Origin of the sequence: Pseudoalteromonas sp. DY56-GL22 (assembly GCF_041414715.1) — a bacterium.
GTDB classification, from domain to species: Bacteria; Pseudomonadota; Gammaproteobacteria; order Enterobacterales; family Alteromonadaceae; genus Pseudoalteromonas; species Pseudoalteromonas simplex.
In genome coordinates this window covers 599,358-657,028 of sequence record NZ_JANHZR010000002.1, presented here as the reverse complement: position 1 = coordinate 657,028, position 57,671 = coordinate 599,358, and the positions used below count along the sequence as shown (strand labels likewise).

Annotated in this window: 59 protein-coding genes (1 of these 59 only partly in view); 35 read left to right on the top strand and 24 right to left on the bottom strand. The window is 39.9% G+C overall.

Annotated features, from left to right (window positions below; genetic code table 11):
• Together NO991_RS06965 and NO991_RS06960 are read right to left on the bottom strand one after the other, a co-directional pair.
• Positions 1-1,519 carry the 5' portion of a TonB-dependent receptor gene (locus NO991_RS06965; protein ID WP_371351848.1) on the bottom strand. Its footprint begins 1,295 nt before the window's first position, so the window shows 1,519 of its 2,814 coding nt (coding positions 1-1,519); it begins with the start codon at positions 1,517-1,519; its stop codon lies off the left edge, out of view.
• Positions 1,520-1,658: 139 nt separating this feature from the next.
• Positions 1,659-2,057: an ExbD/TolR family protein gene (locus tag NO991_RS06960; RefSeq protein WP_371351847.1), complete on the bottom strand. Its 399-nt coding sequence runs from the start codon at positions 2,055-2,057 to the stop codon at positions 1,659-1,661.
• A 292-nt stretch (positions 2,058-2,349) separates the two neighbouring features.
• Between NO991_RS06960 and NO991_RS06955 the strand changes: the two genes are divergently transcribed.
• Positions 2,350-3,327 (top strand): catalase family peroxidase, encoded by a 978-nt coding sequence (locus tag NO991_RS06955; RefSeq protein ID WP_371351846.1) that lies wholly within the window; start codon positions 2,350-2,352, stop codon positions 3,325-3,327.
• A 187-nt stretch (positions 3,328-3,514) separates the two neighbouring features.
• Positions 3,515-3,964: a GNAT family N-acetyltransferase gene (locus NO991_RS06950; protein WP_371351844.1), complete on the top strand. Its 450-nt coding sequence runs from the start codon at positions 3,515-3,517 to the stop codon at positions 3,962-3,964.
• Positions 3,965-4,219: 255 nt separating this feature from the next.
• On the opposite strand, the gene NO991_RS06945 is transcribed toward NO991_RS06950, so the two are convergent.
• The 10 genes from NO991_RS06945 to NO991_RS06900 form a co-directional block, all read right to left on the bottom strand.
• Positions 4,220-4,846: a hypothetical protein gene (locus tag NO991_RS06945; RefSeq protein ID WP_371351843.1), complete on the bottom strand. Its 627-nt coding sequence runs from the start codon at positions 4,844-4,846 to the stop codon at positions 4,220-4,222.
• Positions 4,847-4,955: 109 nt separating this feature from the next.
• Positions 4,956-5,402 carry a hypothetical protein gene (locus tag NO991_RS06940; RefSeq protein ID WP_371351842.1) on the bottom strand — a complete coding sequence of 149 codons (447 nt, stop codon included), beginning with the start codon at positions 5,400-5,402 and terminating at the stop codon, positions 4,956-4,958.
• 105 nt (positions 5,403-5,507) lie between these two features.
• A complete protein-coding gene (locus NO991_RS06935; protein WP_371351841.1) occupies positions 5,508-5,870 on the bottom strand; it encodes a hypothetical protein in 363 nt (120 codons plus the stop codon).
• 134 nt (positions 5,871-6,004) lie between these two features.
• Positions 6,005-6,580, bottom strand: coding sequence for a hypothetical protein (locus tag NO991_RS06930; protein ID WP_371351840.1), 576 nt, complete (start codon positions 6,578-6,580; stop codon positions 6,005-6,007).
• Between the two features lie 112 nt (positions 6,581-6,692).
• Entirely contained in the window at positions 6,693-7,082 is a 390-nt protein-coding gene (locus NO991_RS06925; RefSeq protein ID WP_209328482.1) for a hypothetical protein, read from the bottom strand.
• A 1,420-nt stretch (positions 7,083-8,502) separates the two neighbouring features.
• The gene (locus tag NO991_RS06920) at positions 8,503-8,889 is read right to left on the bottom strand and encodes a hypothetical protein (RefSeq protein WP_371351839.1); all 387 of its coding nucleotides are present in this window, start codon (positions 8,887-8,889) and stop codon (positions 8,503-8,505) included.
• A gap of 132 nt (positions 8,890-9,021) precedes the next feature.
• Positions 9,022-9,510 (bottom strand): hypothetical protein, encoded by a 489-nt coding sequence (locus NO991_RS06915; protein WP_371351838.1) that lies wholly within the window; start codon positions 9,508-9,510, stop codon positions 9,022-9,024.
• Between the two features lie 546 nt (positions 9,511-10,056).
• Positions 10,057-10,407: a hypothetical protein gene (locus NO991_RS06910; protein ID WP_371351837.1), complete on the bottom strand. Its 351-nt coding sequence runs from the start codon at positions 10,405-10,407 to the stop codon at positions 10,057-10,059.
• A gap of 119 nt (positions 10,408-10,526) precedes the next feature.
• Entirely contained in the window at positions 10,527-10,808 is a 282-nt protein-coding gene (locus tag NO991_RS06905; protein ID WP_371351836.1) for a hypothetical protein, read from the bottom strand.
• Between the two features lie 150 nt (positions 10,809-10,958).
• Positions 10,959-11,333 (bottom strand): hypothetical protein, encoded by a 375-nt coding sequence (locus NO991_RS06900; RefSeq protein ID WP_371351835.1) that lies wholly within the window; start codon positions 11,331-11,333, stop codon positions 10,959-10,961.
• A 428-nt stretch (positions 11,334-11,761) separates the two neighbouring features.
• Between NO991_RS06900 and NO991_RS06895 the strand changes: the two genes are divergently transcribed.
• From NO991_RS06895 to NO991_RS06880, 4 genes are all read left to right on the top strand, one after another.
• A complete protein-coding gene (locus NO991_RS06895) occupies positions 11,762-12,226 on the top strand; it encodes a hypothetical protein (protein WP_054554689.1) in 465 nt (154 codons plus the stop codon).
• A 244-nt stretch (positions 12,227-12,470) separates the two neighbouring features.
• The gene (locus NO991_RS06890; RefSeq protein ID WP_166339302.1) at positions 12,471-12,878 is read left to right on the top strand and encodes a hypothetical protein; all 408 of its coding nucleotides are present in this window, start codon (positions 12,471-12,473) and stop codon (positions 12,876-12,878) included.
• Positions 12,879-12,961: 83 nt separating this feature from the next.
• Complete coding sequence (locus tag NO991_RS06885) at positions 12,962-13,357, top strand: hypothetical protein (RefSeq protein ID WP_371351834.1); 396 nt, start codon at positions 12,962-12,964, stop codon at positions 13,355-13,357.
• Positions 13,358-13,575: 218 nt separating this feature from the next.
• Entirely contained in the window at positions 13,576-13,821 is a 246-nt protein-coding gene (locus NO991_RS06880) for a hypothetical protein (protein ID WP_371351833.1), read from the top strand.
• 1,084 nt (positions 13,822-14,905) lie between these two features.
• Here the strand turns inward: NO991_RS06880 and NO991_RS06875 are convergent.
• A complete protein-coding gene (locus tag NO991_RS06875; RefSeq protein WP_371351832.1) occupies positions 14,906-15,625 on the bottom strand; it encodes an SDR family oxidoreductase in 720 nt (239 codons plus the stop codon).
• Between the two features lie 170 nt (positions 15,626-15,795).
• On the opposite strand from NO991_RS06875, the gene NO991_RS06870 reads away from it, so the two are divergent.
• Together NO991_RS06870 and NO991_RS06865 are read left to right on the top strand one after the other, a co-directional pair.
• On the top strand, positions 15,796-16,716 hold the full coding sequence (locus NO991_RS06870) for a LysR family transcriptional regulator (RefSeq protein WP_235376565.1): 921 nt from the start codon (positions 15,796-15,798) through the stop codon (positions 16,714-16,716).
• A gap of 110 nt (positions 16,717-16,826) precedes the next feature.
• Positions 16,827-17,306, top strand: a complete 480-nt coding sequence (locus NO991_RS06865; RefSeq protein ID WP_371351831.1) for a zinc-ribbon domain containing protein — start codon at positions 16,827-16,829, stop codon at positions 17,304-17,306.
• A 149-nt stretch (positions 17,307-17,455) separates the two neighbouring features.
• Here NO991_RS06865 and NO991_RS06860 read toward each other — a convergent pair whose 3' ends face one another.
• The 6 genes from NO991_RS06860 to NO991_RS06835 all read right to left on the bottom strand — a co-directional run bounded on the left by NO991_RS06860 (position 17,456) and on the right by NO991_RS06835 (position 23,122).
• Complete coding sequence (locus NO991_RS06860; protein ID WP_138618242.1) at positions 17,456-17,899, bottom strand: PA2169 family four-helix-bundle protein; 444 nt, start codon at positions 17,897-17,899, stop codon at positions 17,456-17,458.
• Between the two features lie 185 nt (positions 17,900-18,084).
• The gene (locus tag NO991_RS06855; protein WP_054554698.1) at positions 18,085-19,023 is read right to left on the bottom strand and encodes a LysR family transcriptional regulator; all 939 of its coding nucleotides are present in this window, start codon (positions 19,021-19,023) and stop codon (positions 18,085-18,087) included.
• A gap of 16 nt (positions 19,024-19,039) precedes the next feature.
• Entirely contained in the window at positions 19,040-20,764 is a 1,725-nt protein-coding gene (gene aceK / locus NO991_RS06850) for a bifunctional isocitrate dehydrogenase kinase/phosphatase (protein ID WP_054554699.1), read from the bottom strand.
• A 91-nt stretch (positions 20,765-20,855) separates the two neighbouring features.
• Positions 20,856-21,335 carry a DUF4124 domain-containing protein gene (locus tag NO991_RS06845; RefSeq protein WP_235372919.1) on the bottom strand — a complete coding sequence of 160 codons (480 nt, stop codon included), beginning with the start codon at positions 21,333-21,335 and terminating at the stop codon, positions 20,856-20,858.
• 75 nt (positions 21,336-21,410) lie between these two features.
• On the bottom strand, positions 21,411-22,904 hold the full coding sequence (locus NO991_RS06840) for a DUF3413 domain-containing protein (RefSeq protein WP_371351830.1): 1,494 nt from the start codon (positions 22,902-22,904) through the stop codon (positions 21,411-21,413).
• Between the two features lie 5 nt (positions 22,905-22,909).
• The gene (locus tag NO991_RS06835; protein ID WP_036967930.1) at positions 22,910-23,122 is read right to left on the bottom strand and encodes a DUF1414 domain-containing protein; all 213 of its coding nucleotides are present in this window, start codon (positions 23,120-23,122) and stop codon (positions 22,910-22,912) included.
• A 63-nt stretch (positions 23,123-23,185) separates the two neighbouring features.
• Here NO991_RS06835 and yejK point away from each other — a divergent pair, with 63 nt between their 5' ends.
• The 4 genes from yejK to NO991_RS06815 all read left to right on the top strand — a co-directional run bounded on the left by yejK (position 23,186) and on the right by NO991_RS06815 (position 26,234).
• Positions 23,186-24,202 (top strand): nucleoid-associated protein YejK, encoded by a 1,017-nt coding sequence (gene yejK / locus NO991_RS06830; RefSeq protein WP_371351829.1) that lies wholly within the window; start codon positions 23,186-23,188, stop codon positions 24,200-24,202.
• Between the two features lie 203 nt (positions 24,203-24,405).
• Positions 24,406-24,855, top strand: coding sequence for a DUF3291 domain-containing protein (locus NO991_RS06825; protein ID WP_371351828.1), 450 nt, complete (start codon positions 24,406-24,408; stop codon positions 24,853-24,855).
• Positions 24,856-25,368: a GNAT family N-acetyltransferase gene (locus NO991_RS06820; protein WP_371351922.1), complete on the top strand. Its 513-nt coding sequence runs from the start codon at positions 24,856-24,858 to the stop codon at positions 25,366-25,368.
• Entirely contained in the window at positions 25,368-26,234 is an 867-nt protein-coding gene (locus NO991_RS06815) for a PhzF family phenazine biosynthesis protein (protein WP_371351827.1), read from the top strand. The genes NO991_RS06820 and NO991_RS06815 overlap by 1 nt, the downstream gene beginning before the upstream one ends.
• A 59-nt stretch (positions 26,235-26,293) precedes the next feature.
• Here NO991_RS06815 and rne read toward each other — a convergent pair whose 3' ends face one another.
• Positions 26,294-29,461, bottom strand: coding sequence for a ribonuclease E (gene rne / locus NO991_RS06810; protein WP_371351826.1), 3,168 nt, complete (start codon positions 29,459-29,461; stop codon positions 26,294-26,296).
• 618 nt (positions 29,462-30,079) lie between these two features.
• On the opposite strand from rne, the gene rluC reads away from it, so the two are divergent.
• Together rluC and NO991_RS06800 are read left to right on the top strand one after the other, a co-directional pair.
• The gene (gene rluC, locus NO991_RS06805) at positions 30,080-31,048 is read left to right on the top strand and encodes a 23S rRNA pseudouridine(955/2504/2580) synthase RluC (protein ID WP_054554708.1); all 969 of its coding nucleotides are present in this window, start codon (positions 30,080-30,082) and stop codon (positions 31,046-31,048) included.
• Positions 31,035-31,727, top strand: coding sequence for an HAD family hydrolase (locus NO991_RS06800; protein ID WP_300357591.1), 693 nt, complete (start codon positions 31,035-31,037; stop codon positions 31,725-31,727). The genes rluC and NO991_RS06800 overlap by 14 nt, the downstream gene beginning before the upstream one ends.
• On the opposite strand, the gene NO991_RS06795 is transcribed toward NO991_RS06800, so the two are convergent.
• Positions 31,675-32,271, bottom strand: a complete 597-nt coding sequence (locus NO991_RS06795) for a nucleoside triphosphate pyrophosphatase (RefSeq protein ID WP_300357588.1) — start codon at positions 32,269-32,271, stop codon at positions 31,675-31,677. The genes NO991_RS06800 and NO991_RS06795 overlap by 53 nt on opposite strands.
• Before the next feature lie 141 nt (positions 32,272-32,412).
• On the opposite strand from NO991_RS06795, the gene yceD reads away from it, so the two are divergent.
• From yceD to NO991_RS06725, 14 genes are all read left to right on the top strand, one after another.
• On the top strand, positions 32,413-32,937 hold the full coding sequence (gene yceD, locus NO991_RS06790; protein ID WP_054554711.1) for a 23S rRNA accumulation protein YceD: 525 nt from the start codon (positions 32,413-32,415) through the stop codon (positions 32,935-32,937).
• Positions 32,938-32,947: 10 nt separating this feature from the next.
• On the top strand, positions 32,948-33,118 hold the full coding sequence (gene rpmF / locus NO991_RS06785; protein WP_036967969.1) for a 50S ribosomal protein L32: 171 nt from the start codon (positions 32,948-32,950) through the stop codon (positions 33,116-33,118).
• 11 nt (positions 33,119-33,129) lie between these two features.
• Entirely contained in the window at positions 33,130-34,158 is a 1,029-nt protein-coding gene (plsX, locus tag NO991_RS06780; RefSeq protein WP_054554712.1) for a phosphate acyltransferase PlsX, read from the top strand.
• Between the two features lie 70 nt (positions 34,159-34,228).
• Positions 34,229-35,155, top strand: a complete 927-nt coding sequence (fabD, locus tag NO991_RS06775; protein WP_194442287.1) for an ACP S-malonyltransferase — start codon at positions 34,229-34,231, stop codon at positions 35,153-35,155.
• 11 nt (positions 35,156-35,166) lie between these two features.
• The gene (gene fabG / locus NO991_RS06770) at positions 35,167-35,913 is read left to right on the top strand and encodes a 3-oxoacyl-ACP reductase FabG (RefSeq protein WP_054554714.1); all 747 of its coding nucleotides are present in this window, start codon (positions 35,167-35,169) and stop codon (positions 35,911-35,913) included.
• A gap of 238 nt (positions 35,914-36,151) precedes the next feature.
• Positions 36,152-36,388, top strand: coding sequence for an acyl carrier protein (acpP, locus tag NO991_RS06765; RefSeq protein ID WP_016707440.1), 237 nt, complete (start codon positions 36,152-36,154; stop codon positions 36,386-36,388).
• Positions 36,389-36,505: 117 nt separating this feature from the next.
• Positions 36,506-37,744, top strand: coding sequence for a beta-ketoacyl-ACP synthase II (gene fabF / locus NO991_RS06760; protein WP_054554715.1), 1,239 nt, complete (start codon positions 36,506-36,508; stop codon positions 37,742-37,744).
• Between the two features lie 57 nt (positions 37,745-37,801).
• Complete coding sequence (gene pabC / locus NO991_RS06755) at positions 37,802-38,614, top strand: aminodeoxychorismate lyase (RefSeq protein ID WP_300419065.1); 813 nt, start codon at positions 37,802-37,804, stop codon at positions 38,612-38,614.
• Positions 38,611-39,588: an endolytic transglycosylase MltG gene (mltG, locus tag NO991_RS06750; RefSeq protein WP_371351825.1), complete on the top strand. Its 978-nt coding sequence runs from the start codon at positions 38,611-38,613 to the stop codon at positions 39,586-39,588. The genes pabC and mltG overlap by 4 nt, the downstream gene beginning before the upstream one ends.
• An 18-nt stretch (positions 39,589-39,606) precedes the next feature.
• Positions 39,607-40,233: a dTMP kinase gene (tmk, locus tag NO991_RS06745; RefSeq protein WP_371351824.1), complete on the top strand. Its 627-nt coding sequence runs from the start codon at positions 39,607-39,609 to the stop codon at positions 40,231-40,233.
• Position 40,234: 1 nt separating this feature from the next.
• A complete protein-coding gene (locus tag NO991_RS06740) occupies positions 40,235-41,128 on the top strand; it encodes a DNA polymerase III subunit (protein ID WP_300357571.1) in 894 nt (297 codons plus the stop codon).
• Positions 41,129-41,136: 8 nt separating this feature from the next.
• Complete coding sequence (locus NO991_RS06735) at positions 41,137-41,463, top strand: PilZ domain-containing protein (RefSeq protein WP_054554720.1); 327 nt, start codon at positions 41,137-41,139, stop codon at positions 41,461-41,463.
• Positions 41,464-41,476: 13 nt separating this feature from the next.
• The gene (locus NO991_RS06730; RefSeq protein ID WP_300357566.1) at positions 41,477-42,256 is read left to right on the top strand and encodes a TatD family hydrolase; all 780 of its coding nucleotides are present in this window, start codon (positions 41,477-41,479) and stop codon (positions 42,254-42,256) included.
• Positions 42,256-44,112, top strand: coding sequence for an alkaline phosphatase D family protein (locus tag NO991_RS06725; RefSeq protein WP_371351921.1), 1,857 nt, complete (start codon positions 42,256-42,258; stop codon positions 44,110-44,112). The genes NO991_RS06730 and NO991_RS06725 overlap by 1 nt, the downstream gene beginning before the upstream one ends.
• Here NO991_RS06725 and NO991_RS06720 read toward each other — a convergent pair.
• Both NO991_RS06720 and rsmF read right to left on the bottom strand, forming a co-directional pair.
• Complete coding sequence (locus NO991_RS06720) at positions 44,109-44,924, bottom strand: polysaccharide deacetylase family protein (RefSeq protein ID WP_371351823.1); 816 nt, start codon at positions 44,922-44,924, stop codon at positions 44,109-44,111. The two genes, NO991_RS06725 and NO991_RS06720, sit on opposite strands and share 4 nt — an antisense overlap.
• Positions 44,925-45,234: 310 nt before the next feature.
• Positions 45,235-46,674 (bottom strand): 16S rRNA (cytosine(1407)-C(5))-methyltransferase RsmF, encoded by a 1,440-nt coding sequence (gene rsmF / locus NO991_RS06715; protein WP_371351822.1) that lies wholly within the window; start codon positions 46,672-46,674, stop codon positions 45,235-45,237.
• 280 nt (positions 46,675-46,954) lie between these two features.
• On the opposite strand from rsmF, the gene NO991_RS06710 reads away from it, so the two are divergent.
• The 5 genes from NO991_RS06710 to prpF all read left to right on the top strand — a co-directional run bounded on the left by NO991_RS06710 (position 46,955) and on the right by prpF (position 53,650).
• Positions 46,955-47,659: a GntR family transcriptional regulator gene (locus tag NO991_RS06710; RefSeq protein ID WP_300357556.1), complete on the top strand. Its 705-nt coding sequence runs from the start codon at positions 46,955-46,957 to the stop codon at positions 47,657-47,659.
• Between the two features lie 84 nt (positions 47,660-47,743).
• Positions 47,744-48,619 carry a methylisocitrate lyase gene (gene prpB / locus NO991_RS06705; RefSeq protein ID WP_054561375.1) on the top strand — a complete coding sequence of 292 codons (876 nt, stop codon included), beginning with the start codon at positions 47,744-47,746 and terminating at the stop codon, positions 48,617-48,619.
• Between the two features lie 24 nt (positions 48,620-48,643).
• Positions 48,644-49,768 (top strand): 2-methylcitrate synthase, encoded by a 1,125-nt coding sequence (gene prpC, locus NO991_RS06700; protein WP_062565267.1) that lies wholly within the window; start codon positions 48,644-48,646, stop codon positions 49,766-49,768.
• Positions 49,769-49,885: 117 nt separating this feature from the next.
• Positions 49,886-52,477 carry a Fe/S-dependent 2-methylisocitrate dehydratase AcnD gene (gene acnD, locus NO991_RS06695; RefSeq protein ID WP_371351820.1) on the top strand — a complete coding sequence of 864 codons (2,592 nt, stop codon included), beginning with the start codon at positions 49,886-49,888 and terminating at the stop codon, positions 52,475-52,477.
• A gap of 3 nt (positions 52,478-52,480) precedes the next feature.
• Positions 52,481-53,650 carry a 2-methylaconitate cis-trans isomerase PrpF gene (gene prpF / locus NO991_RS06690; RefSeq protein WP_371351819.1) on the top strand — a complete coding sequence of 390 codons (1,170 nt, stop codon included), beginning with the start codon at positions 52,481-52,483 and terminating at the stop codon, positions 53,648-53,650.
• A gap of 40 nt (positions 53,651-53,690) precedes the next feature.
• Here the strand turns inward: prpF and NO991_RS06685 are convergent, their stop codons facing one another.
• Positions 53,691-54,599 (bottom strand): ABC transporter substrate-binding protein, encoded by a 909-nt coding sequence (locus NO991_RS06685; protein WP_166339256.1) that lies wholly within the window; start codon positions 54,597-54,599, stop codon positions 53,691-53,693.
• Positions 54,600-54,793: 194 nt separating this feature from the next.
• On the opposite strand from NO991_RS06685, the gene NO991_RS06680 reads away from it, so the two are divergent.
• Positions 54,794-56,740, top strand: a complete 1,947-nt coding sequence (locus NO991_RS06680; protein WP_300418875.1) for a glycoside hydrolase family 97 protein — start codon at positions 54,794-54,796, stop codon at positions 56,738-56,740.
• 193 nt (positions 56,741-56,933) lie between these two features.
• Positions 56,934-57,248 carry a multidrug efflux SMR transporter gene (locus tag NO991_RS06675; RefSeq protein ID WP_054554730.1) on the top strand — a complete coding sequence of 105 codons (315 nt, stop codon included), beginning with the start codon at positions 56,934-56,936 and terminating at the stop codon, positions 57,246-57,248.
• The last annotated feature ends 423 nt before the right edge of the window (positions 57,249-57,671 follow it).

Below are 57,671 nucleotides of genomic sequence, written 5' to 3'. Positions count from 1 at the left end.
GTTGCCACTCAAAGTCTAAAGCGGCAACAATTTTATCTTTTTCATTCACCTTAATTTTATAAAGTTCGACCCACGATAAGCCCATTTGGCTTGGTTCAAACGAAAAACCACTTGGTAGATGAGTACTGATTTGATCCCATGGATCTGAACCACCATCAATCGTGTTATAAGCGTAGTTTTTGCCTGTATCTCTGTCTTCAAGGCCTTCGTAACCGACATTTTTTTGGTCAAATCGAACTACAAAATAACTGTTATCTTCACTGTTAGGCGTGTTGCCATACCTAAATTCGTTTTCATAGCTAGATAAAGACCAATTTAATGTTTTGTCGTAGCCAAAAAAATGCTCACCAGCAAACTCAAAGCCCGTCATTTCTGTTATGAGCTCATTTCTAATATGTTGTAGCTCTGCTCTGTCTTTATCAAAACGCATACGATGCTTATAATGAGTTTCATCGTCGATTAGTGTGCCGTACATGGCACTAGCACTAACATTGCCTTGTTCTAGCTGGTATTCAACAGAACCATTTAAACCGTAAGTTTCACGAGTTCCGGTGTAATCTCTTAGCTCTAAACGATAAATTCCTAAACCATCATTTCCTCGACGTGGTTCAAAGTTATCTGTTGCCCAGTCGCGTTGCCACGCTGTTGCGTTAATTAAAAAACCTAACTTGTCATCTAAGATGCGATCGCCATAAAGTAAGTTGGCAGAGTAGTTATTGCCATCAGCTAGTTCATTTTGACCGAGTGCTAAATTGGCATTAAATACGAAATCATCAGGTGCTTTTTTGGTTATAAAGTTAACGTTACCACCAATAGCATCTCCCTCCATCTCTGGCGTTAATGCTTTTGATACCTCTACAAATTCAATAAGCTCACTTGGGAAAAAGTCAAACGCAGTGGCGCGGCTGGTGGTTTCTTCTTCTGCAGTTGGTAATCGGTTGCCATTGATAGTTGCAGAGCTCCACTGGGCAGGTAAGCCGCGAACAGCAACAAATCGGCCTTCGCCTTGGTCGCGTTCTATAGAAACACCAGGGATGCGTTGAACTGCTTCAGCTGCGTTACGGTCTGGCAACTTACCGATGCCATCAGCCGAAATAACATTTTTAATATTTTTAGCATTCTTTTGGCTATTGGCCGCAGCCATTTCACCACGTTGAATTTGACCAACAGCAACGACTTCTTCAATGGTGTTAGCTGAATTATCCATCACAATAGGATTCAGTAATTTAACCTCATTGTTGCTTATCTCAACATCAACAATCTGGCTGCGATAACCCATATATGAAACTTCAAGTTGGTAGCGACCTGCATCTAATTTAGCAAGCTCAAACTTACCATCATAATCAGTCACCGTTGATTGATTTGTGCCAACGACTTTAACCAAAGCACCTGGCAAGCGATTACTATGATCTGTGATAGAGCCTTGAATTTTTGCATCAGTGGCAAAAGCGCTATGCGCTGATAAAAATGGGTAGCTGCACAAAAAAACAGCTGTGCTGAGTGTACGTCGTTTAATCATCTGTTGAGCCTCTTATTTTTAAATTTATCTGGACTAGACCAGATTTGTTGCAGACAATAATAGAGAGGCTTTTTTACAAAGATGTGACGGTTTTTTATTTTTAATATTAAAAAAGGGTCAAATGACCCTTTGAGATAAGTTATAAAGATGTGCTGATAGCAATTGGTACATCTTGATATTGTTTTATTTTATCAAGCAAGGTGACCAAGGTTTTATGGCTGCTTTGCTCACTTGCTGTTACTTGCACATTGGTCATTTCAAACTGTGCGGCAAATAACGCAAGGTTAGCGATTATCTGCTCTGGTGTGACAAGCCTATTTGCAAAATAAATACTGTCGTTTTCAGTGATAGTAAATTGTGCTTGTTTTTTAGGGTTTTCAAGACTTGGTTTTGCTAAAGGGCGGTTCACTTCAATAGCTCGCTCTTTAACAAATGAGGTTGTGACGATAAAGAATATCAGCAAGATAAACACAATATCGAGCATAGGGGTCATATCTGCATCAGCGTTTGCAGTGGTTTTTTTATGTTGTTTCACCATAATTAGGTCCTTGTTGTTTTTGACCAAGCCACAAAATTTACGATTAAGTGGACTAGCCATAGTCGTGATTAATACCACGGATTATTTTTAAAATGCTGGGCGCCACAGCAGTTTTTCGGATCCTAAATTTAAAGTTAGCAGCTTTTAAAAAAATGGTAGTTAAATAAATATTCTAAGTTTATTAAATGTTTGTAGCGTTTTTGTTGGTAAAAAAATATTTATTAGCTTTGATGAAATCATTTCGAAGTGTATCTGGTCACTTTTGTTGGAACTAAGTTTAAAGGATGGATAAATGTTAAAAATTACGTCTTTTGTTTGTGCAATGTGTCTTGTTATACCGACAGCAAGTTTTGCTGAGCAATCAGTAAACGGGCAAGATTTTATTAATTTATTCGAAAAGCTGTCAGGTAAGCAACCCGGTATCAGAAAAGGTCACGCCAAAGGGGTGTGCGCTGTCGGCACATTTACACCTAATCAAGCAGCAAAGCAGTATTCAATTAGCCCTTTATTTAACGCACCGTCAAAAACAAATATTCGTTTTTCTATGGGCGGGGGGAACCCTCATGCTGATGAAACATCACGTTCTCCTCGCGGAATGGGGGTGCAGTTTGTGCTAGAAAATGGTGATGTACACAATATTGCAGGGCTAACTACACCAGTATTTGCAGGTAAAAGCCCAGAAGCGTTTTTTGGTTTGCTAAGTACCTTAGTACCTGACGAAAAAACTGGGCAAATCGATTATGCAAAAGTAAAAGCATACAGAGAGCAAAACCCGAGTACCTTAGGGCAATTTAATTGGCTGCAAAGCCATAACCCGCCAGCATCGTATGTGTCTTCGCGTTATTTTGGTGTGCATACCTTTTACATGGTTGATGAAAAGGGCGCTAAACATGCCTTTAGATGGACCATGGTGCCAGAAGAGCCAGAACAGGTGTTAACAGAAGAGCAAATGAAAACCTTCCCTAAATCATTTCTGGCTAAGCGACTTGAAGAAGATTTAACGAAAGGGAAGGTGCATTATCGTTTTCAAGCAGAGTTAGCCGAGCCGGGTGATGCGTTAACGGATCCTTCAGTACAATGGCCTGCGGATCGCAAAACAATTGAATTAGGAAAGCTCACCATAGAATCGACAGGTCAGTCAGGCTGCGATGTTACTAATTATGACCCTAATCTGTTATCTAAAGGCTTTTTGCCAAGTGATGACAAAGTACTTAAATTACGCTCAACAGCTTATGCGATTTCTTTTGCAAAGCGTTTAACGGGGCAATAAAAAACTAAATCGCTTGGCGGTGCTCCCGATTATTTGATTACCAAATAAACTTGGTGGTTTAACGACCAAGCGATTGTAATTTAAAAGTTGTCGTCAATAGTTAAAGTCATATTTTTCAATAATGTATTGTTTTTATACACTTTACCCATATCTATACATTTACTGAAAAATAAATAAAGGGAATTTTATGAATGTAACTTTGCGTGATGTTACGAAGGATAATTGGCTGGATGTAATTCACTTAGAAATAACTAAAGAGCAAGAGGATTACGTAGCGTTAAATTCAGAGTCTATCGCTGAATCAAGCTTTTATCCCCATTATGTTAATCGGGCAATATATCGTGAAGATGAGGTTGTCGGTTTTATTCAATATTACCAAGAGCTTGAAGAAGGGCTACCTGATGAGTTTTACATTGCTCAGTTTATGGTTGATGTAAAATATCAAGGCCAAGGTATAGGTAAAATCGCAACAGAATTAGTAATTAACGAGATGAAAGAAATTCCAGAATGTAAAAAAATAACCATACTCTATATGCCTGGCCACCATATGATGCGCAATTTTTATTCTCAGTTTGGTTTTGTGGTCACCGAAGAGGACGATGAAGACGGTGTTGTAATGGAACTTGATGTTAAATAGCTGGAACGCTCTTTTTGGGGAGCTTAATTATCATCAACCTAAATTATACCTTGTCAGGTTTTATTGGTGGGCTTTGATAAAATCTGACAGTCTTATATACGGGACAAGCAGGCTGTTGGCTAAAATTGTTTTTGCTCATAAATGAGTTAGAGCAGAAGGACGGCTCTGTATTAACGAAGGGCATTGGTAACGCCGCCATAAAGGGCCGACTGTAGCGGAACGTAGAGGAGTGTTGTTTTGATGGCCTTGTTAGCTTTACATCTGCTGGAAATCGCCACGTGCTTTTAAAACCCCTTGTTGCTTTAGAAAAAATAGCTCATTCAAATAATTGCCATAAACCGCTGTAGCTCTGTTACCACTAATGTTGTAGTAAGGCTGTGGAAACCACACTTCAACTTCTTCTTTTTCATAACCAGAAATATCAAACTCTACTGGTGAGTAAAAATCAATTTTAACAGGTTTAATTGTAGTGTTCGCATTATTTGAATGAGTGTAATCATAGGCAGCGTATGCACCAGCCCAAACACCTGATTTTGTTTTATATACGGGAGTAAATTGGTATTTTGAATGGTAATACTTTCCATCATGTAATACGACATAAAGAAGAACGTGGTCGTATTCTGAAAATTGGGGAACACCGTAGTGATCAAATACCGTAAATTCTATTTCTGCACCATGGTATGAGCCCTTATAGGGTTTTATGATCTGATATTTTGCAAGAAATTTACTATCAAATGAACTTTTATTTTCTTTGAGTTTTGGTGTAACAGGAGTCAGGCTAATTTTCTTGCCAACAAAAACAAAGTATTCACTATCTTCGGTCTCAGCTAATAGCTGGCTAGAGAGAAATAATGAAATGAAAAACAATATGAATTTATGCATGATCTATCCTTGTAAAGCTAAACATTATTGGGTCCTGTTGAACAGCTTTTAGATTACCGCAAACCACTAAAGCTTTCAGGTGCTTTTTTATAAGCTGGAGATGCCTGATTTAATCTTCTACAGATTCCACGAGTGCTTTTAATAATTTTGGCGTAGGCTCTATGAAATTTGAGCAGTTGCAAGACCAAGATACAGTATGACTGTCATCACCAATTTTTAGATATAAAGTTTTAGTTGGGCAAGGAGTACAAATCTCTATTCTTTCTATATCCTCAGATGACTCTGGTGCCACTTTTTTTCTGTGTTCAATTGAGTCAGGTAATTGGTAAAAGTTTATTTTATCTGCTTCGTGAATAATTCTCTCAATTTGAATTGTAGAAAGCCCTAATTTCTCTGAGTATTTGCCACTATCACCGCACAATTGCTTTTTGTATTCTTGTTTATAATAGTCGTATGTCTCAAAGACATCTTGATAGTGCAGTTCAAAACTTTCAATTTGAGGGCTTGAACTGCACCCAATTAATAAAGATATGAGCAGCAAATATATGTGCTTCATAGGGAACCTAACGCCTAAATATGGGGCACAAAGAGGCAGGCTACAATGGAGAAGCCGCCTGACTGTTTGTGTCCTAGCCAGCCTGCGGGCGACATAATTTTTTTGTTAGCAGTCATTGTTTAAGCCACCACTTAAGCTTTTTAATACTCGAAGAAGACTAATCGTAACTAATACGACAGCTACTGATGGGGAGTAAACCAGTAACAATTCAATTAAAGACAAAGTATCGTTTTGCTGATAGCTATACTCTGATACGACACCGGATAGGATACTTAGAACCAGCACAGCTAAGCAAGAATAGGCAAGCAGACGAGAATCTTTGGAGTTAATGCGGCGATTTAACTTAATTGAACTTACTAGCAAAGCGATGAAGCAAGCACAGATTACGAGGGCATCTAAGGCGTAAAAAAGATACTCCGGTAAAGTAAAACCGTACATTTCATATATTACTTCTTCAAAAAATTCCATTTAACTAAATCCTAGGACCTGATTGATAACGCTCAAATAAGTGGCACCAAGACAATGCGATCTTTTTGCGCCACACTTGGCGAAGCCAGGAGCAAAAAGAAGCGTTGGCCTTGGTGTCCTTCTTAATTTGCTTGTTATACACCGTTTGCACAGTGTTTTGTGATAAACCCTTCCACCATTGCCTCATATGATTCAAAAGCTGGATTATGAGGATGGACGCGACCAACAAATACATTTTTGTCACTTCTATAGATTTCCAGTGACTCGGAAAACTTATTGCAGCCATTAACTTTATCATTGTCCGTTAAGAATGCATTGCCCATTGCAAATAGAGCCTTCGATACGCCCCAGTAATCCCCATCTTTTTCAAATGCTTCAGCTGCGAGTTTAAAGTGTTCAATGGATTTACCTGCTGTCGGGTCATACTCGTTTTGTTTTGTATAAAAATCTTTGTGGTATCTATAACTTCTACTTTTGTAATACAGCCCTAAAAAGGTATGCGCCTCAGCTACCCCATACAAATTATTAGATTTTTCTAAATCAGCGAGGGCTTCAAGCCCAAGCCTTTCAGCAGCTAGCCCCCGATCTTCAGTATTCATCAATTCATAGGCGTAATTTAATTTTTTCATTGGATCACTGGTATAGGGTACGCCCGCAGCAGCACAGCCCAATAAAGTAATTGTAAAAAGTGAAATAATGATTAGCTTCATGCTCAAATATCCCTAGGTGTATAACGCCTTACTAATAGGCGCACAAATGCTTGGCAAAAATTAGCGACGAAGGAGCGCAAGCCAAGCGTTTTGCGTCCTTTTTAGTAACTTGTTAGGTTTCGATTTTACCATTTCCAAATATCAAACTCTCACATACAACATCATAAATCTCGTCGTAAAACATAATTTGATAATGCTTGCATTTGGATAAGTGCGATTGATTAAATGATGCCAACCAGTCTGAATCTAATATCTCGTGAACCGCTGCGTTAGTGTCTCCGTTCGCAACTATATTTCCGTGCACTTCATCACTAGACATAGAGAAAGCTTCGACATTTTCTAGCGTCAAATGCTTGAGGTTTTCGGGAACATAAGCATCGTCAGGGTTGAAATACTCAAAACCTAATAGGACTACTCCGTTTCGCTTCCAACGAACATTTTGTAACTCTGGGCCTCGACCATCGTGATAAAAATATTCTTCAGAAATTGGCTTTATCTTCATACTTTCCCTAGAAACCTAACATGTTAATAGCGAGCTAATCGCGCGTTTTTCTACCACAACGTAGCTCGTTTTTCTTATTAGATTATTTTTAACAAACTTGCTAACTAATTGCCAGTGTTATTAAAATTTAGGAGTTCTCGCTTTTACCTCAGGATAAAAACGAGCGATTGGGTCGTTTTCTTGACTATGCGAGCAATAGACTTTGACGAAATAGAAAAGCAATTGTGAACGGCCGATGTTCGCTCTTTTAAAATTCGCCTTAACACGTCTTGGGGCAGAAGCAATGCGCAAGTTTTGCAATTTACTCACTCGTTAATGTACATAAATGAGTTATAGTATTTATTCTGTAACGCCCGAATAATGGGCGGATTTTGCTTGGTTACACTTAGCGAAGAATGAGCGCCAGCCAAGCTTTAAGCATCCCATCCATTATTGCCTTGTTATAACCCCCACACCTGTGATGCTGCAAGAATTATTGCCCCTGAAAATACTGAAAAAGACATAATATTGATAATTTTCCAGTTCCCACCATTATTGGTAATTATTTTAAACAAACTAAACAATAAAGTTAAAAATGCACAAACTGAAACCCCAATTAAACCCAACATAATTGGTGACCAAGTTATGTTGCCAGAATTAAAGTGATAATTGAAAAACGCAATTGCCCATAGATGAAAAATACAAACAACCAAAATATATAGTTCGTTTAATCCAAATCGCTTCTGCTGAATACCACATACAGGACAAAAGTACGCAACATACTTACCAGGACGAACAGCTTTCGGGAATATTTTGGAGTTACATTTCTTGCAAATAGTCATGGTGTTCAACTGATACTACAGGGGTTATAACAGCGTATTACCGAGAATTCCCGTTAACACTCTATGTGTTAATTTCCAGAATTATCAAAATACGGTTTTTAATAATCAAATTATTAATAACTTACACATAGCTAAAAGGATTTACAATTGTTGAGGCTACGCTATAACCGAGAATTTACTTATTCGAGAATGAAGAGAATTACATTACGAGAACACGCATAAAAAATAGCCTGTAAATTAGTAACTTAAATATTTATGAAAATTTTAACGAGGATCCACTTAAACTGCATAACGAGAATTGAATTAAATACGTTGAATGTCTGCTTCGCTAAAAGCAGCCATTAGAGGGTTTACCCTAACTCATTTTGGGGCAAAAACGAGTTATGCTTGATGGTCAGTAATTGGCTCATCGCGGAACCTCGGGAAAATTGGCACTTCGGATGGTGAATTTGCTAGTTGCTGTCTCTCAATTGATGTTTAAACCTAACAATTAAACTCTCAGAATAGATACAAACCGCTTATCTAACTACTAAATAAATGGGCAACTACTTGTTTGCTACACTGCGTGAAGAATAAACGCCAGCCAGTATTTTTTCATTTTAAATTTTATTGTTAGCTTCGAACTCTACGACGCTAACTTTAACCACGTGATTAGAACAGCGTAATAATGGCCACGAAGCATTATATTGAACTTCAAGAGGCTTAGTTTTCTTAATCTGTAATTCATTCCCACTCAACCAAGTCAGCTTGAACTCAGCATTCAATTGGTAAGAAGCTATGACTCCCGCACCACAAGTGCCGTCAGCAAAATCAAGAAATACTTGAGTAACATCACCACTCACAGAACTTGTTTCAACAATATATGCCTTATGCCCAAGCGAAGAAGTTAAAACCTTAGATTTCTCCATCTTTAGCCCAGAAGGTAAAGTGTTTTTTTCACAACCCGCAAGCGCTGCAATGATGAATAGTGTGAGATACCATCTCATTAATAAACCTTTGCCCTGTAAAGGGGGTGATAATGTTTGTCTAAAAATTAGAATAGTAGCGAAACCGAGCCAAGCTTTAACAGTCCCATCACTTGGTGTGATTGTTAGCTGTACTTAGAACCAAAACTGCCATCACTTTTTTGATTTTTGTATTTTATAACCTGTTGGCTCTTTTTCATTTGGGCTTCGATTATCATCGTATTCGATACCCTGATACTCACCACTATGCCCCGTTATTACTATCTTTCTTGTATCTAGCCACAATATTACTCTTTCAGCTTCTTCAGCAATGTGAGGGTAGAATTCATCAACTTTATCATTAAAACCATCTGGACAAGTTAAACCAAGACCGTAACCTAACCCAAGGTTATCCATGAAACCAAATCCTTCGCAATATAAGTCATAACATTGCTCGATATATTTATCCACATCGTGCGGCTTAGCAATTATTTTATGGAGGATGTTGCGAATACTCCATTCATAATATTTACCCATAGAATAATACTTTGAGAGCACTTTTTGGGCTTCATATAAACTGGAAGGCGTTTTGTAGTTTATTGAAATGATTTCGAGATAATCATCAGAGTTTAAGGTTTGTTCGAGTGTAGTTTCCGTGTACACCCAATTCTCGAAGTCATTTATTTCGATTTCTCTGGATACTAATCTATAGAAAGTTAACTCGACAGGGTGCAAACAATTCTCTCACAAAGCTAACGCCACACTAAGCGGCAACTAAAACTTGGCTATAATATACGACGATGGAATACAAGCCATGCGTTTTGCGCCCGTACTCATTGCGCACTGAACCAGATTTGTTGCATAGCTGATAAGAACTCTTCTGTAACAGGATAACCAGAATCATCGCCAATGACTGAATCTATGTCACAAGTTGGACAAAGAGCTGTATCCCCATCATCTGTCCAATATACGATATTTTTGTAATCGAATATATCGAGGCAATAGAAACAACCACATTTGTTGCTATTTCGCAAAGAATCTCGATGATATAACGAATTTTTGTGAGCCGCTTTCGCAGCATATAGTAGTTCAATATCCATATTTTTTATAGGTATATAATGCCCCGTTTAGGAGGTAATTATTGGCTAATAAATGAAAACAGTGAGTAAATCCAACTGTTTTGCGTCCATTGATTAATTTATTTGTTAGCTATACACATTCCATTCTGTAGCTCAAAGTTAAATTAGTTATGCTATCCGAGTTTGCAATGTAACGAATAATAGCTTTTTCGCTGTACCAGTCACCAGACCATTTAAATCTGAACTCACCATCTAGATTTTCAGATTCATACGCTTCACCGTTTAGCATCAAATGTATAACGGAAGAACCGGTAGAGTTTCCATAGCCTTCTATCTTAATAGCTATAACTTTATCTCCACATGTACTCGTTAATGTAAAAGTTTGAGATTTTGTTAAATTCTTATAATTGATTGTGGAAACTTGATAATTATTACTACAAGCTATTAAACCAACCAATAAAAAATAGACTAAAACTCTCATTCGATTACACCATATAGCTAACGCCGAGATAAGCGGCAAAAAGTAGTTGGCTAAAATTAGGAACGAAATGACGCGAGCCAAGCTTTTTGCGTCCCATCATAATTGCCTTGTTATAAGTCCTATGCACGAACGCCATTTTCGTAATGATAGTGCTCTTGACTAGCCGTAGTAAAACCACCAACAAAGTTAGGTTGCTTACTTTTTTCAGCTAATTTTTCAGGCTTAATATTATGCACATCATTTTCTACAGCCCAGTCAAATACACCTTGATCAAGAGAGTATTTGGTAAGAACGCCAGTCAATGAGTTTTCTTTTATCCAACTTTCAGCTAAATCGAGTTCACTAAAGACACCGCTAGAAAAGCCTACATTGTTTTTGTTGAATGCCCAGACTGACTTCATTCACTAAACTCCAAAGGGCTTATAACGCCCGCATAACGGGCAAATATACGTAGGCTAAACTACCGAGCAACGCGAGGGGAGCCTACTTATATTTGTCCCTAGCGAGCAAAGCGAGTGTTAATGCGTTTGTTATGTGACGGCCTAATAAAACTACGGAACATATACCATGCCAAACTCATATTTATAGCCTGAAACTATGGGATAAATTCGACCTTTCAGAACGAGATCACTAACGCCTTCTTCTACAGTACATAAATCGATGATTAAATCCCAATAATCACCTTGCCATTGATAGCATGAACGATCCCAACATTCAGTAGATAACGCCTTTAGACAACAACCATATTCAAGAACATTTTCTCTATTAAACTCGGCCAAATCACTAGATTGAAGAGTGATGTATTCCGAGACATTGTGGAGTTCGAAATTATCTTTGGTTAATTGAATAACCACTTTGCAAATGGAGTCTTTCCATACTTCCGGTATTGAATGTTCCTTTTCCAAATCTTTTAAAGGCAAATGCATTCTTCGTCATCCTTGAGTCACATAACATGTTTATAGCGAGCAAATTGCGCGTTTTTCTTATTGGTTTATTTTTAACAAACTTGTTAACTAATTGCTAGTGTTATAAAAATCTAGTAGTGCTAGCTTTTTAACTGTATAAAACGAGCGATTGGGTCGTTTCTTGATTATGCGAGCCATTGAACTAATGGCTGTATATATATAGTTTTAGTTCAAAGAAATGAAAATTTAAGCGTGAAAATAAAATTGTTAATCTAGTCAAATTTATGTGTAATGGATACATTATAAGCGCTGAGCATTACAGGGAGCTGTAGCATAAACAACACCCACTTAACTAACCGAGCATGTAGCAACTCAGCTCAACAAACTATTATGCAACGCAAACAACGTGTCGTATAAATACCATAATGTTAGGCATACAAGGAAAGTTCGTGAAAAAATCTATATTAGTGTTAATTTGTTTTCTCTTTTCTTTTACCAGTAATGCAAATGACCAATTCACTTCAGAGCAATTAATTGAGAAAGCTAAAGCATTTGTAGCGGCAAAAAATGCACGTCAACAGCCAAACACAACCACTCAAGAAATAGACTACTTTATTTCGTTACTAGCTGATGATTTCATTGATGAACACGTCAAATTTAAATTTGTTTATTCAGATAAATCAAAACTCCGTAAGGATTTGATAAGTAAGCTAAATGATGAAGTTATCTATAGTTCAATAGAAATAAATGAGATTATGGTTGGCGCTGACGTAGTTTTTGTAAAAATGACTGAATCAGGTAAAGTTAAGCCTGCTCATTTAGACAAAACTATCGAGTACAATAAAACCAATATTGTTTCACTTGAATTTAACCAATTAGGTTTAATCAAACATATCCGGCGTCATCACGGGTAATTGGAAACTAGCAAAGTGAAAAAGAATTAGGGCGTCTAAATATTGGCTAGATGTTCGTCCCTCAGTGATTTTAGCTAACATTATTACATTTCTATGATGTAGTTATGTCTTAAGTGATTAGTATAGAAATCTCTAAAATATGTTTCTTATATAGCTTTCAATGAGTATTACAGCACTGTGTATAGGCTAACGGAGCAAGGTTTGGCTAAAGTCAAAACATAAAAATTTATTTAAAGGGAATAAAGTGAACATCAAATATATGTTATTGCTCGTTATAGTTTTCTTTAGCTTAGGCTGTACTACTTCAGGTCAGCTTAATTATGTTGATACTGAAGGTAATGAAAAGCTTGCTTGTGACGTAGAGTTTATTGGTATGCCAAGTGTCGATAAATTTGCTGTTGAATATGCTTTAAGCCTTTGTGCTAAAAGTATTGTCAAAAAAGGCGGAGCGATAAAAGAAGAATATCTTTTATCAATTGATACAGCTATTCCCTTAGCTCCGTGTGAAAAGGCTTGGACACACGAACTAGCTAAGCAGCAATATAAGTCTAACAATTTAACGAAGAAAGAGTATGGGTATATAGTTGCAAATATAGATCTAGGTTTAGCTACAGTAAATAAGTGCACATCATTGTTACTCGAAAGGACGTGAAATGGTTAGCATGAACTCCTTCGTTGCTCATATAAGCCTTTTAATTTAGACCCGGTTATTAGTTCGTTGTATTGGTGAGAATCGTGCATATTGCTATAAGTTTTAAAAGTACAAAGTTTGACGTTTCAAAAGAGCGAACAAATCCAATTAATCCGATTTTTGGTGAATCACTTTTAAAGTGGTTTAAATCTGAAATTGAACCTGACTTTGGCGTTACTGAACCAGATGCAGAGGATTGGGGTTGGTATAGCTATATTGATTGGAAGGGACGTCAATACATGCTTGGTGCATCTACTTATTTTGAAGAAGGGAATGATCCAAAGTCAGAACTCGAGTGGGTTTTACAAATAGATAAAAGCCGTACTTTCATTGAGAAGCTCTTTGGAAAAGCAAAAATATCTCAGACTGATGAATGTGTATTGTATTTAAAATCGAAACTAGAGTCAGAGCCTAAAATTAGCTCAGTAAGTTTTGAGTAATCGCACATAACAACCGTTGCAGTAAGATATTTTTAACGGTTGGCGTCATGTTTTCACGGAGTAGTGGTGATTTAAGGAAACTGGGATGGCGCAATTTTTAAAGCTTGCCATTGGTAGGCTTTGGAGTGAGTGTTATAACTCTGGTGATGGGTCGCTCAGCTTCACATATAAGCCAAACATCAAGCAGTCGCTGAATAGAGTATTATGAAGAAATTGTTATGGATTATATTGTTCTTTTAGGCTTTGGAATTGGCGGATTGTATATTTACTTTGCTCCAACAAAGAAGTTGTTAAAAATTGATTTTGGTTTAGCCAAAATATATTACAGGAGAGCCAAGGACAAAGGTGTTGGTTTAAATAAAGCACGCGCGTATTACAACAAGCTAGGTGAAGCTTTTGTTTTTGTGTCGATAACGGGGATTTTAATAAAGCTATTCTTTGTTTTATTATCGTCAGTAACATAACAAGCTACCTAAAGAGGTAGTAAAAACTTTGCCTACGCTCCTTTATTGAGTATTTTAGCGAAGCATTTTTTGCCCCATTTAGGTGAGAATTATAAATCATGGAAGGTTTTGTGAAATTAAAAAGTTTTGACGTTTTCTTAATAATTCTTTCTTCTAACGTCTTGGCTTGAATCTCGATGGAGAGTTTAAGTTTTTATTAAAGTAAGCTTATAGCTATATGTCATCTAAAGAAATTTATGTTGATATCCCCAACAAATTGAATGATAAATAGTGTTTACCAAATTCTTGCAATGGCTTTTTACTTTCAGGAGATACAGTGAGATTTCTAGTACTTTTACTTTCATTAACTCCCTTGTTTAGCCTTGCTTGTTCGACTGAAAATACGAGTGGGTTATCAGCTTTTAAAACTCAAAGTATTTACGGTGAGATATAGCATATAGAAGTTTACTACCCTTTGGATTACGGCGACGCTCAAGCTTTTCGAGCTGAAATTTCGTTTGAAAGCAATTTTGTTCAACCTGTATTAACTGTTCCCACATTTGTTAATGAACCATTAGATCTAGAACACAGTCCAGAATTGAGACCTTATAGAGTTTCAACTTTCCAGCTTGCTACTAATATGCTAGTTAAAGCTTCTATAGCCATTTATTATAAGTTTCCGAAAAGAGATGATGGTTTAATAACATTTTGTATGGGACCAAGAGTGATATACAAAATAAGTGACTTACCTGAAAAGTCTCTATAACAAACACATTAATAAATGAATGTTTATAGGCTAGCTTATGTATACAGAACGTTAACTTTAGCCAGTCATAGAGCATAAAGTGTTTTATAATTTTGATGGAATTAAATGATCTAACATTAATTTTTCTCACCTTGAGCGAGATTATTTTTCTGATTAGGGCTAGTTATAGGTTTTCGAACACTTACCGATTTTACTTTTAGTTTAGTTGATTGATTCGTTTAAAATGAAAATTACGCAATGATGATCACCCCATCAACTTGAGCCCTTGTCGATGGGATGTTTAGTTTTATTACTCAATGAGTGAATTGGCGTACATTAAACTTTTAGGTTATTGCTAGATTAAGGTTGTTGACGGGTAGGAGCAATCTGTAATTCACGAACACACACATGTTGTGGTTGCTCTTGAATAAATAGCGCAGCACGAGCGATATCATCAGCAATTAGTACTCCACCCATAGCTTTTTTCCATTCGTTGTAACCTGCTTTAATATCGTCAGATATTGTGTGGCCAAGCAATTCTGTCTCAACGGCACCAGGGCAAATACTTGTTACGCGTACCCCAAAGTCGGCCACTTCTTCTCGAACATTTTCTGTAATTGCTGATACGGCGAACTTTGAGCCGCAATAAGCTGCATGATTAGCAAATGTCTTTTTACCAGCTATTGAACTAACGTTAATTATGGTGCCACTATTACGTTTTTTCATAGCAGGTAAAACAGCTTGCATACCATTTAGTAATGCTAAAACATTAACATCGAACATTTTTTGCCATTCAGTAGACTCTTGTGTATCTATTTGGCCTAATAACATGACACCTGCATTATTAATTAAGCACTCAACAGGGCCGTATTGTGCCTCAGCTTTTTCTATAGAATTAGAAAACGCTTCTTTATCAGTAACATCTACCTGTTCACAGATGCAATTTTGAAGATTCAAAGCCTTTAATTTTTCAACTCGTCTTGCAACAAGTAAGAGTGGGTAACCGGCTTCGCTAAAGTGCTTAGCAATAGCTTCACCAATGCCTGAACTTGCTCCAGTAATCACTACTAACTTTTTCATTTATTACTCCTCTAGGTGAATTTAAGTTTTAACTATCTATTTCTAATGATGTTTTTCTGAAGCTTATTTTATTTATTAAAGATTTGATGATATATAGTCATTAATTCACAATACTGTTTACAGATTTGAGCGAATCTATGTGGTTAAGTTGATTTTAATGGGTATAAAACATGAAAAAAGACATCAATTATGCTGATATCAATAGCTTTCTTATTTTGGTCGAAGAGGGAAGCTTTACAAAAGCAGCCAATAAATTAATGTGCTCTCGCTCACAAATTTCTAAACAACTATCTCAATTAGAGGCTGGTCTAGGTGTCAGTTTGTTAGTTAGGACGACGCGTACGCAACATTTAACACCATCTGGTGAGCTTTTTTACGATAAATGTAAAAAAGCTTTTGAGCGCATTGAATATGCTATAGATATAACATCAGATACTGCGTCACATACATCAGGTGAAATTAGAATAAATTGTGTCGGGGGGTACATTGGTGAAAATGTTATTGGCCCAATGGTTACTGATTTTATGCAGAAGTACCCACAAATTAATGTTGTGTTAGATTTTAGTAGTCGAAGAGTCGACTTAGTAGCAGGCGAATTTGATTTTGTATTCAGAATGGGAGACTTAACAGATTCATCATTAATCGCAAGAAAGTTAACTGAGCTTACAATAGGCATTTATGCGAGCCCAGAGTACATTAAAAAGCATGGAGAACCATTAAACCCAAAAGATTTAATTAATCACAAGTGTATAGCAGGTTCATTGAATACATGGACTCTATTAAGTGAGCATACAAATGAGAAGCAAGAGGTAATCGTCCAAGGTGATCTTGAGTGCAAAAATGGCAAAGTAATGGTGTATTCTGCATTGCGTGGTAATGGCATAATCCGAGTTCCAGAAGTTTACTGTAATTCGGAGTTAAATGACGGCACCTTGATCCCTGTTTTTAAGCATTGGCACCCTAAGGCAACGCCATTCTATTTGGTCTTTTTACGAGATAAACATCAACCAATGAGAATAAAAGTATTTAAAGAGTTTGTTTATAAAAACTTTATGCATTATCTAAATGGTGGCTCTGGCTCAAATTGCTAGCTCAGCTATTGTTAAGTGACATAGTTTACTGAATTTAGCAAAAGGGCTAATTGACAAGAAACTTTGGGCAACAAGACTGGTAGCTGTCAAGAATAAGGAAAGAGTTGTTTATGTCACTTTATGTAAATCATCCCCGTTATGGGTGTAAGCCGATTCGATCTGGATACCAATACTCTGTAACAGATATAAATAATTCTTATTGGCGATATAAACACGTTAAGTTTCTCGTTGGGACAGCTATACCTGCTAATACAGAGAAACAGAATTATGGGGTTTATCCGAGGGAGAAATACATTGATATAGAAGAGTTGTGTGAGGTATGTAATAGACCTTTTATTTTCTTTGCCTTGGAGCAAAAGTATTGGTTTGAGGTACTCAGATTTTATATTGATGCGCACTGCACAAAGAGTATTGATTGTCGTAAAAGCGAACAAAAAATAAACAGGTTACAAAAGTCTTATTGTGATTTAGTTACAAATAAAAACAGGACTTCAAAACAAAATGAAACATTAAAAAAATTGTTTGTAGAGTTAACTAGGCTCGGAATAATCAAACATAAAAATAACCCTAGTTTTCGAGATAAACTTTAACAATCAATTACGGAAACATTGCTACCTGGTAGATTAGACTTACGCTTAATATGGCAATTATAGGGATTTAGTTACAGAGTCTAGGGATGATATTTAACTATTCTAACAATATAAAAGCCCAGCTTAACTGGGCTTTGCACTCTCACAATTTAATGCTTTTTCATTTTACTCATTTCAGCATGACAACTTTGAATTGTCAGTAGGGTTTTTGATAACGCGGCTTCACAATCATGGGGTTGTGGCTTTTTAAGCGCGTGCTTGATTTCGGCTAGTGTTTTATCTTCAACTTCTTCAAGCTCGCTAACATAGGTGGCGTTTTTGTCGGCACCGAGTTTGGTGATAACTGATGTATAAGCTTTACGCACTTCTACAGCAAAGTCAGAACCATTTTCGCGCTCGCCATTTTCGTTAATAGCATAAGGTTGTAAGCGCTCAACACTTACTTTGCGAGCATCTATCATGCGTTGAAATAAGGCAATAATGCTTGGGTCGGTTACTTTTTCCTGAGCTTTTTCATAAAAATCGATACCGCTATTCATAACTTGGATGATATCTGCAATATGATGAACGTCTTGTCCTTGATGAGTATTCATAATGACCTCTTTTTGAATATTAAAAACAATGCAATTAGATACTTGCAAAGCATATTCCAGTTCATTACTTAAATGTAAAGTTATTGTATTTCAGTTGGTTATTGGTTTTTAATAGGAGGGATGCTGCTGATAAGCTAAGCTAACACCTTGCTTATCAGCAATAATTACAACTGGTTGGTAAAATCTTACTTAAGCTCGTCGGCTACTTCTGCAACCTTTTGGCGTAACCAAATATGGCTTGCATCACGGTGTAATAGCGGGCTCCAAATCATATCTAGCTCAAATGGCGGAATAGGGAATGGCGGCTCAAGAATTTTAAGGCCCGGATCATCTAAATAAATATTTGCGGCTTTTGATGGTAATGTAGCAACCAAGTTTTGTTCTTTCGCTAAGTGAATAGCTACATGGTAGTTACGGGTAAAGGTGGCAATATTACGGTGTTTACCAAAGTGAGCGAGCGCCTCATCAACCCAACCTAGCTTTTGCACATCTTTAGGGTCCATACCAACACCTACACCAAAGCCTGTTTTACTTACCCAGATATGGCGGGCTTTTAAATAGCTGTCGAGGCTGAAGTCTTTGATAATTGGGTTATCTGCTTTTACTAAGCAACAAAAGCTGTCTTTCCAGATTTGTTTATAGTGAAACGACTGCGGTAAGTTTTCAAAACGGTTGATAGCCATATCCACTTTACCGTTTTCAACATCGTGGAAGGTTACATCACTTGGGGTCAAAATATCGAGTGTGGTATCGGGGGCTTCTTCGTGTAATTTACTTAATAAGCGGGGAGCAAGGGTACTTGCTGCATAGTCACTGGCCATGATACGAAAAACACGTTTACTTTGTGATGCTTCAAATTCGCGGTTTGGGGCAAGTGTTTCTTCAAGAGTCATTAAAATGCCGCGGATCACCGGCTGTAATTCTTTTGCGCGCTCTGTGGGTACCATACCTTCGCTGGTACGTACTAAAATAGGGTCGTTGAATAAATTACGGAGTCTTTTTAGGCCATTACTCATGGCAGGTTGCGTAATGCTTAGCTGGTTAGCAGCTTTAGTTACATTACACTCCCTTAGTAAAGTATCTAGGTAAACAAGTAAGTTTAAATCTATTTTACTTATATTCATTGTGTGTCCTTGGTGTTTACCAATAATGGATAAAACGTTGTGCAGCAGGGTATGGATAAATGTGGCTAACTACACCTTGCTTATAATTGTATTGTGCTTGTCGCCAATAGGCTGGATCTTCAAGCTCTGGGTGTGTACTCAATAAATATTGCTTATACACCGGGTTTGCTGTCACAAAGGTACATAATTGCTCTGGAAACACATCTTGCGGTGCTACAGAGTAGCTTTGCTCATTGGTTAAGTAATCATCGTACGACTTTGCTTTTGGTAAGGCGCGAAAGTTCATGTCTGTTAGGTACTGAACTTCATCATAGTCGTAAAAAATAATGCGATTATGTTTACTCACACCAAAGTTTTTCAACAGCATGTCGCCAGGGAAAATATTTACGGCAATCATTTCTTTTAAAGCTTGGCCGTATTCTTCTATTGCTTCAAACGCTTGTTGTTCACTGGCATTTTCAAGATACAGATTTAACGGTGTCATCCGTCTTTCAATATACAAATGCTTGATGATTAGCCATTCGCCTTCAATAATCATCGAAGAGCCAATCGTTTTATGTAACTCTGCAAGTAATTTACTATCAAATCGAGCTAGTGGAAATACGACGTTCGAATACTCTATGGTATCGGCCATGCGGCCAACACGGTCATGGCTTTTTACTAATTGATAGCGTTTTAGTACGGTATCGCGGCCAAAGGGTTTGCTTTCACCAAAGGTGTCTTTAATGACTTTAAACACATAACCAAACGAAGGCAGGGTAAATACCATCATTACCATCCCGGGTGTACCAGGGGCAATTACAAGCTGATCGTTTGAATGATCTAAATGACTTAAAAACTCTCGGTAAAACTCGGTCTTACCTTGTTTATGAAAACCTATGGCGTTGTATAGCTCTGCCAGGGTTTTGTTTGGCATAAGTTGATTTAAAAAGCGTACTAACGCTGATGGCGCATGGGTTTCAACCATAAAATAAGCACGGGCAAAACCAAAGATAACCCGCATTTGCGATGATTTGGTGAGTAGGGCATCGAGGTATAACCCTTTGTCTTCATGGTGTAACACCGCAATAATAAATGGCTGTACGCCACTTTCTGATACCACACGGCCAACAATATAAGCCGCTTTGTTTCGGTAAAACGGGGCTTGCAGTATATCAAAGCGCATTTGCCATGCTTGGTGATGTGTATCGGGCGCTTGTTTATAAAAGGCTTTTACCAGCAAGCGAATATCGCGTTCTAAATCAACAAAGGGCGCTTTAAAATCAAACTGATTAATAATTTTGCGTATTGTGGGTCTTAAACCATCAACAACAGGGTGGTAACTGCGGTATTCAACTTCCATTGGTAGTGCGGGGGCATCAGCAAGCGTCGCTTTTACAAAGATAAAGTCATTATTAAAATAACGACGATGAAATAAACGACAAAAAACAGAGTTGTAAAAGGTTTCGGCAAGTTCTGCCTGAGGGTGAAAGCGCAAAAATTGCTGATAAAGCTGTTTGGTTTCGAGCCAGCAGGTTTGATCTAAGGTAATAATTTGCTGTTCGTTAAGCGACTTGAGCTTAGCAATGGTTTCGTTAACCCGATCATCGTAATGGCTAATTCTGAGTTTGCTAATCTCATTTATTTTTTGCCAATCACGATGTGCAAACGCAAGTGGTGCTTTGGCTGTAATTGCTTGAAAAAGTTTATAGTGATTGCGAAACCCAGATAAAATTAACTCTGCAATGTGTTGTGGCTGCATATAAACTCCTTACTAATACCAACATAGAGCAATAACTCTATTGGTGTTAAGAATATGTTATTTATTCTTCAAACCCAATAGTAAAGTGTATTTAATTATAGCGAGCTAGTTTTTTCTCTAGATTTGCGAGTTTTTTATTAACACTTTTTACGTCGCGCCCGTATTGTTTGTTAATTGCTTTTAGCTGCTTTTTAATGTCTTTATTAATTTGCTTTGCTTCTTTGTCAGACAAAATTCGGTTTAAGCGCTGCTCTTGCTGGTACTGAGCTCGGTCTCGATCACGGCTTAAAATATCTAAACGGTGTTTATAGCTGCGAATTTCAGCTTCGAGGTTTCTGATAATTTGCTGGCGCTCAAGCTCGTTGAGCTCTTTAACAAAGTTTTGCGGTGCTTGTAAGTCTGGATCGGTTACTTGAATTTTATGCTTGGTTGCACGGCTACCACAGGGGAACTCACTAAATACGGTGCCTCTGTCTGTGACACATTTATAGTATTCTGTGGTGGCAGCAAGTGCTGTGTTGGTAAAACAAACTAGTGTAAGTGATATTAGATAAATGATTATGGCTTTCATGACGTCCGTGTCTCCTAATCAAATAAGGTGTCTAATATCTAAAGCTAGCTCGAAATAATGATTTATCAATAAGCGCTAGGGCGTATATCGCTTCAGCTTTTTAATGCTTTGCACTAAGAATGGAATATCGAGCCCTTGTTCAATGGCAAAGCCTTGTGCTGCTGAAATGTTTTTAAAATTACCGTCTGAATCAATCAGGGTAATTCTGTCTTTCTTGAATGCGATAAATACATTTTGCGAGTAATTAACACCCGTGTCGTCATGGCGCTTGTATAAGTTACTGCCTAACATGCTTTGTTTAGCTAGGGTTTTGCAACCTAAATAATGGCCTACGCTGGTGGCGATAATATCGCTTGGCTGAATAAGGCCTTCGGTTTGTACAACTTTTTTATCTGAGCTGTATAAACGAGAGGCTGTAACAATACCATTGCTCTGCTGTGCAAGACTAAAGGCAAATACGGCATTGGCTGATTCGCGAGCTTGTGTTTTAGCGTCTGCACGTACAAGGCGAACCGCTGGGTTTTGGTCGTCGTTATTAATAAATTCGAATTGCTCAAAACCATTAATTTGAATTGAGCGATTATCAGCAAGCCACACAGGCAGTTGCTGTTTGTCTAGAATAGGGGCTTTGTAAAATGCTGGCAGGCCATACACTAAACTAAATAACGTATCTTCTGTTTCTACAGGTTGTAAGAACAAGTCTGTTTTACGTAATGCTGGCTCAGTGGCAACAAATTGCTCAAGGTCAGCATTATTCTCAAATATTAAAATATCGATAGTCGCACTCGACTCAGCTTTACACTCGGCAAGTGGAGTAGGTGCTAAGTAATCGATATTATGTGGGTCAAGTCTTACATCGTGCGCTTCTTTGTAGCTTTCTAAATCGAGCAAATCGTTTTTAGCTAATAAGCTTTTTGCTGTAGTAGGGTAAGACAACGGCAATACATTATCTTGTTTAGTGATATCAAATTTTAAATTGGCATCTGCCCAAATATGAATACTGTGGCTAAGTGCAAAACACACTAAAATAGTGCTGGTTGCATAGCGCGGGAACTTATATTGTTTTAAACGCGCTAAGTGGTGCCATGTGTAGTTACTGACTAATAATTGGAACGCTAAAATTAGCAGTACAATGCCGCCTGCAAGAATCGTTGTTAATGCCGGTGAGTTTGTTAAGCGGTGCCACAACAAAGAAACGATTTCAGGTAGCGCAGACGTGTTTAAGTGATAACCCAAGTTAAAATAAACATAGGCATCAAGCGTTAAGAATGACGCGCCGAGGGTTGCAATAATGGCTGCCATCCCTCGGATATGCCGAGGGTATGGAAACACTAAACTTAATGGAAATATCGTTAAAACAAAGGCAATAAAAGTAATAAAGCTGGTGTGGCTTAACCAGGTCACGAGCATATATACATAGCCCATGAAGGTAGTCGGTGCACTGTCTGCAACTAAGTAGCTTAAGCTAATAAATAGCACTAACCCTATGTTTGCAAAGGTGAACCAATGGCCCCAACTTAAAAGCTGACTTACTTTTGAAGAAAACTGACTTTGTTGCGATAAATTCATAAATCTTATTTAACCGACTGTGCTAATGCTTTTGCAAAGTTGTCGGCAACAGCTTGTCTTTTCTCTGATGGTACATGCTCTTTTAAAATATGCGTGATAGAATTTCCTAAACACATAAGGCTTAAATCAACAGGCGCTTTGTGCTCTGTTAGTACATCAATCAGCTGATCAACGATTTGTTCTACTTGCTCATTAGAATATTTTGATATGATAGGCATCAGTTGGTTCGATAAAAAGAGTTATATTCCCGTATTTTAACACCAGAGGCGTGAAAAACAAAGATGACAATAGATGTTAAAAAATTAGTCGTTCATTATGTAGACAAAAAAGATGACGATACAGATATTCATTTACGCAATGATGAGATGGTTGTTAACGATAAAGTAGCCGTTTTTATAGAGCAGCTACACCATGCATATAATGGTAAGCCAGGTAAAGGCTACTGTGCATTCAGCGGCGAGAAAAACAGCATTGTTGCTTCGGCAATGCAAAGTTACCGTAACGACGAACTTGGCTTTTGGCACATGACAGAGCAAGCAACAAATGTGCTAAAAGAAGAGTTAAATAAGTATGCCTTTAACGAAACGGGTTATTTAGTTTTTTGCCATTATCAATATGTTGCAAGTGACTTTTTGTTAATTGCGATGATCAATATTAAAGAGCATTATTCAATTACTTCTGAGCTTGATTTAGCTTCATCTCGTCACTTAGATATTTCGCGTATGCAACTAGCTGCACGTGTCGATTTAACTGCGTGGGATACGCAACCAGAAGATAATCGCTATGTGTCGTTTATTAAAGGTCGTGCAGGTCGTAAAGTGGCTGACTTCTTTTTAGACTTTTTAGGCTGCGAAGAGGGCATTGATCCTAAACAGCAAAGCCAAGTTATGCTTAGTGCTGTAGAAGATTATTTATCTGAGCAACAATACGACAAGTCAGAAAAAGACGAGCTACGTAAGCAAGTTTTTGATTACTGTAATGATTGCGTAACCACAGGTGAAGATGCCAACGTTAAAGAGCTTTCTGCAACCTTATCGAAAAATGACGACAATCCATTTGAAAGCTTCTGCCAAGAGCAAAGTTATGACTTAGAAGAGTCGTTCCCTGTTGATAAGAAAACAGTCACTAGCATGGTGAAGTTCTCTGGCATGGGCGGCGGTGTTAGCGTGAGCTTTGAACGTAAACACTTAGGTGAGCGCGTCATGTATAACGAAGCAACCGATACACTGGTGATTAAAGGTATTCCACCTAATCTTAAAGACCAGCTTCAGCGCTTTATGGAGCAAGACGAAAGCTAATTTGGCTCAAGCTTAAAGCTCTAAGTTTTAAGCGATAAGATTATAAATACTCGTTTTATAGCCCAGCACTTGCTGGGCTTTTTTATTTATAAGCAATTGTGCAAGGTGAATTTAACTAATATCAATGACGTTGCTATTGCTATATCGCTTAGTTTTAATACACTCAAGGTACACATTTCCCCGATGGCTAAGGAGAGTCATAAATGAAACTTGCCCAACTAAATATTGCTCTTGCTAAATACCCATTGGATGCCCCAGAAATAAAAGACTTTGTTGATAATCTCGATTTAATTAATGGGGTGGCTGAAAACAGTGTTGGTTTTGTATGGCGATTAAAAGACGAATCAGGCGATGCCACCAATATTAAATTGTTTGATGATCCGAATATGATAATCAATATGTCTGTGTGGGAAAGCGTTGAAGATCTTAAAAATTTTATGTTTCGCACTCACCACAGAGATTTCATGCGCAGAAAAGGTGAATGGTTTCAGCGTTTATCAGAAGATAGCTATGTTTTATGGTGGGTTGAAGATAAGCATATTCCAACACCTCAAGAGGCATTAGAAAGGTTGCAAAATCTTCGTGAAAACGGCGACACACTACATGCTTTTACATTTAAAAGTAATTTTACGGCTGAAGATCTAAGAGGTTAAATCGCTATTTCATTTAATACACCGAGACTAAACGTCATTGAAATAAACTCTAATACCGCTAAATTAGAGCAAACTGCTTTAGTTAACGCTTTACCTTCGATATTAACACCTGCTGTAGTTGCAAACTTACCTGGTTATTTTCAGGGGATAGATTCTATAGCTGCTGCTGAAAAGTGGCTGGCTAACATGCTTGACGAGTGCCGTTTACTAATGCTGCAATCTCAACAGCAAGAAGTTGTTGGCCTTTTATTTATCTATACCGAAAAGCATGATGCTCATATCGGTTATTTGTTAGCTGAGCAATATTGGGGGCAGGGTCTTGCATTTGAATTATTGCAGGGATTTATAAACCTCGCTGGTACTCAGTCACAATGGCATAAGCTCATCGCAGGTGTTGATGAGTCAAATACACCATCAATTAAGCTTTTAAAAAAGTTGGCTTTTGAAGAGCAAGCATCTAAGGAAAATGGCATGTTGTTTTTTGAATTTAATTTAAAACAAGGCACACAATAATGACAATAACCGCATTTTTAGTTAACTCTTTTAGTGCAAATAATTCAGGTGGCAACCCAGCACGTGTCGTGTTGAATGCAGATAAACTCACAAACGCAGAAAAACTGACGATTGCAAAAGAAATTGGCTATTCAGAAACCGCATTTGTGGCGCAAGATCATGAAGTTGATTTTGCTGTGTCATTTTTTACGACAACTGAAGAAGTTGATTTTTGTGGCCACGCAACCCTAGCTGTGTTTGCTACGCTCTTCGAACAAGGGTTATTAAAACCTGGCTATTACACTCAACGAACAAAAGCGGGCTTGTTAGGTGTAACAATTGCCGAAGATGGGCAAATTACCATGGAGCAAGCCTTGCCAAAATACCTAGGCAACTTTGCTTATGACGACCTTGCAGGCTTATTAGGGCTTGATGAAACGACTCTTGCAGAAACTGGCTTGCCGATCGATGTAATAACTACAGGATTGCCGGATATTATAGTCGCTGTGCCGAATGGCTACTTAGATAAAATTGTTATTGATGAGGCAGCGCTTAGCGAGTTCTGCCAACAGCATAATGTGATTGGTGTGCATGCCTTTGAATTATGTGAAGAGCAAAGTGAGCTGACCGCAAGTTGTCGTAACTTTGCGCCTTTGGTTGGTATACCTGAAGAGTCAGCAACCGGTAGCGCCAGTGGCGCGCTTGCATGCTACTTATCAAAACACGTATTTGTACAGCAAGAAAACCATTTCAAGTTTGAACAAGGCCGAGCAATGGGGTGCAGTTCACATATTTCTGCCAGTGTATATTCGGATGAGCAGGGGGTTTATAAGGTTCTTGTAGGTGGCTATGCAAATCACCTAGGTATACAAAATATTGCTTTATAAGAAGAATACATACAAAAAAGCCGCGTTATAAACGCGGCTTTTTTACTTAAGCGACTAAATTAATCAGCCGCTAAGGTTTTTGCCATATCAGCACGGGCTCTGCCAGCAGGTTTAATTGAACCTGCACGAAGGCCGCTATCTGGAATAGCTGTACGCTTGTCATGCGCCATAGCCGCTGGTGTTGGCTCTGGCTCACTATCTGCAACTGGCGTAGGTTTTGCCATTGCAGCACTTGCTGAACCTTTTACTAAAATAGTTTTTTCATTTTTAGCAGGTTCTACAGCTTTCACTGACTCTTCAGCTTGTGCTGGCTCTTCAGCTTTTACTGGCTCTTCAGTTTTAACTGGTTCTTCAGCTTTCACTGGTTCTTCAGCTTGCACTGGTTCTTCAGCTTTAACAGGTTCTTCAGCTTTAACTGGCTCTTCAGCTTTCACTGGTTCTTCAGTTTTAACTGGCTCTTCAGCTTGCGCAGGTTTTTCAGTTTTAACTGGCTCTTCAGCTTTCACTGGTTCTTCAGTTTTAACTGGCTCTTCAGCTTTAACTGGTTCTTCAGCTTTAACTGGTTCTTCAGTTTTCACTGGTTCTTCAGCTTTCACTGGTTCTTCAGCTTTAACTGGTTCTTCAGTTTTAACTGGTTCTTCAGTTTTAACTGGTTCTTCAGTTTTAACAGGCTCTTCAGCTTTTACAGGTTCTTCAGCTTTTACAGGTTCTTCAGTTTCAGCCTGAGCCTGTTTTGCCTTTAGCTCAGCTTCATATTCAGCAGCAGCTTGATCTGCTACAGGAATAAATGCTGGCGCATCAGCTTTGTCATCACTCGACTTTTCATCATGCTCAGGGCGACGGCGACGTTGACCAGCAGCACGTAAGTGGCGAGGTGAACGACGAGATCGTGTACGAGGTTGAGCTTGTTCTTCATCAGTTGATGTTTCAACTACCGATTCAGTTTGCTCTGCTTGTTTAGGTTCAGCGTCAGCTTTTACTGGTTCTGCAGGTACTTGCTTTTCAGCAACAGGCTGTTCTGCTTGTTCAGTTTCAACTGCTACTTTTTCTTTTGCAGGCTTAGCTGGTTTTTCAGCTTTAGGTGCTTGCTCAGTTGTTTCAGTAGTTTGTACTGCTTTTGCTTCATCTGCGCTTTCATCTGTTACGCGAACTTTTTTGCGTAAGTTGCGACGTTGACGACGAACCTTAGGTTTAGTTTCCTTTGCTTGCTCAGATTTCGCCTCTGGTGCAGTGTCTTTATTCGTTTGTTCTACATCATCATTACGTTTTTCATTACGTTTTCTGTTGTTAGAATTACGACGACGTTTGTTGCGATTCTCGTTACCTTCTTTTTGCTCAGGCTTATTTGAAGTATTTGTGTTTTCTTCTTTAGCTTGTGCATCGTCAGGGCGTTTATTACGAGAGTTGCGACGGCGTTGGTTGTTGCTACGACGACGGTTGTCGTTGTTGCGACGATTATTGCTACGTCTTTGTGCTGCTTTTTTCTCTTCTTGCTCTTTTTCAGCTTCTTCTTCGGCATTGCTGAATAACGACTTGAAGAACTTACCAATTGCAGCAAATAATCCACCTTCTGACTTTTTAGCTGCAGGAGTCGTTTGCTCAGCTTTTGGTGCAGCTTGAGGTGCAGGTGTAGTAGGCATAACAACACCTTTAAGAACCGGCTCTTCACGAACTGGTGCTGAAGGCGCTTTAGCCATTTCAAATGCTTCTGGCTCAGGAGCAACAACTTGCTCGTAGCTTACTGTTTCGATTGTTTCGTCTTTACGTAAGCGAACTACTTCGTAATGTGGCGTTTCCATGTGTTGATTAGGAATGATCACAACATCAACGTTATGGCGCTTTTCGATGCGTTGAACACTACGACGTTTTTCGTTTAATAGGTAAGCGGCAACAGCCACAGGCACTTGTGCATTTACTTGTGATGTGTTGTCTTTGATTGCTTCTTCTTCGATTAAACGAAGGATAGACAGTGCAATTGATTCGTTAGAACGAATCGTACCTTGGCCATTACAACGAGGACATGGACCTTGGCTTGCTTCACCTAATGAAGGGCGTAAGCGCTGACGCGACATTTCAAGTAGACCAAAGCGTGAGATCTTACCAATCTGAACACGGGCACGGTCTGGGCGCGCAGCGTCTTTTAAACGATTCTCTACTTCGCGTTGGTGGCGTGGTGGTGTCATATCGATGAAGTCGATAACAATAAGACCACCTAAGTCACGTAAACGTAATTGACGGGCAATCTCGTCTGCTGCTTCTAAGTTAGTATTAAGTGCTGTTTCTTCGATATCACCGCCTTTAGTGGCTTTAGATGAGTTGATATCGATAGACGTAAGTGCTTCAGTTGGGTCAATTACAATTGAACCACCTGATGGTAAGCGAACTTCACGTTGGAAAGCAGATTCAATTTGGCTTTCAATTTGGTAGTGAGTGAATAGTGGTACATCGCCCTGATAAAGCTTAACGCGGCTCATGAAATCTGGACGGAAACGCTCAATATGCGCTTTCGCTTCTTCAAATACACGTGCTTTATCAATTAAAATTTCACCAATATCACGACGTAAATAGTCACGGATTGCGCGGAAAATTACGTTACTTTCTTGGTGAATTAAGAACGGAGCAGGGCCGCTATCAGCAGCTTGCTGAATCGCTTGCCAATGCACTAATAGTGCTTTTAAGTCGTACTCTAGTTCTTCAAATGATTTACCAACACCTGCTGTACGAACAATTAAGCCCATGCCTTTAGGTAGTTCTAAACGGCTTAGTGCTTCTTTAAGTTCAGTACGCTCATCACCTTCGATACGGCGAGAAATACCACCGGCACGAGGGTTGTTAGGCATAAGTACTAAATAGCTACCTGCAACGCTGATAAAAGTCGTTAACGCAGCGCCTTTTTGGCCACGCTCTTCTTTATCAACTTGCACAATGACTTCTTGACCTTCTTTGATCACGTCACGGATATTTGGACGACCTTGGAATGTATAGCCTTGTGGGAAGTAGGTGCGAGCTATTTCTTTAAGAGGAAGAAAACCGTGTCTTTCAGCTCCATAATCAACAAAGGCAGCTTCTAGTGACGGTTCGATACGGGTAATTTTACCCTTGTAAATATTTGCTTTTTTTTGTTCGTGACCTGGGCTCTCTATGTCTAAATCATACAGGCGCTGGCCATCAACCAGTGCAACGCGCATTTCTTCTTGCTGCGTCGCATTGATTAGCATACGTTTCATATTGTTACTCTACTAATTCTGTCGCTGACATGACGATATAAACTCGTCTGTTCAGTGGTTTCTGACGGTTGTTTTTGTGCAGTCTCACGACTGGGTAAAGTCAAAACCTGAAGTTGTTTGCTTACATTGAGCATCACTAAGTGTGGCTGACAATAACATGTTCTCACGTTATTAAATTCTTATAGGTGTCAAAACTGCCGCCAATTCTGCGGTTTTAATTTACGAGTTTTGTCCCGAAGTCGACCATGTTCAAATTTTTATTCAATGTCTTGCTACAACAGCTGCTTCTGAATGACGTTGCTACGTCGTCACTATCAGTCAATTTATCTTGTTCAATTGCTTTTTATGTTCATTAATCAACATTCGTGCTCAAATTATTCAGGCAATATATTACGCGCATCGCCGATAATTGAACGCTCGTGTTGGCTGGGTAATTATAAAAGCTTTGGAAAACTTAGCGCGGATCTGTATGATCGGCAACCCAGAATATGCTTCACGAATGTTTTAATGTGATAAAAGCACCGTTGTTACTTGCAAACTTATGTTCGCGACGGTGATTATCCCACTATTACAGTCGCGTTAGCAACTAAATTATTTACTTAAATCAGTGATTAGGCAATGTCAGAAAAAACCGGCTTACAAGTTTCGTTTGTTACCATAGGTGAAGACCATCTAGGTCAACGTATTGATAACTTTCTTATTACTCACCTAAAAGGTGTGCCTAAAAGTGCAGTTTATAAAATCCTTCGTAAAGGCGAAGTGCGAGTAAATAAAAAACGCATAAAACCTGTCTACAAACTACAACTAAATGATGTAATTCGTATTCCACCTATCAAAGTGGCCGAAAAAGAAGAGTTTGTGCCAAAGAAACTCGATAAAGTAAAACAACTTGAAGACGCCATTTTGTTTGAAGACAAGTATTTAATGGTGATCAACAAGCCTTCGGGTATGGCTGTGCATGGTGGCAGTGGCCTAAGTTATGGCTTAATCGAAGCACTTCGCGTACTTCGTCCTGAAGAGCGTAGTTTAGAGCTTGTACACCGACTAGACCGTGACACATCAGGTTGCTTGCTTATTTCTAAACGTCGTTCAGTGTTAACTGATTTACATAAACAGTTACGTGAAAAAACCATGGAGAAAAACTATTGGGCATTAGTTGATGGTCAATGGGATTCTAAAACGAAAAACGTTACCGAAGGACTTCGTAAAAACACCTTAAAGTCTGGTGAGCGTGTGGTGCGTGTTGATAATACTGAAGGTAAACCATCGCACACGCGTTTTCGTGTGCTTGAGCGATATGCTGAGTGCTCATTAGTACAAGCGTCGCCGGTAACGGGGCGTACTCACCAAATTCGTGTGCATACGCAATGTAAAGGTCATCCAATTGCTTGTGATGATAAATATGGCGTTGCAGAGTTCGATCAATACGTGAATAAACTGACTGGTTTAAATCGTTTGTTTTTACATGCCCACGATTTACGTTTTATGCACCCTAAAAATGAAACAACCATGCATGTTGAAGCACCACTCGATAATGCACTTCAAAATTGTATCAAAAAGCTACGTGCAGATAATGAACAAGTTTAAGCTGGTTATTTTTGATTGGGATGGCACAGTGATGGACTCTGTGCCAAAAATTGTCACCTGCTTGCGAAATACTGCGCGAGACTTAGGTATTCCTGTTCCAACAGAGCAACAAGCGAAAGACGTTATTGGTTTATCGCTGGCAAAAGCCACTGAAGTGCTTTTTCCGGCGCATTTACATTTAAGCGACGAACTCGTTGCAGGTTACAAAGCACAGTACCGTGAGTTAGATGTTACACCTACACCTTTATTTAAAGATGTAGAATCCGTTTTAAAGCAGTTAAGCGATGCAGGTATGCAATTGGCTGTTGCTACCGGTAAAGGACGTGAAGGCATTGATAGGCTTCTTAATGAGTCAGGCCTTGGTAAGTACTTTGTGAATGTAAAATGCTCTGACGATGCTGAGTCGAAGCCATCTCCAGATATGCTTGAGCAAATTTTACGTGAGCAGGGCATCGCAAAAAGCGATGCTGTGATGATTGGCGATAGCCAACTCGATATGGCAATGGCTAATGCCGCAGGTATTGCTTGTATTGGAGTGAGTTTTGGTGCCCATAGCCCGGCGCAGTTACAACAACATACGCCGTTATGTGTTGTTGATTCATACCAACAACTTTTGCAGGTTTTAACTACGCCCCTTGCAGCGTTAACACGTCAACACCAAACTCAGCCAGCACTTTAGTTAGTGTGATCAGTGGCAGGCCTATCAATGTATTAGGATCATCGCCACTGAGCTTTTCAAATAAACAGATACCTAACCCTTCACTTTTAAAGCTGCCTGCACAGTTGTATGGCTGCTCTGCATCGCAATAAGCATTGATCTGCTCAAGTGTGAGTGTTTTAAATGTCACATCAAATGGCACTACTGTGGTAATTGCTTTATCGCTTTGTATATCAAATACACTTAAACCCGTTAAAAAGGTCACTGTATGGCCACTAAACGATAAAAGCTGCTTAATGGCATTCTCTTTAGTATGAGGTTTACCTAAAATTGTATCGTTGAATACCGCAACTTGATCAGAGCCAATTACCAAACCTTCACTATAATGTTGTTTGGCAACTCGGGCTTTTTGTTCGCTTAAACGAGCAACTAATTGCTCTGGCGTTTCAGCTGCGATAGGGGACTCATCAATATCTGGAGAAAAACTTTGAAAAGGTAAGTTAAACTTAGTTAATAATTGCTGTCTAAATGGTGAGCTTGACGCTAATATAAGTGTTGGTTTCATAATAAATTCTGGATGAAAATTGTATTTTGCCAAGGATAAGCCACAATGAATCCGAAAACAAAGCAGAAGATCGTTAAAAACCTACCAAAATTGGTTTTTTACTTTGACTAACTTACTAACTATCTATATGATGCAGCCCCTATGCAAAAGGTGAAAATTCCCATCACTCTTCATCCCAGCAAAGCAGCTCAACATCGTTTAACGTATGACGGTATTGTCCCGCTTGAAAAACTTTCTCGTTTAGAGCAAGTTGTGCAGGAGGAAGCAGGTGAAATAGCGGTAAAGATTCATTGCAAAATTGACGAGCAAGGTTTAGTGGTAATAAGTGGTAACTTATCAACACATGTAACTGTAACTTGCCAACGCTGTAATGGAGAATTAGGGTTGGATTTGGAACAAGACTTTGTGTATTCGCCAATTGGTTTGGATGCAGAGTCAGATCATCTACCTGAAGGTTACGATGAAGTAGAGCTGGACGAAAACGGTGAAATCAACGTATTTGAGTTAATCGAAGACGAATTGATTTTAGCTATTCCAATAGTGCCTACTCACAACGAAGCTTCATGCAGTTATTCATCAGAGCCTACTAGCTTTGGTAAATTAGCAGCAAAAGATGACAAACCAAATCCATTTGATATTTTGAAACAACTTAAGAAAGATTCTTAGGAGAAGACTAATGGCTGTACAAAAAAGCAAAAAGTCTCGTGCAAGACGCGGCATGCGCCGTTCACACGATGCGATCAGTGGTCCAACTTTAACTGTAGATCAAGTTTCTGGTGAGACTCACCGTCGTCACCACGTAACTGCTGACGGTTACTACAAAGGCGTTAAAGTAATTTCTAACTAAGAGATTGCTATATGCTGACCAATCTAACCATAGCGTTAGATATGATGGGGGGCGATTACGGCCCCCGTTCATCTATCCCCGCTGCCGTGCAAGCGGTAAATGCTAATACCAACTTAAGACTCATCTTATGTGGTAATCAGCAAGTTATTCTAAAAGAACTCGAAGCACTCGATTCTGTTTCACACCCTCGTTTAATTATTCGCCATTGTAGCGAAGTCGTCACAAATGCGTGTGAACCTGCTTCAGCGGTTCGTTCTAAAAAAGATTCATCAATGCGAGTTGCCCTCGATTTAGTTAAATCGGGTGAAGCGCAAGCGTGTGTAAGCTCTGGTAATACAGGCGCGTTATTTTTTATGGCGCATTATGTATTAAAGATGCTTCCAGGCGTAAAACGTCCTGCATTAATCTCTGCTGTTCCAACCGAACGTAAAAACCCTGTTTATTTACTTGATTTAGGCGCTAATGTGCATTGTGACGCACAAACCCTTTATCAATTTGGCATTATGGGTTCTGTGGTAGCAGGGCAGGCACTTGGGTGTGATAACCCAAGAGTTAGTTTATTGAATATTGGCTCTGAAGACATCAAAGGGCATGAAGGAATAAAACAAGCTGCACAGTTAATGCAGCAGTGTGAATATCTCAACTACACAGGTTACAGTGAAGGTAGTGATATTTTCAGCGGAAAAGCCGATGTTATTGTGTGCGAAGGATTTGTAGGTAATGTGGCATTAAAAACCTGTGAAGGTATTGCCAAACTGATCATGCATAAACTCACCAAAGCCTTACACAAACATTTCTTATACAAAAGTTTAGCGTTTTTATTGCGTCCAGTGATAAAAAAACTCTACAAGCGGGTGAACCCCGACCAGTATAACGGCGCAAGTCTGGTAGGATTGCGCGGTATTGTTGTTAAAAGCCATGGCAATGCCTCACCAAAGGCGTTTCATGCTGCTATTGATGAAGCCGCGCGGGAAGTCGAACGCCAACTCCCTGAAAAAATCGCTGCGATTTTTGAGCAAACACATCCAACAACAAAGTAGTGCAGCATATCTAAAACTTGTTATGCTGCCTGCTACAGAATATTTTTTTGTTTAATTATAAGAGCAAAGTATGGCACATAAAATTGCACTCGTATTTCCAGGTCAAGGCTCACAAACTGTGGGCATGTTATCTGAACTATTAGCTGATTCTCAAATTGCTAAAGCAACATTCGCTGAAGCATCTGAAGCTCTTGGCTATGATCTAGCTGCACTTGTACTAAATGGTCCAGAAGAAGAATTAAATCAAACCCATCGTACACAACCAGCACTTCTTACAGCTAGTGTTGCTATTTACCGTCAATGGTTAGACGCAAACCCTGATGCCGATGTTGTTATGGCTGGTCACAGTTTAGGCGAGTATTCAGCATTAGTTTGTGCTGGCGTTGTAAGCTTAAGCGAAGCAGTTAAACTAGTAGAAAATCGTGGTTTATATATGCAAGAAGCAGTACCTGCGGGTGTTGGTTCTATGGCTGCAATCATCGGCTTAGGTGACGACGAAATCAAAGCAGCGTGTGAAGCATCAGCAAATGGTGAAGTGGTTTCACCAGTGAACTACAACTCACCAGGTCAGGTTGTTATTGCCGGCCATAAAGCGGCAGTTGAGCGTGCATCAGAAGCATGTAAAGAAGCAGGTGCTAAACGTGCTTTACCACTTGCAGTAAGCGTACCTTCTCACTGTGAACTAATGAAACCAGCTGCAGAGAAATTAGCTGCTGATTTAGCCACTTTAACATTTAATACACCTAAGTGTGATGTAATCAACAACGTTGATGTAAAAGCTGAGCAATCAAGTGAAGCAATTAAAGATGCATTAGTACGCCAACTATACAGCCCAGTACGCTGGACTGAAACTGTACAAGCATTAGTTGCGCAAGGTATCACACAAAGCTATGAGTTTGGCCCAGGTAAAGTATTAACGGGCCTTGCTAAACGAATTGATAAAGCAATGGTATGTGCTGCGGTTAATACGCAAGCTGCTATTGATGAAGCGAAATAAGTAGGAATAGAATGACAAATTTATTTTCTCTTGAGGGCAAGGTTGTCCTAATCACTGGTGCAAGCCGTGGTATTGGTAAAGCGATTGCAAATACGCTAGTTGCACAAGGTGCAAAAGTAGCGGGTACTGCAACAAGCGAATCAGGTGCTGCTAAAATCAGTGAATATCTAGGTGACAACGGTAAAGGTTATGCCCTTAACGTTACAGATCCTGAATCGATTGAGGCGACACTTGCTGCGATCAAGGCTGATTTAGGCGATATCGACGTATTAGTTAACAATGCGGGTATTACTCGCGATAACTTATTAATGCGTATGAAAGACGGTGAGTGGGATGACATCATCGATACTAACCTAAGCTCAATTTTCCGTTTATCAAAGGCTGTTTTACGCCCTATGATGAAAAAGAAAAATGGTCGTATCATTAATATCGGTTCTGTAGTTGGCACTATGGGTAATGCGGGTCAAGCTAACTATGCTGCAGCGAAAGCGGGTGTAATTGGTTTTACTAAGTCATTAGCACGCGAAGTGGCATCACGTGGCATCACAGTGAACGTTGTTGCACCGGGTTTTATCCAAACAGATATGACAGACGAGCTGACTGAAGACCAAAAAGCAGCTACGCTTGCAAATGTACCTGCAGGGCGTTTAGGTCAACCTGAAGAAATCGCTGCTGCGGTATGCTATTTAGCATCTGACGCTGCTGCGTATGTATCAGGCGAAACATTGCACGTAAATGGCGCGATGTACATGGTTTAATGAAAGTTAGCAAAAATTTGCTAGCGAAAGATTATCGAAAATTGTTGAAATTTTTGTGATCTTGCTTTAAACATACTTGAATTCGCTATGAAAATAAGCGATAAATGAACAAATACTATTCGAGAGGTTTGACCAGATAAGTAATTATCAGCAAATCCTTGAATCACAGAATTATGCGGCGTAAACTACGCCGCAATCTGAAAATAACGCATTGGCGTTTTTAATAAAGGAAAGAAGAATGAGCGACATCCAAGAACGCGTAAAGAAAATTATCATTGAGCAACTAGGTGTTAAAGAAGAAGAAGTAAAACATGAAGCTTCTTTCGTTGACGACTTAGGTGCTGATTCACTTGACACTGTAGAACTAGTAATGGCTCTTGAAGAAGAGTTCGACACTGAGATCCCAGACGAAGAAGCTGAAAAGATCACTACAGTTCAAGCTGCAATCGATTACGTTACAGCTCACGCTGAGTAATTTTACGCATTTTGATTTTAAGGGCAGCATTAAGCTGCCCTTAGTCTATCTATAGAATGATACTAATAAATTTGGTATACACCCCACCTAAAATAATTTCCTTATTGGAGGCAACCCGTGGCTAAACGTCGAGTCGTCGTAACTGGCTTAGGAATGTTGACACCGCTAGGTAATGATGTTGAATCTACTTGGCAAGGTTTGTTAAACGGTAAAAGTGGTATTCAAACTATCACGCATTTCGATACCTCAAGTTTCGGCACCAAATTCGCAGGTTTGCTGAATGACTTTGATGCATCAGCTTACATGTCACCGAAAGATGCAAAGAAAATGGATTTGTTTATCCAATATGGCATTGCAGCGGGTGTACAAGCACTACAAGATTCTGGTCTAGAGATCACTGAAGAAAACGCCACTCGTGTTGGTGTAGCAGTGGGTTCTGGCATCGGTGGTTTAACTTTAATTGAAGAAAACCACATTAAACTATTAAATAGCGGCCCGCGTAAGCTTTCTCCGTTCTACGTGCCTTCGACCATTATCAATATGATCTCTGGTCATTTATCGATTATGCACGGTTTACGTGGCCCTAATATTTCAATCGTTACAGCCTGTACTACAGGTCTACATAACATTGGTCATGCTGCGCGTATGATTGCATACGGCGATGCAGATGCAATGGTAGCCGGTGGTGCTGAAAAAGCATCAACACCAATTGGTATGGGTGGCTTTAATGCGGCACGTGCATTATCAACTCGTAACGACGATCCACAAGCAGCATCTCGTCCTTGGGATAAAGACCGTGATGGTTTTGTTCTTGCTGATGGTGCTGGTGTTATCGTACTTGAAGAATATGAGCATGCTAAAGCACGTGGCGCGAAAATCTACGCTGAACTCGTTGGTTTTGGTATGAGTGGCGATGCATATCACATGACGTCTCCACCTGAAGACGGTGCAGGCGCAGCTCTAGCGATGGAAAATGCCCTAAACGATGCACAAGTTAATGCAGACCAAGTTGGTTACATTAATGCTCACGGTACATCGACGAATGCAGGCGATAAAGCCGAAACATCTGCTGTTAAAACTATTTTTGGCGATGCAGCGAAAGATGTGATGGTAAGTTCATCTAAATCAATGATGGGTCACTTGTTAGGTGCAGCAGGCTCGGTAGAGTCAATAATTACTATCTTGTCACTTGTTGACCAGAAAGTAAGCCCTACAATCAACCTTGATAACCCAGATGAAGGCTGTGATTTAGACTACGTACCGCACACTGCACGTGACGCTAAATTGGATTACGCATTATGTAATTCATTTGGTTTTGGTGGTACTAATGGCTCGTTGCTATTTAAAAAGGTATAATTCTTTTTAACAACGGACTAAAAAGAAGAGCCCAGTTGTTTAACTGGGCTTTTTTGTATGAGTAAATTAAAACAAACAATAACAATAATCACACCAGACACCACAATAAGCACGCAAGATCGTGGCTTAAATTATGGTGACGGCTTTTTCACCACTGCCTCGGTGGTGAATTCTGTCGTTGAGCACTGGGATTTACACAAAGCGCGTTTAGAAGAATGCGCGCAAAGACTATTTTTCCCCGAATTAGATTTAACCGCAATTGAGCGTGAAGTTAACCACGCAATCAGTGATACACAAACCGGTATTTTAAAAATAGTTGTCACCCGTGGTGCTGGTGGGCGTGGTTATGGCTTACCAAACACACCAAGTATCCAAGTGCTGATCAGTACCATGCCTGCAGTTTCACACTATAAAAGTTGGCAGCAGCAGGGGGCAAACCTTGAAATCAGCGACGTGAAACTTGCACATCAACCTTTACTTGCAGGCTTAAAAACATTGAATCGTTTAGAGCAAGTGCTTATCAAAAAGCAAATGAGCAGCCTTGAGTGTGATGACGTTGTTGTACTTGATTATGATAACAATGTGATTGAGTGCTCTGCTGCAAATATTTTTGCTATTAAAGACGGTCAAGTTATATCACCTAAGTTAGACCGCTGCGGCATCACTGGGGTTTATCTCAGCGCTTTATGTGATAAGTTAGCCATTGAATTTAAAGCAATCCAACTAGATGAGCTTTTAGCTATGGATGCCGTATTTATGTGTAATAGTTTAATGGGCGTGGTTCCCGTTGCACGAATTGCTGATACACAGTTTGATATTGAATGCAGTAAAGCGCTATTAACGGCGCAGTTTGCCAAGGAGAGTGTGTGATAAAAGTCATTGTTAGCGTGCTGTTATTAGCATTGCTATGTTGTGGTATTGGCTATCAACAACTTCAATCAGCATTAAAAATGCCGTTAAAAGTTGAAAATAGTACTTTATTTAAAGTGGAGCGTGGCACCGGCTTTAATCAACTTTGCCAAGCATGGCAAACAAAGCAGTGGGTTGATAGCTGTTTTAAATTTCAGGTACTAGCTAAATTAGATCCTACGCTTACTGATCTAAAAGCGGGTCTTTATGAACTGGATACAAGCGCTGTGATTGATAATATTCGTCGTATCAATCAAGGTGCACAAGTGAGCTTTAGCTTCACAATTATTGAAGGTCAGCCACTTCGTGACGTTGTTGCTAATATTCAAAAACAAGCGCATTTAAGCCAAGACTTAAATACAGAAAATTTAGCGACGCAGATAAGTAACACGCAAGAGAATTTAGAAGGTTGGTTGTTCCCTGATACCTATCACTACCACAGCGAAGATAGTGCCAGCGGCGTATTAAAACGCGCATACAACAAAATGCAGCAGGAATTAGACGCTGCATGGCAAACTAGAGCGCCAGATTTGGTATTAAGTTCACCGTATGAAGCGTTAATACTGGCTTCTATCATCGAAAAAGAAACGGGTCTTGCTTCTGAGCGACCATTAATTTCTGCAGTATTTACCAATCGTTTAAAAACCAATATGCGCTTACAAACCGATCCAACGGTTATTTATGGTATTGGTGCTGATTTTGATGGCGATATAAAACGAAAAGATTTAACAACCTATACACCGTATAACACGTATAAGATAAAAGGCTTGCCGCCAACACCCATAGCCATGCCTTCGAAAGCAGCGATTTTGGCCGCGGTTAATCCACCTGAGTCTGAATATGTGTATTTTGTTGCGAAAGGGGATGGCAGCCATCAATTTTCGAAAACATTGCAAGAACATAATCGAGCGGTAAAGCAGTACCAATTAAACTAACAACCAGAATTGAGTCATATGACAGCGAAATTTATAGTGATTGAAGGCCTAGAAGGGGCCGGAAAATCAACGGCTATTGCCGTATGCCAAGCTTATTTAGAAAACAAGCAAGTCGATTTTATTAATGTACGTGAGCCTGGCGGTACAGCTATGGCTGAAGAGCTGCGTAATATCGTCAAACAGGCTCACCAAGAAACAGTGACGAGTGAAACAGAGCTGTTAATCATGTATGCAGCACGCTCGCAATTGGTTGCTAATGTTATTAATCCGGCACTTGAAAAGGGCACTTGGGTTTTAGGTGATCGCCATGATCTTTCATCACAAGCATATCAAGGTGGTGGTCGTGGTATTGAACAAACTAAACTCTCTTTTTTAGCTAATATGGTGCTAAATGGTTTAAAGCCTGATTTAACTATTTATTTAGACATTGACCCAGCTGTGGGTCTTGCCCGTGCAAAAGGCCGTGGTGAACTTGATCGTATCGAACAAGAAGCATTAGGCTTTTTTGAGCGCACTCGCGAACGCTACCTTGAAATAGCTAAAACTGATAGCAGTATCAAAACAGTGGATGCAAACCAAACAATGCCAGAAGTACATGCGGCAATCACAACCGTGCTTGATAACTTTTTTGCAGGTTTAAATTAATATGCCTTTGCCATGGCTTGAAGGGCTTTATCAGAAACTTGCGCAAAGTTTTGCACAGCAACGCTTTCATCATGCACAGCTATTTAATGGTGATAAAGGTGTTGGCAAGCAACGTTTAGTCGATTCGCTCGCTGATGGGCTACTTTGTACGTCACCTGTAAACTTAAAAGCCTGTGGCAATTGTAAAAGCTGCCAACTAAATCAAGCGGGTACTCATCCTGATAAACGTGTTGTAAAAGTAGAAGGCCAAACAATAGGCGTTGATGAAATTCGGGAGATCAGTGATTTTATCAACCATTCAGCAGCGCAAAATGGTAACAAAGTAGTGGTGCTTGAACAGTGTCATAAAATGACCACTGCAGCGGCTAATGCTTTATTAAAAACCCTTGAAGAGCCAAGTTTGCGCCGTTATTTATTGTTAACGTGCGAACAAACAGCATTATTACCTGCAACAATTTTAAGTCGCTGTGCGGTACACGAAATAAAGGTTAACCCAGAATATACAACACAATGGTTAGCATCACTGAACATTGCTAATTATTCATGGTTAGAGTTGTTCGCTAGACAGCCACTGCTTGTTCAGCAGTGGCAAAATGATAACCAACTTGAAGCTATTGATTCACTCTTTAAATTTGCAACTAAGCTAAAAGACAGCCATAATTTCAGTGCGTTAGTCGACATCCTTAATAAAGATCATAGCTTGGTTAATGTATTTGCCTTGTTTTTAACAGAGCATCTTAAAACGCAATTAGTATTAGGAATGGACTTTTTCAATTATCAAAAAGCACAATCTGCTATTTCAGAGTTTCTTTATAACAGCTCGCATGTGCTTGGCCTAAATATGGATCTAGCCATTTCACAATTAGCGTTTACTTTACGTGAAAGTCAAAATTAGGATATATCGTGCAAGAATTATTAGTAGATATCGAAGACTTAGAAGAATTATACCGCTGTTACATGCCTTATCTAAAAAATGGTGGTTTGTTTGTTCGCACTAATATGCGCTTTGAAATGGGTCATTCATTGGCTTTAAAAGTCACATTACCAGATGCACTCGAAGATGATGTAGTAACGGGTAAAGTTGCTTGGATCACACCACAAGGTGCGCAAAGCTCAAACCCGCCAGGTATTGGTGTGAATTTTATCGATGATAAAACCAATTTGAATGCCAAAATCGAAAAACTACTCGGTACTATGTTAAACTCAGGCAATCCGACCTATACCATGTAATAAAAGTAGTACCATGATTGTAGATTCTCATTGTCATTTAGATCGTTTAGATTTTGATAAACTCGATTTAGACTTAGACCAAGTTTTAGATAATGCTCGCGCTAAAAAGGTTGAACACTTTTTATGTGTCAGTGTAACTTTAGATCAATTCCCATCAATGCTGGATAAAATTAAACACTATCCAGATGTTTCTGCATCATGCGGTGTGCATCCACTTGATCAAAAAGACGCACTCGATAAGCAAAAGCTTATTTCACTTGCAAGCCACGACAAAGTGGTGGCAATTGGCGAAACGGGTCTTGATTACTATTACTCAAAAGAGACCCATATTGTTCAGCAAGAAAGCTTTGTTGGTCATATCGAGGTTGCTAATGAGCTCAATAAACCGCTAATCATTCATACACGAGATGCCAGAGAAGACACCATCAACTTAATGCGCGCTCACAATGCCGAGAAGTGTGGTGGTGTATTGCATTGCTTTACAGAAAACTGGGATATGGCCAAAAAAGCCATTGATATGGGCTTTTATATTTCGATTTCGGGCATTGTTACGTTTAAAAATGCCGTAGAGTTAAAAGACGTTGTAAAGCAAATTCCGCTAGATCGCTTACTAATCGAAACAGATTCACCGTATTTAGCGCCTGTTCCATATCGTGGTAAAACAAATCAACCAGCCTATGTTGAAGATGTGGCTTACTACATCGCTGAGTTAAAAGGGCTTACTTTTAACGAATTAGCTGAAGCAACAACCAACAACTTTTACTCGTTGTTTAATCAAGCTAAAAGGGCGTAATAGTGGACGGCGTATCGAACTTACCTCAGTTAGTAATGGGGCCAATGGTACGCCGAGCAGATGCAGGGCGAGTGTGCTTTCAATTTGTTACAACTAGGCCTTGCCACTACCGAATTGAGTTTAGCGGAGTTGAAACATACTCGAACTTAGAGTCCATCCAATTAGGGCAACATCTTTACTTAAATTTCATCAATGTCATGCCTGTCAATGGCCAGTTTGCAGTTGACTCACTGATCTACTATTCATTACATGATGAAGAAAAAAGCCTTGATTTATCGTCTTATTGCTATGAACGTGCAGAATCTCCTGCATTTGTGATCCCAAATCGACTCGATAGAATTCTGCATGGTTCGTGTCGTAACCCTCATCATCCTGCAAAAGATAGCCTTGTAGCTGCAGATAATTGGCAAAATGATCAGCGCCAGTCACTTAATGCAGGTGCTGATCTATTATTGTTATCTGGCGATCAAATATATGCGGATGATGTCGCAGGGCCTATGCTGCTCGCGATTGAAAAAGTGATTAGTCTATTTGGTGTATTTCAAGAGCCAGCGCTTGATTTAGATTTACCAGCAGGGTTCGAGCAGCAACTTTATCAGCGCCATTTACACTTACCCAAAGTACCTTGGCAAAAACGGAGCAAATTTGGTGTTGGTTATTGGCTTAAAAAAGATGAGCCACACTTCTCAAGCTTAAAAGCTGAAAACCATTTAATTCATTTTCAAGAATTTATAGCGCTATATTTATTAAACTTCAGTGCTGTTACTTGGCAGCTAATTGAGTTTGAATCAATTGAATGCCCAGCATTAGCCCCTAAATACGCTAACCTATTTAAACTTGAAAAGGACGCACTGGTTGGCTTTGCAAATGGCCTTCAGAGTGTTGAAAGATTATTCGCCAATGTGTCGACACTAATGATGTTTGATGATCATGATGTCACCGATGATTGGAACTTAACAGCAGGGTGGGAGCAAGCTATTTATCAGCACCCAGCTAGCCGTCGTATTGTAAATAATGGCCTGATTAGTTATTGGTTAATGCAAGGGATTGGTAATGATGCCGGTGATAACACTTTGTCTTTATTACCCAGTTTTAAACAAAGCCTGCAACAACAGAGCTGGCAGTTTCAAGACTTTGATAAGCTAATACTCAATTTTAACCATTGGCATTACGAGCTTAATACCATCCCCAAAGTTGTGGTTCTCGATACCCGAACCCATCGCTGGCGTAATGAGCAAAATTTCAATGAACCATCAGGCTTACTTGATTGGGAAAGGCTCACTGAATTAGAAGAAAGCTTATTGTCTCACGATAAAGTGATTATTGTATCTCCAGCACCGGTGTTTGGTGTTAAATCGATTGAAGCAATCCAAGCTATTTTTAATTTTTGCGGGCAGCCATTGTTGGTTGATGTTGAAAACTGGATGGCCCATGAAGGTTCTGCTAAAAAACTGCTAGATACTTTTCGCCGTGAAGATACGCCAAAAGAAACCTTGATCCTCTCTGGTGATGTTCATTATTCATTTTGTTTTTCAGTGCAAAAGCGCTTTGGTAAGCATAAAAACCGTATTTGGCAGTTAACCGCCAGTGGCATTAAAAATGAGTTCCCACGCAAACTTATTAATGTACTCGATAAGCTCGACTCAATTTTATATGCCCCGAAAAGCCCACTTAACTTTTTTACTAAACGTTGGCAGATGGAAGTTGATAAACACCAAACCATAGGCGAAGGGCAAAAGTATTTGGTCAGTAATGCGGCTATCAGCTTAATTGAGCTCAATGACGGTTTGCTTGCTAAATATGAACTTATTCATGCTGATAACCAAATAACTGAATTTGATTTAAACGATAATTAATCGAATCCTTTGCGATTCGCCTCAACGTAGTCAGCAACATTACTTACTGTATCTAACCAAAAACCATTTTTAGGATCTTGTAGATAAACTATGAGCTGCTCTAGGGCGTCGGTGCCTGTAGTGTACTGATTTCGTTTGCCAATATCGTGGCCTGCCAGAATGATCCAACTATTGTTAGTTCGGTGCTGCTCTATGGTTTTTTTGATCTCTTCGAAAGTAAGCCCATCAATGGGTAAGCTAGTTAACTGCGAAAAGTCTGTAAAGTTGGGGTTATTCGCCGTTTTGTCGAGCCAAGTTCTACCTGTTTTAAAGTGCTTGGCTATTAACGGTACATAACTTTTGGTATTTGCACCACGGCCAACAAAGGTGTTACCGCAAGGGTAGGCAAAAGCGGTTGGTGTCACGTTGAGTGTGGCTTTTATATAGTCTTGCCCCTTTAAGATATCTTGCTCCATTTCTTTTAACGTAAATTGTTCAAGCGACACCCCAAGTTCACGAAGCCATTCAAAGTTGCCGGTACACAAGTGGCTTGCCGTATGATTAGCAATTTCGTGACCTGTTTTTACAGCCATTTGCCACTTTTCAACACGTTCTTTTACGTTAAAAGGGGATACATAAAATGTCGCTTTTATTTGGTATTTGTTTAAAAGCGCTAAACCGGTATCAACTTGGCTATGTCTTGCATCATCAAAAGTGATACTGACAGCATTTTTAGCCTTATTAGGGTAGTCAAAGCCTAGGTAGTCACTGCTTTTTGCCAGACTTTGGCAGCTTATTATAAATGGTAGTACGACGCACAAGGGTTTAAGCATAATCAATCCTTTATCATTGTTTCTACAATGAAATCAAAAAGGCTAATGCTTTGCTATGCGACTTTTGAATAAAAAAACGCCCAGAACGAATCCGCATTGTTCTGGGCTTAGGGGGTGGCTCGTGTGAGCCTGCGCTAACTATAAAAAACACCTTCTAAATTCAGTAGGGAGAAGTAGAAAGTACTTTTAAGTGTAGTTAATCAGCAGGAAATTGCACGGTAAATGTACAAATTTTATACTAGTTTAAAATCAGTCTGTTACAGCTTTTTACCTAAATTAGTGCCTTATTTATACAGTCTTTATACGCAACTTATACCCAAGTTATCAACTGGGTATTTTGGACTAAATCGCGAGGTAAAGAGTTCTTAATTTTATTCTTTTGCCACTTACCTAGGCCTACCGGACAACCACATAACATTAAAACTACTTCACCATTATCTTGCGTTGGTTTTTCGAGCCGAATATCTTTACCGTTAAAGTAATCGTTTGCTTGGCAAGCAGACATCTCAAAGGTATTTTTATCGCAATCTTGGCCAAAGACAGTGGCAAACTCGTGAGTTAAGCGAACACCACCTTTGTGGATCACACCAAGTTGAATACCTAAACGTGAGTATTTAATTTTATCATGCAGTTCATCAAAGCCATCAGGAAACAACCAAAGCTCTTTATCACGTTGCATTAAGGTGCCTTGAAGTGATTTTAGACCGAACTGTTTTTTAATTGTTTGCATAAACGCTTGGCTTTGCTTTTTATCAAATTCAGCAAACGGAAATGCGCCTTTTTTAACTTTTTGATTTGGGTTATCGCTTGATGCTACTTTCTTAAATTTAGCGATGAAGAAACCTTCACTGTCGTAAGTTTGCGGCCAAACATGTAAATAACCTTCACTGGTTGTCGCTTTGTCTGCGCCATCAAACAGGCTGTCGAGCGGTTGTACTTCGATGCAATCAGGAAACTCTGCTAATAGATACTCACACACTTGTTGGTTTTCAAGGGGTGTTAAAGTACAGGTCGAATAGACTAATGTGCCGCCTGGTTTTAAGGCATAAAAGGCACTTTTGATAAGGGCTTTTTGCACAGCAGCAATATCAATATTAGATTCGATTGACCAATTCTTTAGGGCGTCTGCATCTTTACGAACTGTGCCTTCACCTGAACACGGGGCATCTAGCAAAATGTTGTCGAAGCACTCATACATGTAATCCCCGAATATCACACCGTCAAAATGTGATAATGCACAATTACCCACCCCCATACGTTTGAGGGTTGCAGCCAATACTTTTAAGCGTGACGATGACAACTCATTGGCCACTAACACGCCACTATTATCCATCATGGCGGCGATTTGTGATGTTTTTGAACCCGGTGCCGATGCCATATCAAGTACTGCATCGCTTTGCTTAACTTCGGCTCTTAGTGCTACCGGCGGTAACATTGAGCTGGCTTCTTGCACATACATAGCACCACTTAAGTGTAAATCGGTATTACCGATGGCAAGGGCGGCTTCTTCGTCGCTTGGTCGTGTTAGCCAGAATCCTTCTTCGCACCATGGAATTGCTGTTAACTCCCATCCTTTTTTGGCACATTGACGCTGAAATTCATCGACTGACATTTTTAATGTATTTACGCGAACAGATCGTCTTAGTGGGCGGCGACAGGCTGCAATAAAGTCGTCTAATGATAAATGTTCAGGAAGGTAGCTTTTTACATCATCAATAAATGAGTCAGGAATATATGTATTAGCGTCCACTAAATGGCTCTCACATCACGTAATAATAGCTGGATCATACCATTTATAGCGCTATCAGGGGATATTTTTAGCTTTTTAAGAGCGATATTGAAGTGTCGACACATTGCTAATATAAATGTTCTTTATAGCCATTATTTTTGATAAATATCAATTTATGTCGACACTTTGCTGGTTTTTTAGTCTATTTTTCCGATCTCAAGGTTGACAGTTTCAATGATAGGGCGCATAGTGAACTCACAAATTGTCGACAATCTTAATTTAGTACTTTGATAGACCTATTATGACAGAGCAAAAAGCCAACGATAACTACAACGATATCACGATAACAACAGCATCAGACCAAGTGTTTGTCGACATGCGTCGTGAAATTGTCCAAGGCACCATCGAGCAGGGTAGCAAAGTTTCTGAGCCAGAACTTGCTAAACGCTATGGTGTAAGCCGTGCCACCTTACGTGAGGCACTAAATCGTTTAGAGAGCTGTTATTTGGTAGAGCGTAAAGCGAATGTCGGTTGTCGTGTTGTTGCGCTAACCGCCGAGCGTTTAATCGAAGTCTATCAGGTTCGTAGTGCCTTAGAAGGGCTAGCTTGTCGGTTAGCTGCCGACAACATGGAACCTGCAGAAGTACAGGGTTTAAAACAGTTATTGAATCAGCACTTACAAACACAGCGTGTAAAAGAAGGTGAATCATACTACCAAGAAGCGGGCGACCTTGATTTTCATTATCGCATTATTAAAGGGTCGAAAAACGCACACTTAATTCATCTGTTATGTAATGAGTTGTACCAGTTAATTCGTATGTACCGTGTACAAATGGGGATGGTTGGGCCACGTGTATCAAAAGCGTTTGATGAACACTTGGCTATTATTAATGCCATTGAAAACCATGACGGTGAATTAGCCGAAATGCTTATGAAACGCCATATTAGTGCGTCTCAGGCAAATATTCAGACGAAGTTTGACTTACTCGCAGCAAAAAATCAGTAGCGCCGTAGTTAAACAGTCACAATTTAGATTTAAAAAATAGAGTTAGCCAAAGAGCTGAAACCGTTCAAAGATAGGAGTTATCCAATGTCAGCAGGATTAAAATTCAAACAGGCAATCGCCAACAACAAGCCATTGCAAGTGGTTGGCACCGTCAACGCGTACTGCGCAATGATGGCAGAGAAAACAGGCCACCAAGCACTTTACCTCTCAGGTGCGGGTGTTGCTAACGCATCATACGGCATGCCAGATTTAGGTATGACTAGCCTTGATAACGTACTTGAAGATATTCGTCGAATCACCAGCGCTACCGACTTACCGCTTCTTGTTGATGCTGACACAGGTTGGGGCGGTGCTTTTAATATTGCTCGTACCGTTAAAGAAATGACCAAAGCAGGCGCAGCGGGCTTCCATATTGAAGACCAAGTAGCACAAAAACGTTGTGGTCACCGTCCTAATAAAGAGATCGTGTCTAAAGATGAAATGGTTGACCGTATTAAAGCTGCGGTTGATGCCAAAACAGACAGTGATTTTTATATTATGGCGCGTACTGATGCATTCCAAAAAGAAGGCTTAAATGCCGCGATTGACCGCGCAGCAGCGTGTGTTGAAGCTGGTGCAGACGCTATCTTTGCAGAAGCGGTACATGATTTAGCAGATTACCAAGCGTTTGCTAAAGCTTTAAATGTGCCAATTCTTGCGAATATCACTGAATTTGGTCAAACGCCACTTTATACAAAAGAGCAATTGAGCGAAGTGGGTGTTGAAATTGTACTTTATCCACTCAGTGCATTTAGAGCGATGAACAAAGCCGCACTTAATGTGTATTCGTCTATTCTTAGCGAAGGCTCGCAACAAAGCCAAGTAGACAATATGCAAACACGTGCGGAATTATATGAGTTTTTAGATTATCACTCATATGAAAACACACTCGATAACCTTTTCTCAGCTAAAAAATCATAACGACAACATATAAGGAGAACACTCATGGTAGATAAAGCATTAGGCGGCGCAGGTTTACGTGGTCAAGTAGCAGGTGAAACAGCTCTGTGTACAGTAGGTAAGTCAGGTTCAGGTTTAACTTATTGTGGTTATGATATTAGTGAATTAGCAGATAAAGCGCAGTTTGAAGAAGTGTCTTTTTTACTGTCGCGCGGTGAATTACCAACAGAGTCTGAGCTGACTGAATATAAAGCAAAGCTAAAATCACTTCGTGGTTTACCTGACGCACTAAAAACTGTGCTTGAGAACATTCCTAAAGACGCGCATCCAATGGATGTAATGCGTACGGGTTGTTCAATGCTAGGTAACCTAGAAATGGAGCAAGACTTCTCAGAGGCGAATGATGCGATTGATCGCCTAGTTGCCGTATTCCCAAGCATTATTTGTTACTGGTATCGTTTTAGCCATGACGGCGTTCGTATTGAAACTGAAACAGATGATGATTCGGTAGGTGCACACTTCTTACGTTTATTACATGACGAAGCACCATCAGCACTGTTTGAGCAAGTAATGAATGTGTCTTTAATTCTTTATGCAGAGCATGAGTTTAATGCATCAACATTCACTGCGCGTGTGTGTGCATCAACATTGTCTGATATTCACTCTTGTGTAACGGGTGCAATTGGTAGCTTACGTGGTCCACTGCATGGTGGTGCGAACGAAGCGGCTATGGATATGATTGAAGGCTTTACAAGTGCAGACCAAGCTGAAGATGCGCTGATGGGCATGCTTGAGCGTAAAGACAAGATCATGGGCTTTGGTCACGCTATTTACCGTGAATCAGATCCACGTAACGTGATCATCAAAAAATGGTCAGAAAAGCTGGCTGCAGAAGTGGGTGACGATGTTCTATATCCTGTATCTGTTCGATGTGAAGAAGTTATGTGGCGTGAAAAGAAATTATTCTGTAATGCTGATTTCTTCCATGCATCTGCGTATCACTTCATGGGTATCCCAACTAAGTTATTTACGCCAATTTTCGTGATGAGCCGTGTAACAGGTTGGACAGCACACGTGAAAGAGCAACGTGCTAATAACCGTATTATTCGCCCAAGTGCCGATTATACTGGCCCAGAAGCGCGTAGCTACACGCCAATTTCTGAGCGTTAATCGTTAATTAAATCAGTGATAGGGGTGGCTTGGCTACCCCTTTATGAAGGGGCGAAATAAATACAAAAACAATCAGCCCACCTTTGTTCACCGTCACCAAGTACAAGTAGAATCATCATGAATACAAATTTTAGAAAACCATTAGCAGGCACCGGCGTCGATTACTTTGATACTCGCGCTGCTGTTGATGCAATTAAACCGGGCAGCTATGCCACACTTCCTTATACATCGCGAGTACTTGCCGAAAACTTAGTTCGTCGTTGTGACCCTGAAATGCTAAATGATGCACTGTCGCAATTGATTAACCGCAAGCGTGATTTAGATTTTCCATGGTTTCCTGCGCGCGTTGTGTGTCACGACATCTTAGGTCAAACAGCGTTAGTTGATTTAGCAGGCCTGCGTGATGCCATAGCTGCAAAAGGCGGCGATCCTGCAAAAGTGAACCCAGTGGTACCAACACAGTTAATTGTTGACCATTCATTAGCGGTTGAACACGCAGGTTTTGAACCTGACGCATTTGAAAAAAACCGTGCTATTGAAGACCGTCGTAACGATGACCGATTCCACTTTATTAATTGGACGAAAACAGCATTTAAAAATATTGATGTGATCCCGCCGGGTAACGGCATTATGCATCAGATTAATTTAGAGAAAATGTCGCCTGTGATCCAAAAACGTGACGGCGTGGCATTCCCAGATACATTAGTTGGTACAGATAGCCACACACCTATGGTCGATGCGCTAGGTGTTATTGCAGTCGGAGTAGGTGGTCTTGAAGCTGAAAGTGTGATGCTTGGCCGTGCATCTTACATGCGTTTACCAGATATTGTGGGTGTCGAGCTTAAAGGCAAGCCACAACCGGGTATTACTGCAACCGATATCGTACTAGCGATCACCGAATTTTTACGTAATGAAAGAGTTGTGTCGACCTACCTTGAATTTTATGGTGAAGGTGCCGACGCACTTACTTTAGGCGATAGAGCAACTATTTCTAATATGACGCCGGAGTTTGGCGCAACAGCTGCGATGTTTTACATCGATGACAACACGCTTGATTACCTACGTTTAACTGGCCGTGAAGAAGAGCAAGTTAAACTCGTCGAAACTTACGCAAAAGAGACTGGCCTTTGGAGCGATAGTCTTAAAACGGCTGAGTATGAGCGTGTGTTAACCTTTGATCTATCGTCAGTTGGTCGCAATATTGCGGGCCCTTCAAATCCACATCGCCGTGTTGCAACAAGCGAACTTGATAAAGTAGGTATCACTGGCGTCGTTGAGAATGAAGAAGGCTTAATGCCAGATGGTGCCTGTATCATTGCTGCAATCACAAGTTGTACGAATACTAGTAATCCACGCAATGTTATTGCCGCAGGTTTACTTGCGCGTAATGCTAACGCTAAAAGGTTAACTCGTAAGCCATGGGTTAAAACATCACTGGCACCGGGTTCTAAAGCGGTTAAGTCTTACTTAGAAGAAGCCAATTTATTACCTGAACTTGAACAACTTGGCTTTGGTATCGTTGCCTTTGCGTGTACAACTTGTAACGGCATGAGTGGTGCGCTTGATCCTAAAATTCAGCAAGAAGTGATTGACCGCGACCTATACGCAACCGCTGTACTTTCTGGTAACCGTAACTTCGATGGTCGTATTCACCCATATGCAAAACAAGCATTCTTAGCTTCACCGCCACTGGTTGTTGCTTATGCTATCGCCGGTACTATTCGTTTTGATATCGAAAAAGATATATTAGGGCATGATCAACAAGGCAACGAAATTCGCCTTATGGATTTATGGCCAACAGATGAAGAAATTGATGCAGTTATCAAACAAAGTGTTAAACCTGAACAATTTAAAAAGGTTTACGAGCCAATGTTTGATTTAAGTGTAGATTACGGTGAAGACAACGATCCGCTTTACCAATGGCGTCCACAAAGTACTTATATTCGTCGTCCTCCTTATTGGGAAGGCGCATTAGCAGGTGAGCGTACATTAAGCGGAATGCGCGCATTAGCCGTATTGGGTGACAACATCACTACTGACCACTTATCACCTTCGAATGCGATTTTAGCGTCAAGTGCAGCTGGTGAGTACCTCGCTAAAATGGGTCTACCGGAAGAAGATTTTAACTCGTATGCTACTCACCGAGGCGACCATTTAACAGCACAGCGTGCAACATTCGCTAACCCTAAGTTACTGAATGAAATGGTTAAAGAAAATGGTGAAGTGAAGCAAGGTTCATATGCTCGCATTGAACCAGAAGGCAAAGTGACGCGTATGTGGGAAGCTATCGAAACCTACATGCAGCGCAAACAACCGCTTATTATTGTGGCAGGTGCAGATTATGGCCAAGGCTCATCACGTGACTGGGCAGCTAAGGGGGTACGCCTTGCTGGTGTTGAAGTGATTGCAGCAGAAGGTTTTGAGCGTATTCACCGCACTAACCTAATTGGTATGGGCGTATTACCGCTTGAATTTAAAGCGGGCACCACGCGAACTACATTAGGTATTGATGGCAGTGAGACCTTTAGTGTGAAAGGTGAGCCAACACCAGGCGCAACACTGACATTAGTTATTACACGTGCCAATGGTGAAACTGTTGAAGTACCAATGACGTGTCGTTTAGATACAGCTGAAGAAGTGTCAATTTATTCAGCGGGTGGTGTGCTGCAACGTTTCGCGCAAGATTTCTTAGAATCTGAGGAGCACTAAGCAATGGCTTTTAAACCACAAATTAAGGTGCCAGCGACCTATATGCGTGGCGGCACCAGTAAAGGAGTGTTCTTTAACTTAACTGATTTACCTGAGCCTGCCCAAGTGGCAGGTGAGGCGCGCGATAATCTGTTATTACGTGTGATTGGTAGCCCCGATCCTTACCAAAAACAAACTGATGGTATGGGCGGTGCAACCTCGAGCACTAGTAAAACGGTAATATTATCAAAAAGCACGAAACCTGATCACGATGTTGATTATTTATTTGGTCAAGTGGCTATCGATAAAGCGTTTGTAGATTGGAGTGGTAACTGCGGCAATTTAACTTCAGCAGTCGGGGCCTTTGCTGTGTCGAATGGTCTTGTTGATGCCAGCAAAATTCCTGACAACGGCGTTGTCGAAGTTAAAGTTTGGCAAGTAAACATAAGTAAAACCATCATAGTACATGTGCCAATTACTAACGGTGAAGTGCAAGAAACCGGTGATTTTGAGCTTGATGGCGTGACTTTTCCAGCTGCTGAAGTGAAACTTGAGTTTATGGACCCTGCAGATGGTGAAGGGGCCTTATTCCCAACAGGTAACTTAGTCGATGAGCTAGAAGTGCCGGGTATTGGTATGTTGTCTGCAACGATGATCAATGCGGGTATTCCGACAGTTTTCATTAACGCCAGTGAAGTTGGCTATGATGGCACAGAGCTGCAAGAAGCCATAAACGGTGATGCTTCTGCACTTGAAAAGTTAGAAACAATTCGTGCCTACGGGGCGTTGAAAATGGGGCTAATTTCTCATATTGATGAAGCAAAGGCACGCCAACATACGCCAAAAGTAGCTTGGGTTGCACCGGCTAAAACTTATCACGCATCAAGCGGTAAAGTTGTAAATGAAACCGATATTGATTTAGTGGTACGTGCTATGTCGATGGGTAAATTGCACCATGCCATGATGGGCACCGCTGCGGTAGCAATAGGTACTGCAGCTGCTATTCCTGGTACCTTGGTAAACCTTGCTGCAGGTGGTGGTGAGCGTCAGGAAGTAAACTTTGGTCATCCTTCTGGCACTTTAAAAGTGGGCGCTGCTGCAACACTTGTTGATGGTAATTGGCAAGTCACAAAAGCAAGTATGAGCCGAAGTGCGCGTGTATTAATGGAAGGCTGGGTTAGAGTGCCCGAGTAGTCCCCAATAGCGTACTGATTTAATCAAAATAAAGCGGCGGTTACGCCGCTTTGTCTGATCCGTAGCACTGTTGTTTCATTCTTTCAATATATTCATCAAACTTGCCGCTTTGTTGCATCAGTTCAATTTCATCATTTAAATCTTGTAAAACTTTTTGCCAGTGCGGCGTTGATTTACTAATAGAATAATAAAGCGGTTTGTATTCAAGCTTTGGTTCTAGCGCGACCAGTGATTCTAAAATTTGTCGTTTGCCGCTAATTGATAATTCAGACTTATAAACACTGGCTTTAAGAACTTCAAGGTCCGCCACAATCAGACTTACTCGATTACTTAGTAGAAGATGGATTAACTGGTATTCATTATTTGCGACGATTGTATCGATTTCTTTATTATCAATCATAGCATCGAGTTTTTTTGTGTTTTTATAAGAGCGGACTACACCAATAGGTAAATTCTCAACTGATTTTAAATCACCATTGAAAGGGATTTGATTTCCTTTTAACGCCACGAATGATAGATCTCCACCAGGTATTTCATGACTTAAAGCAAGTAAATTGTTGCGAGTTTTACTAAGAAAATTATCTGATACAACATCATCTTCAATGAAGTACTCAGGAAAAAGAATATCAGCGCGCCCTAATTCAGCTTCTCTAACGGCACGCGCCCATGGGTAGAAACCAATGTGTATGCCATAACCTTTTTCAAGAAGTGAGCTGACAGTAAATTGATAGAGCCAGCCCTTGTTACACAAGTTTTCGTCAATATAAGGAGGCCAATCTAAAGTGACGAGCTTTAAAACATGTTTGGCACTTAGGTTATAACCGTATCCGCCGTTGAAACGCACCGCTTCTTCAGTGACGATTTCACCATTTTTTTCAAAACTAACAGGTGTTAGACCCGCAAGGGCTTGATATGAGGCGAATAAAAAGAGCACTGTTAATAGTTTCATAAATTGTTTAAGTTTTTGTTATTTATCTAAAGCTTAGCCTTTTGTCGTAAATATACAACCTAGGAACTGTAACAATATCTAACGGATGGAGTACATTTTTCGGTCACAGCTTATAGTTGTAGGCTTAAGTGACAAAAAGTTTACATTTGTATTATGATATCACTTAATGCTTTTGCAACTTAAGGATAACAACAATGATAAAACTAAGTCTCTATATATCACTTCTCACAAGCTCTATGCTTGCTCACGCACAATTACCGCTTAGCGTTACAAGCCCTGATGGACAAATAACTGTAAAACTCGAAAAACAACAAAACCAGCTTGTTTATAGCGTAAATTATGGCAATCAGGTTTTTTTGCAGCAATCAGAGCTTGGTTTAAATACCAACCTAGGTGATTTTTCACAGATCCTCAAATATAAAAGCCATACAACCGCTTCGGTCAATAAAAGCTATAAATTGCATAATGCGAAGGTGAGTGACGTAAATTACACAGCGAATACACTCAAAGCGCAATTTGAAAACCAAGACGGCAGAATACTTGGCGTCGAGTTTAATGTGTCTGATAGCGATGTTGCATTTCGTTATCAGATATCGGGAGCTGAAACAGATACCCGTATCAAGGTGTTAGCTGAATACAGTGCTTTTAACCTACCAGATAATGCAACTACATTTATAAGCCCACAAGCCTTACCTGAAACGGGCTGGATGCAAACAAAACCAAGTTACGAAGAGCCTTACACCTTTAACGAAGCCCTTGGAACACCGTCAGCGAATGGCGTGGGTTATACCTTTCCTGCATTATTTAAAAATAGCGATAAAGGTTGGCTTTTAATTTCAGAAACCGGTGTTGATAGCCATTATGTTGGCTCAAAATTAAGCGAAGGCACGAAAGACGGTGTATATCGTATTTCATTTCCTCAGGCCGGTGAAAACAATGGCATTGGTGCAACTTATGCCGCTATGGCAATGCCAGCAACCACACCTTGGCGTACCATCACGTTAGGAACAAGTTTAAAACCAATTGTTGAATCAACCGTGGCATTTGATTTGGTTAAACCACTTTATCAAGCAAGTCAAAATTATAAAATGGGTCGATCAACATGGAGCTGGATTGTTTGGCAAGACCCAAGTATCAACTACGATGACCAAATCAAATTTATTGACTTAGCTGCATCATTAAATTTTGAATATGTATTAATCGACAATTGGTGGGATAAAAACATTGGCCGCGAGAGAATGGCTGAATTGGTTAAGTACGCCAATGGAAAGGGCGTTGATGTTATTTTGTGGTACAACTCAAATGGCTGGTGGAATGATGCACCACAGACCCCACAAAATAGAATGAACAGTGCACCTGCACGTCGAAATGAAATGGCGTGGCTGCAAAGCATTGGTGTAAAAGGGCTGAAAGTAGACTTTTTTGGTGGTGATAAACAAGAAACCATTAAACTGTATGAAGATATTCTTACAGATGCAAATCAGCATGGTTTAGTGATCACCTTTCATGGCAGCACCATCCCGCGTGGCTGGGAAAGAATGTATCCTAACTTCGTCACTTCTGAAGCGGTACTGGCATCGGAGAACCTTGTTTTTCATCAAAATTCGTTAGATTTACATGCCTTTAACGCGACTATTTTACCATTCACTCGTAATGCTATTGGCGCTATGGATTTTGCCCCAGTGTTTTTAAACAAACGTTTATCGCAAGATCAAACCGTCGGCACTATTCGTAAAACCACAGATGCATTTGAACTGGCAACAGGTGTGCTTTATCAATCACCAGTGCAACATTTTGGCCTGACGCCAAATAACCTTGCAGAGCAACCCCAATTTGTTATTGATACTTTAAAGGCGATGCCAACGGTATGGGATGAAACACGCTATATTGCAGGTCAGCCGGGTCAAGATGCAACGATCGCAAGGCGTCATCAACAAACATGGTGGGTAGCAGCCGTGAATGGTGAAAATAAAGCCAAAACAGTAGATATTGATTTACCTATGTTAGCGGGTAAAAAAATCACCCTGTTGTTTGATAAAAAAGATGGCAGCGCTGGTACTAAGCAAGTCACAGTAAGTAACAGTGGCAAGTTAACCTTAAACTTATTAGCTCAAGGTGGCGCACTGATTATTGGTCGCTAACTGTGAGTTTATAGGCGACGAATAAAAGCCAAGTATAAAAAAGCGAGCAGATTGCTCGCTTTTTTGTGGCTATAGTTGCCTTGATAATTTGGGCGTGCTAAATTGCGCCGTGTGTGGTGATGTACTACACCGCTTTGAGGACGACCTTAAAGTTGAAATTAAATTCGGGGACGACCCCATAAAGAGGTCGACCATGAATTGGATCCTACTTATTGCTGCTGGCTTACTTGAAGTCGCTTGGGCTTATGGCTTAAAACAATCAGACGGTTTTACAAAACCCCTCATTTCATTCTTTACAATCTTAACCATGGCTGCCAGCTTTTATTGCTTAAGTGTGGCACTCAAATCATTACCACTTAGTTTGGCGTATGCGGTTTGGGTTGGTATCGGCGTTATTGGCTCTGCAATAATAGGCATGACACTATTAGCTGAAGGCGTGAGTCTATTAAAAATAGCCAGCTTGCTACTGATCGCCCTTGGCATTATTGGTTTGAAACTCGCCAATTAATAAATTTTTTACTGCTCCTACTCAGTTTCATAACGTTAATTCAGGGTATGAGACTGAGAGCAAACGATTGAAGCAGTAGTGCGTTAAACAACTGAACTACATATTTTAAATTTGGAAAAATAAGAATTGGTACGACCGACTGGATTCGAACCACCGAATTTGGCGTGGGTCATAGAGAGCGGTAGTGCTCTAACCAACTGAGCTACAGATATTTTAAATTTGGAAAATTAAGTATTGGTACGACCGAGTGGATTCGAACCACCGATTTTGGCGTGGGTCATAGAGAGCTGTAGTGCTCTAACCAACTGAGCTACAGATGTTTTAAATTTGGAACATTAAGAATTGGTACGACCGAGTGGATTCGAACCACCGATTTTGGCGTGGGTCATAGAGAGCGGTAGTGCTCTAACCAACTGAGCTAGA

Coding starts and splice junctions, on each gene's coding strand:
- NO991_RS06685 (WP_166339256.1), bottom strand. CDS start 54,599: ATGAAACTATTAACAGTGCTCTTTTTATTCGCCTCATATCAAGCCCTT.
- NO991_RS06950 (WP_371351844.1), top strand. CDS start 3,515: ATGAATGTAACTTTGCGTGATGTTACGAAGGATAATTGGCTGGATGTA.
- prpF (WP_371351819.1), top strand. CDS start 52,481: ATGGCTTTTAAACCACAAATTAAGGTGCCAGCGACCTATATGCGTGGC.
- fabD (WP_194442287.1), top strand. CDS start 34,229: ATGGCACATAAAATTGCACTCGTATTTCCAGGTCAAGGCTCACAAACT.
- prpC (WP_062565267.1), top strand. CDS start 48,644: ATGGTAGATAAAGCATTAGGCGGCGCAGGTTTACGTGGTCAAGTAGCA.
- NO991_RS06905 (WP_371351836.1), bottom strand. CDS start 10,808: ATGAAGTCAGTCTGGGCATTCAACAAAAACAATGTAGGCTTTTCTAGC.
- NO991_RS06795 (WP_300357588.1), bottom strand. CDS start 32,271: ATGAAACCAACACTTATATTAGCGTCAAGCTCACCATTTAGACAGCAA.
- fabG (WP_054554714.1), top strand. CDS start 35,167: ATGACAAATTTATTTTCTCTTGAGGGCAAGGTTGTCCTAATCACTGGT.
- rpmF (WP_036967969.1), top strand. CDS start 32,948: ATGGCTGTACAAAAAAGCAAAAAGTCTCGTGCAAGACGCGGCATGCGC.
- NO991_RS06955 (WP_371351846.1), top strand. CDS start 2,350: ATGTTAAAAATTACGTCTTTTGTTTGTGCAATGTGTCTTGTTATACCG.
- NO991_RS06910 (WP_371351837.1), bottom strand. CDS start 10,407: ATGAGAGTTTTAGTCTATTTTTTATTGGTTGGTTTAATAGCTTGTAGT.
- NO991_RS06825 (WP_371351828.1), top strand. CDS start 24,406: ATGAAACTTGCCCAACTAAATATTGCTCTTGCTAAATACCCATTGGAT.
- NO991_RS06675 (WP_054554730.1), top strand. CDS start 56,934: ATGAATTGGATCCTACTTATTGCTGCTGGCTTACTTGAAGTCGCTTGG.
- yejK (WP_371351829.1), top strand. CDS start 23,186: ATGACAATAGATGTTAAAAAATTAGTCGTTCATTATGTAGACAAAAAA.
- NO991_RS06870 (WP_235376565.1), top strand. CDS start 15,796: ATGAAAAAAGACATCAATTATGCTGATATCAATAGCTTTCTTATTTTG.
- NO991_RS06865 (WP_371351831.1), top strand. CDS start 16,827: ATGTCACTTTATGTAAATCATCCCCGTTATGGGTGTAAGCCGATTCGA.
- pabC (WP_300419065.1), top strand. CDS start 37,802: ATGAGTAAATTAAAACAAACAATAACAATAATCACACCAGACACCACA.
- rluC (WP_054554708.1), top strand. CDS start 30,080: ATGTCAGAAAAAACCGGCTTACAAGTTTCGTTTGTTACCATAGGTGAA.
- NO991_RS06800 (WP_300357591.1), top strand. CDS start 31,035: ATGAACAAGTTTAAGCTGGTTATTTTTGATTGGGATGGCACAGTGATG.
- NO991_RS06925 (WP_209328482.1), bottom strand. CDS start 7,082: ATGAAGATAAAGCCAATTTCTGAAGAATATTTTTATCACGATGGTCGA.
- NO991_RS06920 (WP_371351839.1), bottom strand. CDS start 8,889: ATGAGATGGTATCTCACACTATTCATCATTGCAGCGCTTGCGGGTTGT.
- NO991_RS06880 (WP_371351833.1), top strand. CDS start 13,576: ATGGATTATATTGTTCTTTTAGGCTTTGGAATTGGCGGATTGTATATT.
- NO991_RS06940 (WP_371351842.1), bottom strand. CDS start 5,402: ATGAAGCACATATATTTGCTGCTCATATCTTTATTAATTGGGTGCAGT.
- prpB (WP_054561375.1), top strand. CDS start 47,744: ATGTCAGCAGGATTAAAATTCAAACAGGCAATCGCCAACAACAAGCCA.
- yceD (WP_054554711.1), top strand. CDS start 32,413: ATGCAAAAGGTGAAAATTCCCATCACTCTTCATCCCAGCAAAGCAGCT.
- NO991_RS06740 (WP_300357571.1), top strand. CDS start 40,235: ATGCCTTTGCCATGGCTTGAAGGGCTTTATCAGAAACTTGCGCAAAGT.
- NO991_RS06960 (WP_371351847.1), bottom strand. CDS start 2,057: ATGGTGAAACAACATAAAAAAACCACTGCAAACGCTGATGCAGATATG.
- NO991_RS06815 (WP_371351827.1), top strand. CDS start 25,368: ATGACAATAACCGCATTTTTAGTTAACTCTTTTAGTGCAAATAATTCA.
- acpP (WP_016707440.1), top strand. CDS start 36,152: ATGAGCGACATCCAAGAACGCGTAAAGAAAATTATCATTGAGCAACTA.
- NO991_RS06935 (WP_371351841.1), bottom strand. CDS start 5,870: ATGGAATTTTTTGAAGAAGTAATATATGAAATGTACGGTTTTACTTTA.
- NO991_RS06875 (WP_371351832.1), bottom strand. CDS start 15,625: ATGAAAAAGTTAGTAGTGATTACTGGAGCAAGTTCAGGCATTGGTGAA.
- NO991_RS06945 (WP_371351843.1), bottom strand. CDS start 4,846: ATGCATAAATTCATATTGTTTTTCATTTCATTATTTCTCTCTAGCCAG.
- NO991_RS06680 (WP_300418875.1), top strand. CDS start 54,794: ATGATAAAACTAAGTCTCTATATATCACTTCTCACAAGCTCTATGCTT.
- NO991_RS06840 (WP_371351830.1), bottom strand. CDS start 22,904: ATGAATTTATCGCAACAAAGTCAGTTTTCTTCAAAAGTAAGTCAGCTT.
- tmk (WP_371351824.1), top strand. CDS start 39,607: ATGACAGCGAAATTTATAGTGATTGAAGGCCTAGAAGGGGCCGGAAAA.
- rne (WP_371351826.1), bottom strand. CDS start 29,461: ATGAAACGTATGCTAATCAATGCGACGCAGCAAGAAGAAATGCGCGTT.
- NO991_RS06720 (WP_371351823.1), bottom strand. CDS start 44,924: ATGCTTAAACCCTTGTGCGTCGTACTACCATTTATAATAAGCTGCCAA.
- acnD (WP_371351820.1), top strand. CDS start 49,886: ATGAATACAAATTTTAGAAAACCATTAGCAGGCACCGGCGTCGATTAC.
- NO991_RS06855 (WP_054554698.1), bottom strand. CDS start 19,023: ATGAATATAAGTAAAATAGATTTAAACTTACTTGTTTACCTAGATACT.
- NO991_RS06860 (WP_138618242.1), bottom strand. CDS start 17,899: ATGAATACTCATCAAGGACAAGACGTTCATCATATTGCAGATATCATC.
- NO991_RS06930 (WP_371351840.1), bottom strand. CDS start 6,580: ATGAAGCTAATCATTATTTCACTTTTTACAATTACTTTATTGGGCTGT.
- plsX (WP_054554712.1), top strand. CDS start 33,130: ATGCTGACCAATCTAACCATAGCGTTAGATATGATGGGGGGCGATTAC.
- NO991_RS06845 (WP_235372919.1), bottom strand. CDS start 21,335: ATGAAAGCCATAATCATTTATCTAATATCACTTACACTAGTTTGTTTT.
- NO991_RS06730 (WP_300357566.1), top strand. CDS start 41,477: ATGATTGTAGATTCTCATTGTCATTTAGATCGTTTAGATTTTGATAAA.
- NO991_RS06900 (WP_371351835.1), bottom strand. CDS start 11,333: ATGCATTTGCCTTTAAAAGATTTGGAAAAGGAACATTCAATACCGGAA.
- NO991_RS06835 (WP_036967930.1), bottom strand. CDS start 23,122: ATGCCTATCATATCAAAATATTCTAATGAGCAAGTAGAACAAATCGTT.
- aceK (WP_054554699.1), bottom strand. CDS start 20,764: ATGCAGCCACAACACATTGCAGAGTTAATTTTATCTGGGTTTCGCAAT.
- NO991_RS06710 (WP_300357556.1), top strand. CDS start 46,955: ATGACAGAGCAAAAAGCCAACGATAACTACAACGATATCACGATAACA.